Genomic DNA, 56,529 nt, shown 5'->3' on the forward strand with positions numbered 1-56,529 from the left:
TCCTCGTCGAGGTGCACGACGCGGCCGAGACCGAGCGCGCGCTGAAGCTGCGCTCGCGCCTGCTCGGAATCAACAACCGCGACCTGCGCACGTTCGAGACCGATCTGGCCGTGTCCGAGACGCTCGCTTCCCTCGTGCCGGCTGACCGGCTGCTCGTCGGGGAAAGCGGGATCTCCACCCCCGCCGACTGCGCGCGGCTCGACCGGGTCGGCATCGCCACCTTCCTCGTAGGCGAGAGTCTGATGCGGCAGGACGACGTCGAGGCGGCGACGCGCGCGCTGCTGACGCGGACACGCCGCGAGGCGGCGGCGTGAGCGAGACCCGGCTCACCCATCTCGATGCGACGGGTGCCGCCGCCATGGTGGATGTAGGCGACAAGGCCGAGACCGTGCGCATCGCGCGCGCCGAAGGACTGGTGCTGATGGCGCCCGCGACGCTGGCGCTGATCGAATCGGGCGGCGCCAAGAAGGGCGACGTGATCGCCGTGGCTCGCATTGCCGGCATCATGGCAGCGAAGAAGACGTCGGAGCTCATCCCGCTCTGCCATCCGCTGATGCTGGAAAAGGTTTCCGTCGACATATCAGCCGAGCCGGCGCTGCCGGGCCTTCGCGTCACCGCCACGGCCCGCGTCAGCGGCAAGACCGGCATCGAGATGGAAGCGCTCACGGCCGTCAGCGTCGCCTGCCTCACCATCTACGACATGGCCAAGGCCGTCGACCGGAGCATGGAGATTTCCGGCATCCGGCTCCTCACCAAATCCGGTGGCCGCTCCGGCGACTGGTCGGCGGACGCGGCGTGAGCCTTCTCTCGGTCGACGCGGCCTTCGCCCTTTTGATGGAGGGCGCCGCTGCGATCGAGGGCACGGAAAGTCTCGCGCTTCACGACGCGCATGGCCGGATCCTCGCGGCCGATCTCGTTGCGCTGCGCACCCAGCCGGCCTTTGCCGCCTCGGCCATGGATGGCTACGCGCTGCGGGCCGCCGATGCCGACGCGACCCTCGTGCCGCTCAGCGTCATCGGTGAATCGGCGGCCGGCCGGGCCTTTAACGGGAGTCTCGGGCCCGGCGAGGCCGTCCGGATCTTCACCGGCGCGCCGGTGCCGGCGGGCGCCGATGCCATCCTCATCCAGGAAAACGCCGATCGCCTGTCGCCCGACAAAGTGTTGCCGCTCGAACCGGCTGTCACCGGCCGGCACATCCGCAAGGCCGGCGCCGATTTTTCGGCGGGCGACGTCCTCCTCGAAGGCTCGACGCGCCTGACGGCCGGCGCCGTCGCGCTGGCCGCCAGCGGCGGCTATCCCCGGGTGACGGTCCGCCGGCGGCCGCGCGTCGCGATCCTGGCCACCGGCGACGAACTCGTCCTGCCCGGAGAGAGCGTCGGCCCCTCCCAGATCGTCGCGTCGAACTCCTACGGCGTCACCGCCATGGTGGCGGCCACCGGCGCCGAGGCGCTCGACTACGGCATCGCGCACGATGACGCCGAGGAGATCGGCGGCTTCCTCGACCGGGCGCGCGCGGAAAACGTCGACATCTTCGTGACCATCGGCGGCGCCTCGGTCGGCGACCACGATCTCGTCGGACAGGTGTTTGCGTCGAGGGGCGTCGCGCTCGATTTCTGGAAGGTGGCGATGCGGCCGGGCAAGCCGTTGATGGCCGGCCGTTTCGGGCCGATGCGGCTCGTCGGCCTGCCCGGCAACCCCGCCTCCAGCATGGTCGCCGCGACCCTGTTCCTGAAGCCGCTCGTCGCGGCGCTCGCCGGGTTTCCTCGTATCCCGATCTACCGCGACGCGGTCCTAGGCGCCGACATGCCGGAGAACGACCTGCGGGCCGATTTCATCCGCGCCCGCCTCGGCCACAGCCATGCAGTGACGCCGATCGTCACGCCGTTCGGGCGGCAGGATTCTTCGCTCCTCTCGATCTACGCCCATGCCGACGTGCTGCTCCTGCGCGAGCCCTTCGCGCCGGCGGCCAAAGCCGGCGATCCCTGCCGCTACATCGTCCTCGACTGAGGTCGAAGGGCCGGCCTCTTGCAGAACACAACTAGAACAGATAGGTTTGTTCAGGTTTTGTTTTTAAGGGATTCTCGCCGATGCTGACGCGCAAGCAGCACGATCTGCTGATGTTCATTCATGGACGCTTGCAGGAAGTCGGGGTGCCGCCGTCCTTCGACGAAATGAAGGACGCCCTCGATCTCCGGTCCAAATCCGGCATTCACCGGCTCATCACCGCGCTCGAGGAGCGGGGCTTCATCCGCCGCCTGCCGAACCGCGCGCGGGCGCTGGAGGTGCTGCGCCTGCCCGACTCCGTCGCGCAGATGCCGAAACGGGCCGCCTTTACGCCGAGCATCGTCGAGAACTCGCGTTCGCGCAGCGAGCCGGTGGCGGAAGTCGCGTCGCTGCAGAAGCGGCCGCGTTCCGTCTCCAACGAGAACAACACGGTCGGCATTCCGCTGATGGGCCGGATCGCGGCCGGTGTGCCGATCTCAGCCATCCAGAACAACAGCCACCAGATCTTCGTCCCGCCGGACATGCTGGGCGCCGGGGAGCATTTCGCCCTGGAGGTCAAGGGCGACTCGATGATCGAGGCAGGGATCCTCGACGGCGACACCGTAGTCATCCGGCGCGCCGACACGGCGACGCCGGGCGACATCGTCGTCGCTCTCGTCGACGAGGAGGAGGCGACGCTGAAGCGTTTTCGCCGGCGCGGCAATACGATCGCTCTCGAAGCGGCCAATCCGGCCTACGAGACGCGGATTTTTGGCTCCGATCGGGTCAAGGTCCAGGGGCGTCTGGTCGGGCTGATCCGCAAGTACTGAGCAGCGGCGCGAGGTCTTCGCCGCCCCTGGCGGTCGGGCGTCCAGAATTGCGGTCGAGGACACTCTTCTCTTTGGCCGCCCGTTGCCGTCACTGTTCTGGATCAGGGCCTCTGACCATCGGGGGCGGGTCGGTCGATGGCAAGGTCTCGTCCGCGACGCCGGCTTCCGCTGACGGCGATGGCGCTCCGTTATGCGGTGTCGGCGGTGTCTCGGGTCGGCGCCAGGCCTCCGGCCAGGGCGCCAGCCGGTGCTGGCTCCACGCCGGCGGATTGGCGCCGATGGCTGACGTCACGGCCGCCGCTTCTTCGCCGGTCCTGCCGGCAACCGCCAGCGATCCGCTGCGGCGCAGCGTCCGCAAGGTGATGAGCCGGGCGCCGGAGCGGCAGGCGTCGAGCCGGATGGCGCGGGCGACGATGGCGATGTCGGCGCTGTCGCAGGCCCGGCCTGTCTGCCGGTAATCGTCGGTCCAGGCGATCCTGATCCCGCTGCGCGTGGTTCCCCGGCAGAACGACATCGGTCGCTGGCGCCGGGCGGGTGAAGTCTGCGCGCTGCCCTGAGCGCGTTGCACTGTCGTGCGATCTGCGGCACGTTTCCCAGTCCCAGTCCCAGTCCCAGTCCCAGTCCCAGTCCCAGTCCCTAGTTGCTCCAATGATCCCGTCTCGGCGCCAGCGTTGCCTGCCGCAACTTCGTCGGTCGCTGGCGTCACGGTCTCGCAAACGAAGCCGGACGAAGGTTGGCCGGCCCCAGCCGACGCCGTACTTGCGGTCGGGGCCTTCTGCGCCGCGCCTGCCGGCGGCGGAAAGGCTCGCAGCCACTGATCATACACGAAGGCATTCGGCCGCTCGCGCCGCGATACCAGGTTTCCCGCCGCATTGATCATCGCCACCTCCCGCCCGTCCTCGAAGACCAGGAGTTCCGGGCGCACGGAGCGGTCGGGCGCCAGCGCGAGGCCGCATAGGGCCAGTGGTACGGCAGCCCAGCGCAGGCGGCTCGACAGGAAGCAGCCGGTGACGAGCGCCAGCGTCAGGAGAAGGAGACCGGCCGTCGTCATGATGCCGGTCGGCTCGTCCGGCAGCCGTTCATGCAGGAAACGGGCGATGGCGAAGACCAGCGTCAGGCCGTGCCCCATGAGCGCCAGGAACGGCGCGTCGAGCCCAAAGGGCATCGCCAGCATGGCGATCAGCGCCACCGGCATGATCCAGAAGGAGAACAGCGGTACGGCGATGAGATTGGCGACGAGGCCGTAGGGTGCCACGCGCTGGAAGTGGTAGGCAGCGTAAGGCGCCGTCGCCGCACCGGCGATCAGCGAGGCGGCACCGAGTCCGAGCAGGAACACCAGCGTTCGGGTCGCCAGGGGGCGCGGTCCGTCGGCAGCGCCTCGCCGCGCCCACCAGCGGGAGAAGCCGCCGTAGACGCCGACAAGGGCGGCCGTGGCGCTGAACGACATCTGGAAGCTCGCCGTCATCAGCGCATGCGGCTCGAGCGTCAGAACGATGATCGCGGCGATGGCGACATTGCGCAGCGTCAGGGCTGGCCGGTCGAACAGGACGGCGAGGAGGACGATGGACAGCATGATGAAGGAGCGGTCGGAGGCGACATTGCTGCCCGACAGCATCAGATAAAAGGCCGACACGGCCAGCGCCGCCACCGCGGCGATCTTCTTCACCGGCCAGGTCAACGCGCACCAGGGAATGGCCGCCAACAACCCCCGCACGAGCGCCATCGTGAAGCCGGCGACGAGCGCCATGTGCAGGCCGGAGATCGACAGAACGTGCGACAGGCCTGTCGTACGCAGCCATTCCTCCACATCGCCCGGAATGCCGGCCCGATCGCCGGTGACGAGCGCCGTGGCGACAGCGCCCTCCGCTCCGCCGATGCTGTCGCGGATGCGCTCGCTGACGGCCAGCCTGAGGCGCTTGACGCGTTGCTTGAGCGATAGCGTCTGCGGCGCCGTCTCGGCGCTGGCCGGATCGGGAGGCCCGAGCGCGAAGCCCGTGGCGCCGAGGCGCGAAAAGAAACTGCCGAAGGCGAAGTCGTAGCCGCCGGGATAGGCCGGACCCGAGGGCGCGCGCAGCCTGACGAGGCCGCGGTAGCGCTCGCCGATGTCGATCGGCGCATGGCGGCTCGAGACCAGGATCTGCGCCCGTTCCGGCGGACGCGACAGATGCGGCCGCTCCGTGCCCGCGACATCGATGAGATAGCGGGTGCGCCCCTTGTCATCCCTGTCGCGCCAGGCGACCGTGCCGTCTATCCGCACCGTCGCCTCGCCGGAAAAGATGGTCGTGCGGGTCCGCGCCATTTCGAGCGCAGCCAGGCCGTATCCTGCCAGAAGAAGGAGTCCGGCCAGGGCCAGCGTCGGGCCGGACGATCGGGCGCCGAGGCGGGCGCCGGCATGGATCGCGCCGCCGAGCAGCCCGACCAGCGCCAGTCCCGCCGGCGTCGGGCCGGCGAAGAAGAGGGCGATGCCGAGCATCAAAGCTGCCGGGATCAGAAAGAAACCGGTGCGCGCCTCCGTCTCGGTCTCGGCCTGACGCGACAGGAAGGCCGCCAGGCGGGAGTGGGCTCCGGCCAATCGCACGCGAAACGAGGGTGCAGGCCGCGCCACAGCGCCGGCGGCGCTTGCCGTCCCCGCGCCGAGCCCTGCCCCCTGCCCGCCCCTGGCCGCACTCATGCGCGCCCCTCGCCGCCTTGTCTCTCCTTCCCCCTATGCTACACAGCCGCAATCAAATTCCGATCCGAAAAGATCGCCTCCGGGCGAGTGGAGACCCGATGACGAAACCCGTCGTGACCCGTTTTGCGCCCTCGCCGACCGGCTTCCTGCACATCGGCGGCGCCCGCACGGCGCTGTTCAACTGGCTCTATGCCCGGCGCATGGGCGGCAAGATGCTGCTGCGCATCGAGGACACCGACCGCGAACGCTCTAGCGAGGCGGCGGTGGTGGCGATCATCGAGGGCCTCGCCTGGCTCGGCCTTACGGCCGACGAGCCGCCGGTCTCGCAGTTCGAGCGCGCCGCCCGCCACCGCGCCGTCGCCGAGGAGATGGTCGCCGCCGGCAAGGCCTATTATTGCTACGCCAGTCAGGCCGAGCTCGACGAGATGCGCGAGAAGGCCCGCGCCGAAAAGCGCCCGCCGCGCTATGACGGCCGCTGGCGCGACCGCGATCCGTCGGAGGCGCCGGAGGGCGTGAAGCCGGTGATCCGCCTGCGCGCGCCGCAGGAGGGCGAGACGATCGTCTACGACCAGGTGCAGGGCGAGGTGCGCTTTCCCAACCGCGATCTCGACGACATGGTGCTGCTGCGCTCCGACGGCTCGCCGACCTACATGCACGCCGTCGTCGTCGACGACCACGACATGGGCGTCACCCACATCATCCGCGGTGACGACCACCTCACCAATGCCGGTCGGCAGACGCTGATCTACCAGGCCATGGGCTGGGAAGTCCCGGTCATGGCGCATATCCCGCTGATCCATGGCGAGGACGGCGCCAAACTGTCGAAGCGCCACGGCGCGCTCGGCGTCGATGCCTATCGGGGCCTCGGCTACCTCCCGCGGGCGCTCCTGAACTACCTCGCCCGCCTCGGCTGGAGCCATGGCGACGAGGAGATCATGGCGCTGGAAGACATGATCGCCTGGTTCGACATTACGGACGTGAACAAGGGCGCCGCGCGCTTCGACTTCGCCAAGCTGAACGCGCTGAACGGCCACTATCTCCGCGCCGCGCCGGATGCCGAGCTCGTCGATCTCCTGATGACCGAGCGCGACCACCTGCCGAACGGCGAGATCCTGAAGCGCAAGCCGGACGAGGAGACGCGCGCCCTGCTCTCCGCCGCCATGGCCGGGCTGAAGGAGCGGGCCAAGACCCTCGTAGAGCTGGCCGACTCGACCACCTACCTCTTCGCCGCCCGCCCGCTGCCGATGGAGGACAAGGCGGAGGCCATCCTCGCCGAGGGCGGTCGTGCGATCGTCGCCGATCTGGTGCCGCGCCTGTCGGCCGTCGGCGACTGGAGTGCCACGCCGCTCGAAGACGCGGTACGCGCCTATGCTGAGGAAAAGGGCCTGAAGCTCGGCAAGGCGGCGCAGCCGTTGCGCGCCGCCCTCACCGGCCGGACGACCTCGCCCGGCGTCTTCGACGTGCTGGCGGTGCTGGGGCGCGAAGAGGCCCTTGCAAGGTTAAGTGATCAGTCGATCTGACTTCCAATGCGGCAGATCGGGTCGCAGTGCGGCGCAACATGTCCAATGGATACGCAACTTGTCCCCTCCGGTGGTTTGGAGTAGGCAGGTTTATCGAGGTGTGCGCTGCGAAAGCCTCGGCGCTCGCGTCTTTCAAAGAAGGGGATACGCATGACGGACCATTCGGCGACGATAGCACTGGGAGACAAGACGGCGGACCTCGAAATCCGGAGCGGCACGATCGGTCCGGATGTCGTCGACATCGCCTCCCTCTACAAGCAGACGGGGATGTTCACCTACGATCCCGGCTTTTCGTCGACCGCCTCGTGCGAATCGAAGATCACCTATATCGACGGTGACGAGGGCGTCCTCCTCCACCGCGGCTATCCCATCGACCAGCTGGCCGAAAAGGGCGACTTCCTCGAGACCTGCTATCTCCTGCTCTACGGCGAACTGCCGACCGAGCGCGAGATGTCCGACTTCGTCTACCGCGTCACCCGGCACACCATGGTGCACGAGCAGATGTCGCGCTTCTATTCCGGCTTCCGCCGCGACGCCCACCCGATGGCCGTCATGGTCGGCTCGGTCGGCGCGCTCTCGGCCTTCTACCACGACTCGACCGACATCGCCGATCCGCACCAGCGCATGGTCGCCTCGATCCGCATGATCGCCAAGACGCCGACGCTGGCGGCCATGGCCTACAAATACCATGTCGGCCAGCCCTTCGTTTACCCGCGCAACGACCTCTCCTACGCGGAAAACTTCCTGCACATGTGCTTCGCGGTCCCCTGCGAGCCGTACAAGATCAATCCGGTCCTCGCACGCGCCATGGACCGGATCTTCATTCTCCACGCCGACCACGAGCAGAACGCCTCGACCTCGACGGTTCGGCTTGCCGGCTCGTCGGGAGCCAATCCCTTCGCCTGCGTCGCCGCTGGCATCGCGTGCCTCTGGGGCCCGGCGCATGGCGGCGCCAACGAGGCGGCGCTGAACATGCTGATGGAAATCGGCACGGTCGACCGCATCCCGGAATACATCGCCCGCGCCAAGGACAAGAACGACCCCTTCCGCCTGATGGGTTTCGGCCACCGCGTCTACAAGAACTACGACCCGCGCGCGACCATCATGCAGAAGACCTGCCACGAGGTGCTGGACGAGCTCGGCATCAAGGACGATCCAACGCTGGAAGTGGCGATGGAACTGGAGCGCATCGCGCTGACCGACCCCTACTTCATCGAAAAGAAGCTCTACCCGAACGTCGACTTCTATTCCGGCATCACGCTGAAGGCGCTTGGTTTTCCCACCACCATGTTCACCGTGCTCTTCGCCGTCGCGCGCACCGTCGGCTGGATCGCGCAGTGGAAGGAAATGATCGAGGACCCGCACCAGCGCATCGGCCGCCCGCGCCAGCTCTACACGGGCGCCCCGCAGCGCGATTACGTGGCGGTCGACGACCGCGCGTAAGGACGATCTGGCTTCAGGTAAAAGACGGGCGCTTCGGCGCCCGTCTTCGTTTGCCGATGGTCCGCGTCCGCGGACCACGCACGCTTTCCGGCGCTGGAGTCATAAGGCCTTGGGTGAGGCGATGACGGCCTTCAGAGCGTCGTTGATCCTCGTCTGCCAGCCCTCGCCCGTTTCCCGAAAATGCTCGAGGATTTCAGCATCGAGACGCAAGGTGACGGCTTCCTTCGGACGTTTCCTACCAGGCCCCCGCTGGCCGGGAAGCCGCTTGACCACGCCATTCTCCCGCAGCGTCGCGCCCTCAAACCAAGCGTCCGTCAACTCCGGCGCATCATCGGGATCAATCCAGCCAGGCTTCGTATCGGGCTTGCTCGCGGTCATTGGCTTTCCTCATCGAAATGATATGGCAGGCATCGCCGCGCGGGGTCCAAACAAGAACGACCATGCGGCTTGCCAGATGCCCGACGGTGACGATGCGCTCCTCGCCACAGTCCTGACGAACGTCTGGCCGGTCGAGAGTCTTCCCCGCGAAGACTTTTCCCGCGTCTGCGAAATCGAGACCGCGCTCCTGAAGAGTACGGGCCCGCTTCGCAGGATCGAAGGTTATTCGCATGGCTAAATGTAACCACAAAAAAGGAATCGGACAAGGGCTCGCTGGGGTCGATCGGCGGCGAGGCCAGCACGAAGCCTATGGCGCTGCCTTCTGAAAAACCCAGTTCAAGCTGTCTCGCCAGTCGATCATCCGGATCGGCGTGCCGTGGTTGCCCGTCTCGAACGACACGAAGCGCACTGGGTAGCCCCCGCTCCGCAGCGCGGTGTAGACGGCCTTGGCGTCGTCCCAGGCAAAGACCTTGTCGCGCGTGCCGTGGGCGAGGAGCAGCGGGATCTGGCGCGCCCCGGCGGCTTTGCGCATGGCGGCGAGTTTTGTCGGCGGCGTGTTGGCGCTGAGCATGACGAGGCCGTCGACGTGGCGGGTGACGGCGGCATCGCCGGCAAGGTCCCAGCAGAACTCGCCGCCCATCGAGGCGCAGGCGAGCACGATCGTCGCCTGCGGGTGGTCGCGGCCGAGGGTCTCGACCAGCGTGCCGACCCGGGTGCGGTCGGCTCCGGAAAAACTGCCGGCGTCGGCGGTGACGTAGAGGCCGCCGGCGCGGGACAAAAGGTTCTTCAGCCGGTTGAAATTGCCGCCGAAGGTCCAGTCATTCATGCCGAGGCGGCGGTCGCCATTGCGGCCGTGGATGAACAGGACGATGCTTGTGGGGGTCTTCGCATTCCCGACGGTCATGATTGCCAGCGGCCCGGCGGGCGTCGGGAGGCTCGCCTCCTCCTGGGTGGCCAGCGGCGCGCGGTCGACATAGGCCGCCTTTGCCCGCCGCTCCGGGATCTCGTCGCGGCCGTTGATGTCGCGCAGCTCGGAATAGTCGACATCGATGAAGTCGCCGCCGTCGCCGATCGCCGTCAGCGGCGGATAGGCGAAGAGCGCGTCCTTGAAGGGCGCGAGTTGCGCCGGGGCGGCGAGCGCGATGCCGGACAGAATCGCCCAGGCGGCGGCGGCGAAAAAGGGGCGTTTGGCGGGGCTTCGGGCCATGGGCGGTTCCCTGGCGCAAAGCGGCGTGACGCGCAAGCCACGCCGACGCGCAAAGCTGTTGATCACCACCGCTTCGCTCGGCTTTCGGGCCCGTCCGGGTTGAAGAACATTTCGTGAAAGTATAGTCCAGAGCCAGGAATTCCCGTCCCGCCGAGGGCCCAGTCGACAAGGCAGCTTGCAGCGCATCATGAGCGACGATCTCTTCTCCGGAGGCGCGGCCGCCAAGGTACGCCCGATCAGGTCCCCGGCCCGGCCCAAGGCCGCCGATGCGCTGTCGGCTGCCAAGGCCGCGACGCCGGGATCGGCGGAGGCGAGCTATACCGCGGCCGACATCGAGGTGCTGGAAGGCCTGGAGCCGGTGCGCCGGCGGCCGGGCATGTACATCGGCGGCACCGATGAGAAGGCGATGCACCACCTCTTTGCCGAGGTGATCGACAATGCCATGGACGAGGCCGTCGCCGGCCACGCTAATTTCATCGAGGTCGCGCTCGAGGCCGACGGTTATCTCGCCGTCACCGACAATGGCCGCGGCATCCCGGTCGACCCGCATCCGAAATACACCAACCGCTCGGCGCTCGAGGTCATCATGACCACGCTGCATGCCGGCGGAAAGTTCGATTCCAAGGTCTACGAGACCTCGGGCGGCCTGCACGGCGTCGGCGTGTCCGTCGTCAACGCGCTGTCGTCGCGGCTCGAGGTCGAGGTGGCGCGCAACCGGAAACTCTACCGCCAGGTCTACGAGCGCGGTCATGCCGTCGGCCCGCTGGAGGAAATCGGCGAGGTCCACAACCGCCGCGGCACCAAGGTGCGCTTCCTGCCGGACACGCAGATTTTTGGCGCCAATGCCGCCTTCGACCCGGCGCGGCTGCTGCAGATGGCACGCTCGAAGGCCTATCTCTTCGGCGGCGTTGAGATCCGCTGGGCGTGCGATCCCTCGCTATTGCCCGCCGACGGCAAGACGCCGGCGCGGGCGACCTTCCACTTTCCCGGTGGCCTGAAGGACTATCTCGAAGGCTCGCTCGGCGACGAGCAGCGCGTCACCAGCCAGACCTTTGCCGGCCGGACCGAGAAAGTTTCCGGCCACGGCGCGGTGGAATGGGCGGTCTCGTGGACGGGCGGCGACGGGTTCGTGCGCTCCTACTGCAATACCATCCCGACGCCGGAAGGCGGCACGCACGAGGCGGGCCTGCGCACGGTGCTGACGCGCGGCCTGAAGGCGTTCGCGGAAGTCTCCGGCAACAAGAAGGCCGCCGCCGTCATCGCCGACGACGTGATGATCTCGGCCTCCGCCATGCTGTCGATCTTCATCCGAGAGCCGGAATTCGTCGGCCAGACGAAGGATCGCCTCGCCACCGCGGAAGCGCAGCGCATCGTCGAGAGCTCGATCCGCGACAGTTTCGATATCTGGCTCGCCTCCTCGCCGCAGGATGCGGCCAGGCTAATCGACTGGGTCGTCGACCGCGCCGACGAGCGGCTGCGGCGGCGCCAGGAGAAGGAAGTCAACCGCAAGAGCGCGACGCGCAAATTGCGTCTGCCCGGCAAGCTGTCCGACTGTTCGCAGACGGGGGCCGCGGGCGCCGAACTCTTCATCGTCGAGGGCGATTCCGCCGGCGGCTCGGCCAAGCAGGCGCGCGACCGCGCCCGTCAGGCGATCCTGCCGCTGCGCGGCAAGATTCTCAATGTGGCCAGCGCGGGCCGCGAAAAGCTCAGCGCCAACCAGCAGATCTCCGACCTCATCCAGGCGCTCGGCTGCGGCACCCGCGCGCGCTACCGCGAAGAGGATCTGCGCTACGAGCGCGTGATCATCATGACCGACGCCGATGTCGACGGCGCCCATATCGCCTCGCTCTTGATCACCTTCTTCTACCAGGAAATGCACGACCTCATTCGCCAGGGCCATCTCTTCCTCGCCGTGCCGCCGCTCTATCGGCTCGCGCAGGGCGGCAAAGTCGCCTATGCCCGCGACGACAAGGACCGCGAGCGGCTGATGGCGAAGGAGTTCAAGGGCAAGGGCAAGGTCGAGGTCAGCCGCTTCAAGGGTCTCGGCGAAATGCTGCCCTCGCAGCTGAAGGAAACGACGATGGATCCGAGGAAGCGCACGCTCCTGCAGGTCGCCATCGACGAGACACCGGAATCGGGAACCGCCGGGGCGGTCGACGCGCTGATGGGCAACCGGCCCGATGCGCGCTTCCGCTTCATCCAGGAACGCGCCGCTTTCGCGGTCGACCTCGACGTGTAGGCGCCCGCTGCGGCGGGCTCGACGACGCAACAGGCAAGGAACGACACGATGACGAACCGCACCGCCCTTTTCGCCGGCATCGCGGCCGCAGCGCTCAGCCTGCAGCCGTCCGCCGCCTGGTCACAGACGGAGGCGCCCGTCGCCGCCCCTGCCGCGCCCGCGGCACCAGCGCCCTACACGCCGCCGTCGGCACCGGCACCCGCCGAGACGACCGCACCGGCCGAGACGCCTCCCGAGCCGGCGCCGGGCCTTGCGCCCGCCGACGCCGCGGCGACGCCCGCCGCACCGGCAGCGCCGGCCGCGACAGCGTCTGCACCGACGACGACCGACGACGGCGTCCTGGCCGCCGTCCAGGCACTGCCGCTGCCGATCGAAGATGTGCAGATCGTCGGTCCCTGGACCGATGGCGATAAAAGCGGCGTCTGGCGCACCGTCATGCTGCAGGTCGGGCCGCCGGAAAAGGAGAGCTACCGGTTCTTCATCCAGCAGCTGGAGAAATCCGCCGCGACCACCAACGTCCTGTCGACCACCGAGATCAAGGAAATTCCGGGCATCAATGGTGCCATCGTCGGCTACCGCGCCGACGAACCCACGGAGGGGGACACGACCGGGCTGACGCTGTTCTTCGACATCGTCCCCTCGGACGGCGAGATCTCCGAGACCTACGAACTGCACTATTTCAAGGATCAGCCCTACACGTTCGGCCCGGCGACGAACTGACGGCGGCCTTTCAGGCGAAACATCTCCCTTCCGGCATCTGCGCCGCCGAGAGGGAGGATCGCCGGGTTTTTCAAACCGTCATATGAATTAAGCCAACCATGCCCTATATAGGGCGAAGAGGTTGACTTGAAAAAGTCTTCGCCCTATCGCCGATATCACACGCGTGCGATTTGCGGCTTTCGCCTCACCCTTCGTCACTCACGAGATCACCTAACTCTATGCTTTTTTCCGAACTCGGCCTCAGCGCCAAAGTTCTCGCAGCCGTTGAAGCGGCCGGCTACACCGAGCCGACGCCGATCCAGGCCCAGGCCATTCCACATGCGCTGGAAGGCCGAGACGTTCTGGGCATCGCTCAGACCGGAACCGGCAAGACGGCCTCCTTCGTCCTTCCGATGCTCACCCGGCTCGAAAAGGGTCGCGCCCGCGCCCGCATGCCGCGCACGCTCATCGTCGAGCCGACGCGCGAGCTGGCCGCGCAGGTCGCGGAGACCTTCACCAAATACGGCAAGGACCAGAAGATCAGCGTCGCGCTGCTCATCGGCGGCATGTCCTTCGGCGAGCAGGACAAGCTCATCGACCGCGGCGCCGACGTGCTGATCGCCACCCCGGGCCGCCTGCTCGACCATGTCGAGCGCGGCAAGCTTCTGATGACCGGCGTCGAAATCCTCGTCATCGACGAGGCCGACCGCATGCTCGACATGGGCTTCATTCCGGATATCGAGCGGATCTGCAAGATGATCCCGTTCACGCGGCAGACGCTGTTCTTCTCGGCCACCATGCCGCCGGAGATCACCCGCCTGACCGAGCAGTTCCTGCAGAACCCGGTCCGCATCGAAGTCGCCAAGGCGTCCTCGGCGGCGCTGACGGTCGAGCAGAAGGCCGTCGCGACGCACAAGGAAGATTTCGCCAAGCGCGAGACGCTCCGCAAGCTGCTGCGCAGCCAGGACGACATCACCAACGCCATCATCTTCTGTAACCGCAAGGTCGACGTGGCGTCGCTCTTCCGCTCCCTGGAAAAGCACGGCTTCTCCGCCGGCGCCCTGCACGGTGACATGGAGCAGCGGGCGCGCATGACGATGCTGCACAATTTCCGCGAGAACAAGATCCAGATCCTGGTGGCGTCCGACGTCGCCGCCCGAGGCCTGGATATTCCGGCGGTCAGCCACGTCTTCAATTTCGACGTGCCGATCCACGCCGAGGACTATGTCCACCGCATCGGTCGCACCGGCCGTGCCGGTCGGTCGGGCAAGGCGTTTACCCTCGTCACTCGCACCGACAAGAAGTATCTCGACGCCATCGAGAAGATGCTCGGTACCGAATTCGAGTGGCTCGACGGCCAGGTGTCCGACCTGCCGGCAGTCGAGGCCGCGGCGGAAGAGGCAAAGCCCGAGAAGAAGCTGCGCCGCAGCGCCAGCGGCACGCCCCGCCGGCCACGCGCCAATTCGGTCGAAGCGCGCAACAGCGCGGCCGCGGAGGTCGATCCGGTTTCCGTAGAGCCGGAGGCTCTGCCTGAGGCCATCCCGCCGGCCGCGATCGTTTCTGCCCCCGAGGTCGAGTCCGCCCCGGTGGCCGATGTTCTGCCTATCGAGATCATCGCGCCGCGCGTCGCCGAGCCCCGGCCCGTTGCCACCGACCGCGCCCCGGCGCCCCGTCACAATTCCGGCGGACGCGACTCCCGCGACGGCGGACGCTCCGGCGGACGCCATGAGGGCGGCCGCTCCGACGAGCACTCGCCCGTCGGCTTTGGCGACGAGGTTCCCGCCTTCATGCTGATCGAAACCGGCTTCTGATACGCCACGCTCCGCCGCGCGCGGATCGACGGCGGAAGTTCATCACTTGGGCTCAGGGTGCTCGTGAAATGCAAACGGCCGTCGCTGTACTCAGCGCGGCCGTTTTGCTTTTGAGGATGGCTTCTTGACGACGGCGCTGCGGCGGTCGGCTTCCAGCGCCAGGCCCACCCAGTGCGTCGCCCTGTCCGGATCGTCGAAGATCTCGTCCGGCGCGGTGAAATAGGGCATGCGGACGGGTGGACCTTTGGGCCGCTCGTAGCTCCAGGGGATAGACCCAGCGGCCTCGAACGCCGGCGCCGACTGCGCGTCGGCCTTCAGCATCAGCGTTCCGCGAACCACCAGAGCGAGGATCAGGCCGTCGGCATAGATCCCCTGCCCGCCGAACAAGCGACGAATCTGGATGGGTCCGAGGCTGGCGAACAGCTCCCGCAGGAGATCGCCGTCCATCGCCCCGCCCCGGGTGGTCTCAGGACACGCGGTTCTCGATGGCCGAGGCGTCGACCGGCGTGAGCTCGACGGATTCGCCGCAACCGCAGGCCGAGGTCTGGTTCGGGTTCTTGAAGGTGAATCCGGAGCGCAGGGTCGTCTCTTCGTAGTCCATTTCGGTACCGAGCAGGAACAGCACGGCTTCCGGGGCGACGAAGACCTTGGCGCCGTCCTTCTCCACCATGTCCTCGTGCGGCCGGGCCTCGGTGGCCAGCTCGACGGTGTATTCCATGCCCGCGCAGCCGCCTTTTTTCACGCCGACCCGAAGACCTAGGGCGTCGCCACCTTTGGCCGCGAGAATATCGCGCACCCGATGGGCGGCGGTGTCGGTCAGGTTCATGACGGTGAAGCGGCTCATGATCCAGGTCCTCTCGTGGCGGTGGGATCGTTTGCAAACGATCGGTATGAAAATGGGCGTCCCCGCGGCAGAACGCAAGGCCGGAACGGCGGCGGCAGGTCTCCCCGTCAGCCTCGCGCCGGCCTCGGCCTTATCAGAACCAGCCGACGGCAACCTGCGCCTCTTCGCTCATCCGGTCCGGCGTCCAGGGCGGATCGAAGACGAGGCTGACATTGACATGCGAAACGCCCTCGACCGAAGAGACCGCGTTCTCCACCCAGATCGGCATCTCGCCGGCCACCGGGCATCCTGGCGCCGTCAGCGTCATCTCGACGGCGACGCTGCGGTCGTCCTCGATGTCGATCTTGTAGATCAGGCCGAGCTCGTAGATGTCGGCCGGAATCTCCGGATCGTAGACCGTCTTCAGCGCCGCGACGATGTCGTCCGTCAGGCGCGTCAGTTCTTCGGTCGGGATCGCCGACACCTTGGCGACGCCCTGCGCCATCGCGACATTGGCCTCGGCCGTATCGTCCGGCGCGAGCGTCGCGACTTCCATCTTCAGGTCCGCATCTTCAGTCATGTCATTGGTCCTCAAGCGAAAAAACGCCTCGCCTTTTCCAGTGCCTCGGCCAGGATATCAACTTCTGCCAGGGTATTATACATGCCGAACGAAGCCCGGCATGTGGAGGTCGCACCAAATCGCTTCAACAGCGGCTGGGCGCAATGCGTCCCGGCCCGCACGGCGACGCCCTCACGGTCGATGACCATCGAGACGTCGTGCGAGTGGATGCCTTCGAGGTCGAACGAAACGATCGCCCCCTTGCCCGGCGCATGGCCGTAGATCCGCAGCGAATTCACGGCGCCGAGCCGTTCGTGTGCGTAGTCGCGCAGCAGCGTCTCATGGCCGAGGATCGCCTCACGGCCGATTCCGTCCATGTAGCGCAGCGATGCGGCCAGGCCGATCGCCTGGGCGATCTGCGGCGTCCCCGCCTCGAAGCGGTGCGGCGGCGTGTTGTAGGTGACGCGATCCTCGCTGACCTCGACGATCATCTCGCCGCCGCCGTTGAACGGCCGCATGCGCTCCAGCATGGCCTCCTTGCCGTAGAGCACGCCGATGCCGGTCGGGCCGTAGAGCTTGTGCCCGGTGACGACATAGAAGTCGCAGCCGAGATCCTGCACGTCGACCGGCAGGTGCACGGCCGCCTGGCTGCCGTCGACGAGGACGGGAATGCCGCGGGCATGCGCCAGCGCCACGACTTCCTTCACCGGCGTCACCGTGCCGAGAACGTTCGACATGTGCGTCATCGCGACCAGCTTGGTGCGCGGCGTGATCGCCCGCTCGAAGGCCTGGACGGAGATCGAGCCGTCGTCCTCGACCGGCACGAAGACGAGCTTGGCGCCCTGGCGCTCGCGCAGGAAATGCCAGGGGACGATGTTGGAGTGGTGCTCCATGATCGTCAGCACGATCTCGTCGCCCTCACCGATCTCCGGCATGCCGTAGCCGTAGGCGACGAGATTGATCGCCTCCGTCGCCGAGGAGGTGAAGACGATCTCGTGGGCACTGCCGGCGTTCAGGAAAGCGCGAACGGTTTCGCGAGCGGTTTCATACTCTTCCGTCGCCTTGTTGGAGAGGAAGTGCAGCCCGCGATGGACGTTGGCATAGTCCTGCGAATAGGCTTTCTGGATGGCGTCCAGCATGGCCTGCGGCTTTTGCGCCGAGGCGCCGCTGTCGAGATAGACTAGCGGCTTGCCGTAGACCTGCGTCGACAGGATCGGAAAGTCGCGGCGCACGGCCTCCACGTCGTAGCCGGCGCGGATCGGGCTTTCCAGGTTCATGGGTCGTCTCCTTCCACGCCCGCCGGCAGGTGCCGGACAGGCTTGCGGGACATCAGTGATCGGCGGCCAGCCAGGCGTCGATCCGCGCTTCCAGCACCTCGATCGCCGCCTCGTGCTCCAGTTCCTCGACGACTTCCTTGACGAAAGCCTTGACCAGAAGGCCGCGGGCCTCGCGCTCGGGAATGCCGCGCGACATCAGGTAGAAGAGATGGTTGGCGTCGATCTCGCCCGCCGTCGCGCCGTGGCCGCATTGCACGTCGTCGGCGAAGATCTCGAGCTCGGGCTTGGCCGAGAAGTCGCCGTCGTCCGAGAGCAGCAGCGTGTTGCAGGCCATGCGGGCATCGGTCTTCTGCGCACCGCGCGAGACTTTGATCATGCCTTGGAAGACGCCGTGGCCGCCGGTGACGACATTGCGAAACGTCTCCGTCGCCGTGGTGTTCGGCACGGTGTGGTTCAGCGTCGTCGTCACGTCGATGTGCTGGCCGCCGTGCAGGAGGGTGACGCCGCGCATCTGGATGTCGGCGCCCTCGCCCGTGGTCTCGGCGTGCACCTCGAGCCGGACCAGTGCGCCGCCCGCGTTCAGCATGAACAGGCGGAAGGTGGCGTTGGCGCCGACGGTGACGTTGAGCTGGCCGAGATGCGTCTCGTCCTTGTCCTTCGCCTGGTCGACGATCCACAGCACCTCGGCGCCGTCGCCGATCGTGAGGTTCGTGACGCCCGTCGACATCGCCGACTGGTTGCCCGGCGAGAGGCGCTCGACGAAGACCGCCTTGGCGCCGGCACCCACGTCGCAGAGCACGAACGTGCTTTCGCTGCCCTGGCCGGGAATGGCGCCGAGTTCGATGGGATGGGCGAGCTCAATGCCGACGGCCACGGTCACGCGTGTCGCCTGCGAGCCGAAAGAGGCGTTGAGGAGACGGACGGTATCGACGTCGCGGTCGAGATGGTTGGCGGCCTCGCGCCAGTCGGGGCTTGCCGACAGGCGCTCGACGGTGACACCGGCGAGGGCGACTGTCGCAGAGGGCGCGCCCAGATCGATGACGGTGCTGCCGGGAATGAACGGGGCCAGCAGCTCAGGCTCGGCCGTCGGCGTCAGGGCGTCGATGACGCGCGTGATCAGGCCGGGCTTGTGGCTGCCCACCAGCGAGCGCAGGTCGGTGTAGTGCCAGGCCTCGACGCGGCGGTGCGGCAGGCCTTCGCGGCGCAGGACCGCGATGGCGTTGCGCCGGGTCTCGTCGCCGTCGACGAGCCCCTTCTCGGCGCTGGCGATCACGGCCTCTTCGGCGGGCGTCAGGCGACGCAGCGGGACGACCGACATCAGGCCGCCTCGCCGATGATCGTCGCGTAGCCCTCGTCCTCGAGCTGCAGCGCCAGTTCCTTGCCGCCGGTGCGGATGATCCGGCCCTTGTAGAGGACGTGCACGGTGTCGGGCACGATGTGCTCGAGCAGGCGCTGGTAGTGGGTGATGACGAGGAAGGAGCGGTCGGCAGAGCGGAGAGCGTTGACGCCGTCGGACACGATCTTCAGCGCGTCGATGTCGAGGCCGGAATCGGTCTCGTCCATGATGCAGAGCTTCGGCTCCAAGAGCGCCATCTGCAGGATCTCGGCGCGCTTCTTTTCGCCGCCGGAAAAGCCGACGTTCAGCGGCCGCTTCAGCATGGCCGGGTCGATCTTCAGATCGGCGGCCGATGCCTTCACGCGCCGGATGAAGTCCGGCGTCGTCAGCTCGGCCTCGCCCCGCGCCTTGCGCTGGGCGTTCACGGCGGTCTTGAGGAAGGTCATGGTGGCGACGCCCGGGATCTCCAGCGGATACTGGAAGGCGAGGAAGACGCCCGCGGCGGCGCGCTCGGCCGGGTCGAGCTCCAGGATCGACTCGCCATTGTACAGAATGTCGCCGTCGGTGACTTCGTAGTCGCTGCGCCCGGACAGGATGTAGGACAGCGTCGACTTGCCCGAGCCGTTCGGGCCCATGATCGCGGCGACTTCGCCGGGGCGGACCGTCAGGTCGACGCCCCGCAGGATTTCCGTATCGGTGCCCGTCACGCGGGCATGAAGGTTCTTGATTTCCAGCATTGTGTTCTCGGTCCAGGACTCTTGTGGCGACTGCGTCTGGCATTCTCTTATCGGAGACGTCGGCTCGCAGGGCCGAATGGGGTTTTCTGCCGGGGCCGCTTTTCCCTCGCCCGACCGGGGAGGACCAGCGGCTAGTGTTCCACTCGCAGGTCGATCTTTCGCTGCTGCGACGCCCGGTCGAGGAATTGTCTCAATCCCACGACCTCCGACACCAGCGCATTCACTTCTCGCCTCAAGCGATCAACGTCGTCATGGAGCGCGATAACCTCCTCAAGGATGAGGGTATCGAGCTCCCGTGGCATTAGCCCACGCTGCCCTCGAGGCTGATGCCGATGAGCTTCTGCGCCTCGACGGCGAACTCCATCGGCAGCTGCTGGATGACGTCGCGGACGAAGCCGTTGACGATCAAGGCGATCGCCTCCTCCTGCGGGATGCCGCGCTGCATGCAGTAGAACAGCTGGTCCTCGGAGATTTTCGACGTCGTCGCTTCGTGCTCGAACTGCGCCGTGGCGTTCTTCGCTTCGATATAGGGCACGGTGTGCGCGCCGCAGTCCTCGCCGATCAGAAGGCTATCGCACTGCGTGAAGTTGCGCGCGTTCGCCGCCTTGCGGTGGGTCGTCACCTGGCCGCGATAGGTGTTGTTGGACTGGCCGGCGGCGATGCCCTTGGAGATGATGCGGCTCGACGTGTTCTTGCCGAGATGGATCATCTTGGTGCCGCTGTCGATCTGCTGGCGGCCGTTGGAGACGGCGATCGAGTAGAACTCGCCGCGCGAATTGTCGCCGCGCAGGATGCAGGACGGGTACTTCCAGGTGATGGCCGACCCGGTCTCGACCTGCGTCCAGGAAATCTTCGAGTTCGCTCCGCGGCAGTCGCCGCGCTTGGTGACGAAGTTGTAGATGCCGCCCTTGCCATCCTTGTCGCCGGGGTACCAGTTCTGGACGGTCGAGTACTTGATCTCGGCATCGTCCAGCGCGACCAGCTCGACCACGGCGGCGTGCAGCTGGTTCTCGTCGCGCTGCGGCGCGGTGCAGCCTTCGAGATAGGAGACGTAGGAGCCCTTGTCGGCGATGATCAGCGTGCGCTCGAACTGGCCGGTATTGCGCTCGTTGATGCGGAAATAGGTCGACAGCTCCATCGGGCAGCGAACGCCCGGCGGCACGTAGACGAAGGAACCGTCGGTGAAGACGGCCGAGTTCATCGTGGCGAAGAAGTTGTCGGAAACCGGTACGACGGTGCCGAGATACTGCTTCACGAGGTCCGGGTGCTCGCGGATCGCCTCGGAGATCGGCATGAAGATGACGCCGGCCTTCTTCAGCTCGGCCTGGAAGGTGGTGGCGACCGAGACCGAGTCGAACACGGCGTCGACGGCGACCCGGCGTTCGGTCGAGGGCAGCGCCTCGCCGTTCTCGTCGTATTCGATCGGCGCGACCGGCTTCACGACGCCGGCGAGAATCTCTTGCTCCCGCAGCGGGATGCCAAGCTTCTCATAGGTGCGCAGCAGCTCCGGATCGACCTCGTCGAGCGAGGCCGGCCCGGACATCGACTTCGGCGCGGAGTAGTAGTGCAGGTCCTGGAAATCGATCGGCGGATAATCGAGCTTCGCCCAGGTCGGGCTCTCCAGCGTCTTCCAACGCTCGAAGGCCTCCAGGCGCCAGTCGAGCATCCACTGCGGCTCGTTCTTTTTCGCCGAGATGAAGGCGATCGTCCCCTCGTCGAGGCCCTTGGGGGCCGTATCCGACTCGATGATCGTCTCGAAACCGTATTTGTATTGATCGACGTCAATGCGACGGACCTGGTCGATGGTCTCTTGGACTGCAGCCATTTGAATTCTCCACACTCGCCGGATTCAAGGTCCGGTGGTTTGGTTTCCGCTCGGCCGGCGGGCCGGCATCACACACGCTAGATGGGTCTGTTGGACCGCAAATTGAAGGCTTGCGGGCGAAAAGACCGGGTTCGATGTCGTTAGGCGGCCCGATGGCCGGATCTGCTGTTCTCAACCCTCGTCACGAGGCGCTTCAGCGCCACGACGAGCCGGTCGAGTTCGTCTTCGCTGGTCTCGTAGCCGAAGCTGATGCGGATTGCACCGGCAGAAGCGTCGATATCCAAGCCGCCGTCCTGCATGGCCTTCAGCACATGGCTGGCTCCCACCTTGCCGGACGAGCAGGCGGAGCCGGACGAGACGGCGAAGCCGTCGAGGTCGAGCGCCATTTGCGCCGTCTCGGCGTTGAGACCAGGGACCGTGATCGCCACCGTGTTCGGCAGGCGAGTGTCGGCCGTGCCGAGGAGAAGGCCGGAAGGCAGGCTGCCCGCCAGCGCCGACACCAGGTGCCGGCCCAGCGTCGCCAGGCGGCTATCGCCGGCGGCGAGGCGGGACGCCGCGACCGAGGCTGCCGCGCCGAAGGACGCGATGAGCGGAACGGCCTGCGTGCCGCCGCGCTGACGGCGTTCCTGGCCGCCGCCGGTGAGCAGCGGCACTGGGCGCCGGGCGCCGTCGGCGAGGACATAGGCGCCCACGCCCTTCGCCGCGCCGATCTTGTGGCCGGAAATTAGAAGAGCGTCGGCGCCGAGAGCGGCGATATCGAGCGGCAGGCGCCCGGCGGCCTGGACGACATCGAGAACGAGCCGCACCCCGCCTCCCGCGAGAATGTCGCGAATTGGCTGAAGGTTCTGCACGATGCCGGTCTCGCTGTTGGCGAGTGTCAGGCACAGCATCGCCTGACTCCCGGGCGTCAGCGCCTGTCGCCACTGGTCGAGGGCACCGAGCCGAAGCTGGCCCTCGGCGTCGATCGGCAGGCGTGTGACCACGGACGGATCGAAGCGCCCCCCCTCCCGGGTCGCCGGGTGGTCGCTGTCAGCGACCGCAAGGGCCGAAAGCGAAATCCTCTCGCCGCCGACGATCCAATTGGGCGTCAGGCAGGTGGCGGCAGCTTCCGTCGCGCCACTGGTGAAGACGAGATTTTCAGGGTTGCCACCGACAAGACCGGCCACCTGTCGGCGCGCTGCCTCGACGATCGCCTGGGCACGGCGCCCTTCTGAATGGACGGAGGAGGGATTGCCGGAGACGTCGAGACAATCGACCAGAGCTGCCCGCGCTTCCGGCAGAAGCGGCGCACTGGCATTGTAGTCGAGATAGGTGCGTCGATCGCGGTCCGTCATCTCATCCATTGCGGCGCCATCGTCTCTCCGGCAAACAGAGGTGCGACGAAAGCGCAAATTTCTTGAATATCACGGGCCATCCGGCCTACAAAGCGCCTTCGGTGGAAGCGTGCAGTTTTGAATCGTTCTAAAATAGAACCTAAAAGGCCGCGTATTCTTCGTCAAGGCGCGCCCGGCCCTTTGTCGCGCGCCAGGCTCGATTAGGATTAAGATCATGCCCGAGGTTATCTTCAACGGCCCATCCGGACGGCTGGAAGGCCGCTACCAGGCCGGCAAGGAAAAGAACGCGCCGATCGCGATCATCCTGCATCCGCACCCGCGTTTTGGCGGGACCATGAACAACCAGATCGTCTACCAGCTGTTCTACATGTTCGTGGAACGCGGTTTTACGACGCTGCGGTTCAATTTTCGCGGCATCGGCCGCAGCCAGGGCGAGTTCGACCACGGTTCGGGCGAACTCTCCGACGCCGCCGCGGCGCTCGACTGGATCCAGTCGCTGCACCCCGATTCCAAGAACTGCTGGGTCGCCGGCTATTCCTTCGGCTCCTGGATCGGCATGCAGTTGTTGATGCGCCGTCCGGAGATCGAGGGCTTCATCTCGATCTCGCCGCAGCCCAATTCCTACGACTTCTCGTTCCTGGCGCCCTGCCCCTCGTCGGGCCTCATCATCCACGGCGACAAGGACCGCGTCGCGCCGCCGAAGGATGTGCAGGTCCTGGTCGAGAAGCTGAAGACGCAGAAGGGCATCCTCATCACCCAAAAGACGCTGGCCGGTGCCAACCACTTCTACACGGATCATTCCGAGGAACTGATGACGGAATGCGCCGACTATCTCGACCGGCGCCTGGCCGGCGAACTAGTCGACGTCCGGCCGAAGCGCCTGCGCTGATCGAATGAGGCGGCCGCGCCGCCAGCGCCGGCCGGTTTTCGGTCATGGCGGCCCAGCGCGTGGCCGGCCCCGTTCGGGGCGGTGTGCGGCGGCGATAACGCCGCCGCACATCAGGGAGCCGAAAGGATTCCACCGGTGGTCGGCGCGCGGCAGCCGGTTGTCGTCGGCCAGGTGAGCGGCAGGCCGCGCAGCGAGCGCACTGCCAGGAATGCCCAGGCTTCGGCCTCCATCGCATCGCCGTCGAAGCCTGCCTCCTCGGCCGAGACAACGCGCGCGGCCTTCTCGGCAGCGCCCTCGCGAAGGTCCTGCATGATGGCGGGGTGCCGGCGTCCGCCGCCACAGACGATCCAGAGTTTCGGCGCCCTCGGCAGATGCTCGGCCGCCTTCAGGATGGATTGCGCCGCGACGAAGCAGAGGGTCCGGGCCACGTCCTCGAGCGAGCCCGCATCGGGCACGGGCGGCAGAAAATCGGATCGATCCAGGGACTTCGGAACGGTCTTTGCGAAGAAGCTGGAGCCGAGATAGTCGGCCGCGAGGTTGTCGATGATCCCGCCCTCGCTGGCGATCGCGCCGTTCTGGTCGAAGGCGATCCCCGCCTCCCGCGCCACCCACTGGTCGAGCAGCGCATTGCCGGGGCCGCTGTCGAAGGCGATCGGATCGCCGGCGCCGTCGAGGTAAGTGATGTTGGAAATGCCGCCGATATTCACGAAGACCACCGGCATGTCTCTGAGACCGTCTGGCAGCGCGGCCGCGAGGGCTGCGTGGTAGGCGGGCACCAGGGGCGCGCCCTGCCCGCCGGCCAACATGTCGGCGGCACGCATGTCGTGGACGACCCGGCAGCCGAGCGCCGTGGCGAGGCGCTGACCCTCGCCGAGCTGTACCGTCAGTCCTTCGGCGGGCCGATGCAGGACGGTCTGGCCATGGAAGCCGACGGCGTCGATCGTTGCGGCGGCGATCCCGGTCTCGGCCAGAAACCGGCGCACGGCGTCGGCATGGCGGTCGGTGATCTCGCGCTCGATGGCGGCAAGGTTGCCCGGGCGCTGCGACCTCTCGGTAATTGCCTTGGCCGTCTGCATGGCGGCCTCCAGCCGCTGCCGGAAGGCCGCGTCGTAGGGATAGGTGCGGGCCGGACCGCGGGCCGGGGCGCTGACGCCGTCGGTGTCGAGCAGCGCCACGTCGATGCCGTCCATCGAGGTGCCGCTCATCAGGCCGAGGGCGCGAAGCCGTGTCGTTTCGTCCAAAGCGTGGCCCCTGCCCTTTAAAATCGCGGCAATGCTGGTTAAACCGCAGCCTTATCAGGCCAGACGCCATGCCGTCCGGCCCCCGTCAAGGATCTCTCTTCATGGCCGGCTTCAAGTCCGAGTTTCTGCACACCCTGTCGGAACGTGGCTTCATCCACCAGACCTCGAGCGACGAGGCGCTGGATGCGCTCTTCGCGACCGAGACGGTCAGCGCCTATATCGGCTTCGACCCGACGGCCAAGAGCCTGCATGTCGGCTCGCTGATCCAGATCATGATGCTGCACTGGCTGCAGAAGACCGGCCACCGGCCTGTGGCGCTGATGGGCGGCGGCACCGGCATGATCGGCGACCCCTCTTTCAAGGACGAGGCGCGCCAGCTGCTGACGCCGGAAGGCATCGAGGGCAATCTCGCCGGCATCCGCCAGGCGTTTTCGCCGTACCTCGCCTTCGGCGACGGCCCGACCGACGCGATCATGGTCAACAATGCTGACTGGCTGATGGGCCTGAACTATGTCGAGTTCCTGCGCGACGTCGGACGGCATTTTTCGGTCAACCGCATGCTCGCCTTCGATTCGGTGAAGCTGCGTCTCGACCGCGAGCAGTCGCTGTCCTTCCTCGAATTCAACTACATGATCCTGCAGGCCTACGACTTCGTCGAGCTCAGCCAGCGCTACGGCGTGCGGCTGCAGATGGGCGGGTCGGACCAGTGGGGCAACATCGTCAACGGCCTCGATCTCGGCCACCGCATGGGCACGCCGCAACTGTTCGCGCTGACCTCGCCGTTGCTGACGACGTCTTCCGGCGCCAAGATGGGCAAGTCGGCCAACGGCGCGGTCTGGCTCAACGCCGACATGCTGAGCCCCTACGAGTTCTGGCAGTATTGGCGCAACACCGAGGACGCCGATGTCGGCCGCTTCCTGAAGCTCTACACCACCCTGCCGATGGACGAGATCGCCCGGCTCGAGGCGCTCGGCGGCGCCGAGATCAACGAGGCCAAGAAGATCCTCGCCAATGCCGTCACGGGTATCCTGCACGGCGAAGCCGCTGCCCTCGAGGCCTCCGAGACGGCGCGCAAGACTTTCGAGGAAGGCCAGTCAACGTCGGCGCTTCCAACCTTCACGATCGCACGGGGTGACGGGACAGAAGGACGATCCGCGCAAGAGATCGTCGCCGCCACCAATCTCGTCAGCTCCAAATCGGAAGCCCGCCGAAAGATCGCGGAGAAGGCGATCAGGATCAACGACGTCCTCATCGACGACCATGAGACGATGATCCACTGGGCCGATCTCGATCCGACCACGGGTGCCTTCAAGGTTCAGTTCGGTAAGCGAAAGATTGCCCTCGTTAAGCCGGACGAGGGGAGCGAAGGATGACAGCCGACAAGTCCTCGGTAATAATAGTCAGTACATTGTTCACTGAAACTGGCAGTGTATGGAATTCGTCATCCTCGTGCGCAGCACGGGGATCCATGCCGAGACGCAGAGGAAGATAATTCGGGAGACATTACCCACTTCTTTCTGACCCTAAGCAGGTGTGGAAGTGGAGAGGCATGGGTCCCCGCGCTGCGCGCGAGGATGACGAACGTTTATGTCTGCGCTAACTACGTATTTGTTGATCGGTTCGGTTGCAACCTGACGCTCCCCTCTACTCGTACGAAAAGATCGAGCGAAAGATGCCGGGGGCGATGGCCGAGATCGGATTGACGGTCAGCGTCGGCGCGGCGAAGTCGCCGGCGAGGCGGTAGGTGATGCCGATCAGACCGCCCTCGTTGCCGTTGCCGAGGATCTGGCCGAACAGCGGAATCGCGCCGAAGATCCGGTTGACGCCGTAGGCCGGCATGAACGAGCCGACGATGTCCATCCGGTTGACCGCGTCGTAGACGGTGCCGGCGAAGCTCGACCCGAAGACCGGCCCGCGGATGATGCCATTGGACAGGGCCAGGCCGTTGTCGCCGTACAGGATCCCCGCTGCGGCATAGTCGAAGAAGGCCCGCTCGGTGCGCAATTCGGTGCCGAGGGCCTGGGAGAGACTGGCCGAGTCGGGTGACGGGCTGGAACCCACAAGGCTTGACAGGCGCGGCTCGTCGACGAGGGTGAAGTTCCGGGCCGTGAGGTTGCCGCGATACCCGCCCTTGTGGGAGCCAGTCAGCTCCAGGGCGATCTCTCCCCCCTCCATCCGATTGTAAAGACCGGAAAATTCGGCGAGCGAGCCGGCATCGGGGGTGCGCACGCGGATCGCGCGCTCGTTTCCGCGTGGCGACATGTCGGCGGAAAAGCCGCCGCCGCTCGTCTGCCCCGAGATCGACAGCGCCGCCACATTGTCGCCGCTGCCGGCATAGTTCAGCGTGAAGCCGCCGATTTCCCTGTCGCCAAATCCCTTCAGCGTGTCGATGGCGATGCCGACGTCCAGCTGGCCGGATGCGTGGCCGGACGATTTCGCCTTGGCACCGAGATTGGCCTTGAGATCCTGCAGGAAGGGGCGCGCGTCGAAACGACTGCCGGCGACCCGGACGCTGTAGCCGTTCGACACGCGGTCGAGGGAGACGGCGACGTCGTCGCCGGCATTGAGCGCGATGGTCCCGAGTTCGGCGGACTTCAGGCCCTCCTTGTCGGCAACGACGTCGCCCGAGGCGGAAAAGCCGTCGCCTTTCAGGACGAGGTTCTTCAGCGACGTGCTGGCCTCGCCCGCCTCCAGATCGAAGGAAAGGTCCGCCGCCACGCCCTTGCCCTTGCGCCAGCCGATCCAGGGCAGCGACACGGCCGCGTCGGCGAAATCGACCGTCGCCTTCAGCATGGAAGCGCCCTGGCGCTCGATCCGGGCCTCGATCGGTCCGGTCACGATCTTGGCCAGGGCCGGCGCGGCCTTCTCGACGTCCTCCGCGCTGAGGGAGAGGTCCACGGAGAGCTGATCGTCGCCCTCGGGCTTCCGGCCGAAGGGTCGGTTGAAGGCGATCGACGCGGGAATGTCGTCGATACGGCCGTCGAGCTTTCCCGACGCGCCGCCGGGCCTGATCTCGACCGCGCCGCTCATCCCGGCCAGTCTGCGTCCTTCGACGGGGACGCCGAGACCCGCATCCTTCAAGGCCACCGCTACGGACCAGGGGCCGAATTCCTGCTCCTTGGGCACGTCGTCGCCGAGGAGGAAAGCGAGATTGGCCGTCACCGCCGCCTGGCCCGTCGCTTCCTCCGGCTTGATCTCGATGGCCTTCAGCGCCTCGATCGGCGGACGGGCGGCGATCGCCAGAAGGTCCGGCACAGGTCCGGCCAGGCCCAGCACCAGCGTCCCGTCGAGCTCCTGCAGGGCCGGGCCTGGCGCCCGGATGAACGACACGCTGGACGGGGTGACCGACACGTCGGCGAAGCCGGCCACCTTGCCGCTCTCGATGGTGACGACCGTGTCGCCACCACTGGTGTGGATGTCGGCCCTGCCGTCGGTGACCGCCGGCAGGGCGCCGAGCGTCGCGGCGGTCACGCCTTCCAGACGGAAGACCAGGTCCATCTCCTCCGGCGAGGGATGGCTGCCGGGCCGGAAGGCCGGCTCCATGCGGTCATGGCGCACGTTGATGGCGATCGTGCCGTCGCTGACGCGACCGCTGTCGCCGACATGCGCCATCACCCAGCGCCGCGTGTTGACGGCGATGTTGAACGGCCAGAGGGCCTTGACCTCGGCGGCACCGAGATTGCTGGCTTTCAGACGCAACGACGTCATCGCGTCCGGCGCGTCGGTTCGCAGCACGGCGTCGCCGGAAAGCGAACCGCCGCCGGTGTCGACGCTGAAGGTCGAGAGGCCGATCTCCCGCGCGGTGAGATCGGCCCGGCCCGCCAGGACGATCTCGGCCTCGGTGGGATCCGGTCGTTCCGATCCGATGGTCGAGCGCAGGTCGCGCGACCGGAGGGAAAAGTCGATGGCGTCGATATCCGGCTTGCCGCCGTCGACGGCGGCTCCGCCATCCAGCGCCATGGACAGGCCGTCAAAGGCGATGTCGGTGTCGACGAGAGCGAGGGACGCCTCTCCTTCCACGAGGCGCAACCCGCCCCGCAAGCGCTCGACGCGGGTAAATCCCTTGCCGACCTGGACGAGGCCGGGGCCGACATCGACGGACAGCGTCGCCCGCCGGGCCGATTCCGCAGGACTGTCGACGGATAGGGTGATCGAGATATCGGAATCGGTGGCGAAGGGGCGCTCGTCGAGCTTGTCCTCGGGCGAGCCCGGCGGCAGGATCGCGCCGAGATCGACCGGCCCGGCGGTCAGCGAGAGACCGTTCAGGCGTTCCGCCGCGGCGTCGAAGTCGACGGCCCCCGAGAGCGGCACCGTGTGGCCATCGATCTCGACCATGGCGGCAAGGGTCATGTCGCGCCGGTCGGCCAGGACAAGGTCGGCCGTGCGGACGAGTCCGGTGACCGGCGCGCCCCCGGTCCGTGCCGGGACGGTCAGCGACACGTCGCGGAGGCGGATGCGGTCGATTCCGACCCGATGGAACGCGCCGACCTGCGCCTCGATGCCCTGCATCACGGCCGTAAAGCGCTCGGCTATCACGGGCGGCGGCGCCGTGCCCTCCTGCTGCGGAGCGCTGCTCCTCTCCGTCCCGGCCCCGGAGAGATCGATCGCGCCGCCGTCGATCTCGATGGTGCGGAACTGCATGCGTCCGGACAGGAGCGGCATCAGCGAAAATCCGACCTTGATCGAATCGACGCGGGCGACCGGTTCGGCCTCGCCCCGGCGCGTGAGGCTGACGTCGGTCCACTGGATCGCGAGGCCACCGTCGGCGTCGCGGGACAGGGTCTGGCGAGCGAGACCGATCGCGAGATCCGCCCCAACGGTCCGGTTGATGGCCGCCATGGTCTGGCGATGCAGCAGGTCCTGGCCCGACCGCGTTCCGACGATCAGAAGCGCGCCGGCGATCAGAACGACGGCCAGCGTCAGTGCCGTGCTGCAGAGGCCAACAGTTCTGGATCGCGAACGGCCCATCTCAGCCGCGGAGGCGGGTCGAGGAAATGATACGGGCGCGGGCGCCATGTCTGGCGACAGATGCTTCCCCCATGCGTCGAATCACCTCTCCTGGCGAGCGTCCTGCGGACACTGGCATATTTCCCTGTGGCGCAGCCCTGTCGACCTGCGGAGATCGGGTCGTCATCCCGCCGCTGCCGAGGCTTGCGTCCCAATCGCCTTTGGCCGAAATCGGCGCTAAGAAGGTCGCGCATGCGTCCCACCGGACGTGACGCATGTCCGAAGACGAATCCCCATTCCAATTCAATTGGCCGAAAGGAAGGCGCCTTGCCGACGATCAGCACCGGATCACCCTGCCCCGACTTCACCCTGCCCGACGACAGCGGCGAAAACGTCACCCTGTCGGCCCTGGCCGGCCGGCCCTTCGTCCTTTTCTTCTACCCCAAGGACGACACGTCCGGCTGCACCCTGGAGGCAATCGACTTCACCCGCCTGAAGCCCGATTTCGATACGCTGGGCGTTGCTGTCCTCGGCGTCTCGCCCGATCCGGTGAAGAAGCACGGAAAATTCCGCGACAAGCACGGCCTGACCGTCCCGCTCCTGGCGGACGAAGAAAAGTCGCTGCTCGGCGCCTTCGGCGTCTGGGTGGAAAAGAGCATGTACGGCAAGACCTACATGGGCGTGGAGCGCAGCACCGTTCTGGTCGACGCCGAGGGGAAGATCGTCCGCCTGTGGCCGAAGGTGAAGGTGCCGGACCATGCCGACGAAGTCCTGGCCGCCGCTCGCGCCCTCGTCACGCCATGAACGGTGGTCGCATGGGCGGCGCGCCCAGCCTGCGCGGCGCGGCCATCGCGGCGCTGCAGGCCGCCGACCTCGACGAGAAGCTGCGGCTGACGGATTATGCCGGCGAAGGCTGGTTCGCGCGTCGGCTGGGGCTATCTTCCCCGGGCGATCCGGCGCAGCCCTCGCGGCCAGGCCGGCCCGTCAAGCCCGACCTGGTCTCGCCGCGCCTCGTCAAGCGCCGCTCCGTGCACACGCCGGAGGGGCGGATCTCGATGATCCACGCCCTCGCCCACATCGAGCTGAACGCCATCGACCTGGCGCTCGACATCGTCGCGCGCTTTGCCCGCGAGCCGGTGCCGCGCTCCTTCTTCGACGGCTGGATGACCGTGGCGATGGAGGAGGCAAAGCACTTTCGGCTGCTGTCGGGCCGCCTGCGGGACCTCGGCTCGATGTACGGCGCCCTGCCGGCGCATGACGGGCTGTGGCAGGCCGTCGAGGTGACGGCGCACGACCTGACCGCCCGGCTCGCCATCGTGCCGCTGATCCTCGAGGCTCGCGGGCTCGATGTGACGCCGTCGCTGCTCGCCAAGCTCGACGAGGTCGGAGACGGCGAAACCGGGGCGATCCTGGAAATCATCTACAACGACGAGAAGAAGCACGTCGCCATCGGCGCGAAATGGTTTCGCTTCCTGTGCGCGCGCCAGGGCGTCAATCCCGCCCAGCGCTTTCAGGAGCTCGTCCGGCAGTGCTTTCGCGGCGACGTGAAGCCGCCCTTCAACGATCGGGCAAGGGCCGAGGCAGGCCTGACGCCGACCTTCTACCGCTCGCTGTCGCCGCTCTCGAGTTAGACTACCGGAGGGCCAGTGCCGCGCGGAGCAGCGAGCACTCGCGACCGTCCAACCGGGGGTCGGATCGGTGTGAAAACGACGCCGGCAAGTCGGCATCCATCTCCGCTAGAAACTATTCCTCGCCGACAAGCGAGCCGAGATCGGGATCCCATTCCACGCCGTCGAGTTCGATCCTGACGTCGAAGCCGTGCCCGGCGGCGTAGTCGCGGGCATCGCGCAGGACGGCATGCGGTTCGCCGGTCGTCGGATAGTCGTATTCGGCGCCACCCAGCATGTCGCCGGCCAGCGAGGCTTCGGCAGCGGTGTCGCCGTTGTCCCTGTACAGGCGGACGAGCACGTAGGCGCTCGGCTCCTGGCCGGTCTGGCGAAAATAGACATGGGTTTCTGGCGTCATCGGATTGTCCCCTCGGGTTGGAAGCGCGTGGGCCCAGTTTGTCCCGCGCGACTGGTGTCGTTGCAACGGCAGGCATGACCGGCCGTTCCATTCGGCCCCCTCTCTCGTCGCCGGGCACGCCGGCGACACGCCGTGGCAAGAGACCCGGAAACAGGGGCCGTCAGCGGAGTTCGGGCCCCGCCGGAAAGCATTCCTTAACCTTAACAAGGCGTAATTGCAGGCGGTTGGAGCCCGGTTCAAAACGGGGAATCTGAGGCAGGGCGTGCGATGACATCGGTCCAAAAGGATGGCTTCGGCCGGCGCAGGGTTCCGCACACCGTCATCATCGCCCGTGGCGACGACGTCCGCCACTTCACCGTCCGGCCCTGGGTCTTCGCGGTCTCCACCGCCATCGCCTCCACGCTCGCCCTCTCCTGCGTCGCTACCGGCGGCTATCTGCTGCTGCGCGACGACCTGATCGCCTCGGGCACCGCCAGCGAGTATCGTCTGGAGCGGGCCTACGAGGACCGCATCGCCGCGCTCCGGTCGCAACTCGACCGGGCCGTGAGCCGCCAGATTCTCGACCGTCAGTCGGTGGAGTCGAAGGTCGACACCCTCATCGGGCAGCAGGAGGAGCTGAAGGCGCGCTATGCCAAGCTGCAGCCGCTGCTGGACCGCGCCCGGTCCACCGGCCTCCTCTCCGCCAGCATTCCCGTGCCCCAGCCCAAGCCTGCCGACGATGCGCCAGTCTCCGCGCTCGCGCCCGGGTCTGGCGAATCGGCACCGATCGAGACGATCCCGGACGCGCCCTCCCCCCTGGCCTACGCCCCGGCCGCGGCGTCGCCGGCCCTGGCGCGTTTCGGCCTGGTCGACCATTCCACAACCGGCTCGGTGCTTCGGTCCGGCAGTGCCACGCAGCCGGCATCCGTGACAGCGTCTTCGCCCATTCCCGTCGCCCTGATCCAGAAGATCGGCGCTTCCATCGAGCGCGTCGAGGACGGCCAGATCGCCGACCTGACAAGCCTTGTCGAAAGCGCCCGCAGCAAGACCGAGCACATTGCGGGCGTGCTGCGCTCCGAAGGCATCCTGGTCGCCGTGGCGCCGGCTGCCGCGCCGACGTCCGCCGAGGGGGGCGAAGGCGGGCCGCTGGTCGAGATCGCCGAGACCGAGCGCTTCGACGTCAGCCTTGCCGAGCTCGATCAGGCCCTCACCGATCTGCAGGTGCTGCAGCGCCGGACCGACCGCATTCCCCTCGCCCGCCCGGTCGACACCCTGGCGGTCAGCTCCACCTTCGGCGTGCGGCCCGATCCGTTTCTCGGACGCTCGGCCATGCACACGGGAATCGACTTCGTCGCGCCGACAGGGACGGATGTCGATGCGACCGCGTCCGGAACGGTCGTGCAGGCCGGGGTGAACAGCGGCTACGGCAATCTCGTCGAGGTCGACCATGGCGGCGGACTCGTGACCCGCTACGGCCATCTCTCGCAGATTCTGGTGAATGTCGGGGACAAGGTGAAGGCAGGCGCCATCATCGGCCGGGTCGGCACCACGGGGCGCAGCACCGGGCCCCATCTCCACTACGAGGTGCGGCGCGACGGCAGCCCGATTGATCCCTCGCGCTTTCTGCGCGCCGGTCGGCGGATCAGCAGCTTCGGCTGAGCCTCGGCCTTTCAGAAGGTCCGCCGGCCCGGGAGCCGGCGGAGAGGGTCATTCGGTGTCGGCGACGTCGACGCTGCCGCCGTGCACCCGGTGGGCGAGCGCGGCTTCCATGAAGTCGTCGATCTTGCCGTCGAGCACGTCCTGCGGGGCCGTGCTCTGCACCCCGGTCCGCAGGTCCTTCACCATCTGGTACGGCTGAAGCACGTAGGAGCGGATCTGGTGGCCCCAGCCGATGTCGGTCTTCGACGCGGCTTCCTTGTTGGCCACTTCCTCGCGGCGCTGCAGTTCCGCCTCGTAGAGGCGCGCCCGCAGCATGTCCCAGGCGGTGGCCCGGTTCTTGTGCTGTGAGCGTTCGTTCTGACACTGCACGACAATGCCGCTCGGAATATGCGTGATGCGCACGGCCGAATCGGTGGTGTTGACGTGCTGTCCACCGGCGCCCGAGGCCCGGTAGGTGTCGATCCGCACATCCGACTCGTTGACCTCGACCTCGATGGTCTCGTCGACGACCGGATAGACCCAGACCGAGGCGAACGACGTGTGCCGCTTCGCCTGGCTGTCATAGGGCGAGATCCGCACCAGGCGGTGGACGCCCGATTCGGTCTTCATCCAGCCATAGGCGTTGTGGCCCTTGATCTGGATGGTCGCAGACTTGATCCCGGCCTCTTCGCCGTAGTGGGCCTCGAGCAGTTCGACCTTCATGCCGGCACGCTCCGCCCAGCGCATGTACATGCGCAGGAGCATCGCTGCCCAGTCCTGGCTCTCGGTGCCGCCGGCACCCGAGTGGACTTCGACATAGGTGTCGAACTTGTCGGCCTCGCCGGACAGCAGCATTTCGATCTGCCGCTTGTCGACATCGGCCTTCAGCGCCTTGATCTCGGCCTCGGCATCCGCGACCACGGACTGGTCGCCCTCCTCCTCGCCCATGGCGATGAGGTCGATGCTGTCCTGCAGGCCGGTCTCCAGCTTGCGGATGCCCTCGACGGCCGATTCCAGGAACTGTCTTTCGCGCATGAGCTTCTGCGCATTGGCTGCATCATCCCAGAAATTGGGATTTTCCGACTGTGCGTTCAGAACGTCCAGGCGTTTAAGGGATGAATCCCAGTCAAAGATGCCTCCTCAGCAGGTCGATCGCCTGCTTGATTTCGAATGTCATCGTCTCGATCTCGGCGCGCATGCCGCAATCCCTTCGCTGATGGTGATGGGGTGTGGAGGGGTATAGGTAGGCCGTCCCGGCCTGTAAAGCGCCGGGCGGGAAGGCGTGAACCAGGCGCGGCCAGGCCTCTAGCCGCGCCTTGGAAAGGCATCGCCCGGCACGCGCAGCCCGGTGCCCAGGATCAGAACAGGCCGCCGGCGCCGCCCTGGACGATGGCGTCCTGGGTCTGTGGCGAGACGACGGCGGGCGCCGCCGAATAGGCATCGTCCGCGCCGATGATCTGGTAGCTGTCGGACGGGCCCGTGCCCGGCTTGAAGGCTTCCATGATCGATCCGGCGCCGCTGGACGCCATCCCGGTCTTGCGATCGATCGACACCATGGTCATGCCCTCGGGCACGCGGAAGTTCACGGGCGGCTTGCCGGCGATGGCCTTGGTCATGAATTCGAGGAAGATCGGCGCGGCGAGACCGCCGCCGGTTTCGCCGTGACCGAGGGGCGACGGGTTGTCGTAGCCGAGATAGAGCCCGGTCACGAGGTCGGGCGTGTAGCCGACGAACCAAGCATCCTTCTCGTCGTTGGTCGTGCCCGTCTTGCCGGCAACCGGCACGCCGAGCGTGTGAACGGCATAGCCGGTGCCGCGCTGGACGACGCCCTCCATCATCGAGGTGATCTGGTAGGCGGTCATCGGGTCGAGAACCTGCTCGCGGTTGTCGACCAGTTCCGGCTCCGGCTGGTTTTCCCAGGTCTGGACATTGCAGCCTTCGCAGCCGCGGCTGTCATGCTTGTAGATGGTCCGGCCGTAGCGATCCTGCACCCGGTCGATCAGCGAGGGTTCGATGGAGCGGCCGCCATTGGCCATCACCGAATAGGCCGCGACCATGCGCAGCACCGTCGTCTCGCCCGAGCCAAGCGCCATCGGAAGGTACTGCGCCAGCTTGTCATAGACGCCGAAACGTTCGGCATACTGCGCCACGAGGTCCATGCCCATGTCGCGGGCCAGCCGCACGGTCATCAGGTTACGGCTCTTCTCGATGCCGGAGCGCAGCGTCGAAGGACCGGCCGACTCGCCGCCGTAGTTCTTCGGCTCCCAATAGCCGCCGGTGCCGTTCGGAATGGAGATCGGACCGTCGAGAATCACCGAGGCCGGGGTGTAGCCGTTGTCGAGCGCGGCGGCGTAGACGATCGGCTTGAACGAGGAGCCGGGCTGGCGCTGCGCCTGGGTGGCGCGGTTGAACTCCGACTGGGCGTAGGAGAAGCCGCCGACCATGGCGAGCACGCGGCCGGTATGGGGGTCCATCGAGACGAGTGCGCCCTGCACCTTCGGCGGCTGCCGCAGGCGATAGCCGCTACCCTCGGCGTTCTTCTCGACGAAGACGACGTCGCCACGGCTGAGCACCTGGTCGGCCGACTTCACGGCGCGCGCCTTGCCGTCGACGCTGACGCGGAGGGCCCATTTCATGTCGGCGAGCGCGATCGTGCCGGTCTCGCGGTCGGAACCGAGGGCGCCGGAAATTCCCCGCGAAGGCTGCAGGCCGACGCTGATGCTGTCCGGCTGGGCTGACAGGACCACGGCCACGCGCCATTCCGGCACGTCGACATAGCCCGGCACTTCGCCGAGCGGCTTGCCCCAGTCGCCGGCCAGTTCGATGGTCTTGATCGGGCCGCGATAGCCGCGGGCCTGGTCGAAATCGATCAGTCCCTTCTGCAGCGAGGCGCGCGCCTCGACCTGGAGCTTGGGATCGAGGGTGGAGCGAACGGACAGGCCACCTTCGTAGAGCGCCGTCATGCCGTAGCGCTGGATGACCTCGCGGCGGACCTCCTCGGTGAAGTATTCGCCGGCGACGAGATAGGTGCCCGAGCGCTTGGGATTGACGCCGAGCGGCTTGGCGCGCGCCTCGTCGCCCTCGGCGGCGGTGATGTAGCCATTGGTCTGCATCTGGTCGATGACCCAGTTGCGCCGCTCCATCGCACGGTCCGCGCTGCGGTAGGGATTGTAGTTCTCGGGCGCCTTCGGCAGCGCGGCGAGGTAGGCCGCCTCCTGGATCTCCAGTTCGTTCACCGACTTGTCGAAATAGGCCAGCGAGGCGGCGGCGACGCCGTAGGAGCCGAGGCCGAGATAGATCTCGTTGAGATAGAGCTCGAGGATCTTGTCCTTGGAATAGGCCTGCTCGATGCGCAGCGACAGGATCGCTTCCTTCACCTTGCGCTCGATCGAGCGCTCATTGGTCAGAAGGAAGTTCTTCGCCACCTGCTGGGTGATGGTCGAGCCGCCCTGCATCGGGCCACCCTTGGCCAAAACCAGGACAGCGCGACCAAGGCCATAGATGTCGATGCCCGGGTGCTGGTAGAAATTCTTGTCCTCGGCCGAGAGATAGGCGGCCTTGACGAGGTTGGGGATGGCCTGGATCGGCAGGAACAGGCGCCGCTCCTTGGCGTATTCGGCCATCAGCGAGCCGTCCGAGGCGTGAAAGCGCGTGGCGACCTTCGGCTCGTAGGCGGCCAGGACCTGGTAGTCCGGCAGGTCTTTCGTCATGTGCTGGACGTAGAGGGCGACACCCGCCGCGACGATCAGCGCCATCACGGTTCCGATGCCGAAGAAATAGCCGAGCAACCTGATCATTCGAACTCCATCAGCCGCATGCGACTTTATCGCCGGCTCGCCCCCGCCAGCGCCATCGAGCTGGCGCTGCCTGCCTATCCGGTCCGGTTACCGGCGCCATAGCGAGTTTGTTCTGCCCCGTCTTCCCGATGCCCGCAAAATGCGGCAGAGCCGTGTCTGCAAAGGCGCCGTGCCGTGCCGTAGGCGCCGGACTGTTGCCGCGATCACACAGCTTTGCCGTCAGCCGCCCTCGGCCTTGTCGGGCTCGGCACTGGCAGCCAGGCCGCGCTCGCCGAGATAGCCGGAGACGGCGGAGGCGATCGCCGCGGCCGTATCCTCGCGCCAGGACGGATCGAGCAGCAGCTGCTCGTCGTCGATGTTGGAGAGATAGCCGAGCTCGACCAGCACCGAGGGCACGTCCGGGGCGACCAGCACCTTGAAACCAGCCGAGCGCTTTGGATTGCGGATCAGGCGCACCTTGTGCCGGCCGAATTCCTGCACCAGCCCGGCGGCGAAATGTTCGGAGAAACTGTCGGTTTCGCGCCGCATCAGCTCGATCAGGATGTCGAAGACCTCCGGCTGGCTGTCCTGCCAGCGCGGGTCGACGAAACGGTCGGACGAGTTCTCGCTTTCGGCGACCTCCCGCGACAGCTGGTCCGAGGCTTTTTCCGACAGGGTATAGACCGTGGCGCCCCTGATGTCGGCATAGCGGATCGAATCGGCGTGCAGCGAGATGAACAGCGCCGCCTTGCTGCGGCGGGCCAGTTCCGAGCGCTGGCCGAGGCTGACGAAGGAATCGTCGTCGCGCGTCATGGCCACGTCGACATTGGGCAGATGCTTCAGCGCCTCGCGCAGCGAGCGCGCAAACTGCAGGTTGATGTCCTTCTCCAGCGTCCCGTGACGGCCGACGGCGCCGGTGTCGACGCCCCCGTGACCGGGGTCGAGAACGATCGTGACCCGCTCGGCCCCCGGTGCGGCCGCGGGCACGGTCACCGGGGGGATGCTGGCGCCAAAATCCTGACTGGCGACGGCGCGGGCGAACCCGGACGCGTCGGTCGCCGTGATGGTGACCTTCAGGGCGGACTGGCCGTCCTTGGTGTCGAGCGAGGCCACGGGCAGCCCGGGCTGCTTCAGGGCGAAGACGATCCGGTAGCGATCGGCCGCGACCAGGCCCTCCCGCACGCCCTCCACGAGCGGATTGGCCTCGATCGACATCTGTTTCAGCGCGGAAACGGTGTCGAAGAGGTCGATGGCGACGCGGTCGGGATGACGCAGCAGGATCAGCCGCGACCGTGGCGTGCCGACAAGGCCGAGCGTGGCGACGAATTTCTTCGGGCCGATCTCCTGAGTGAAGCCGGTGAGGATGCTCTCCCGGATCCCCTCCTGGGCCCCGGCCGGGCGCGCGAGAAGCGTCGCGGCGAGGAGACAGACGGCGATGGCGAGAATCGTCAGACGGCCTGGCTGATTCGAAGATCGTCTCTCTGTCATGACATTCCGTGGTCTCTTTCAGGGCCGTGAAAAGGGCGCCGCAGCCCGCCAAGGCGCGCCCAACCGGCGCCGACAGCGCCACGCAAGGGCGTACCGGGCTTTACTCTTGTGTCTTGCCCTCGCGCACCATAAAAGCAGAACTGAGGCTGGGAAAACTCAAACGCTTGAAACATCCCGTCCACGACACGCCAGGACCGCCGAGCAGCCCCGACGAAAAGTCGGCAATGCAACGTCCTCAGTCCAGGATCTCGCGCGCGGAAAATCGCGGTCGTGAGATCGGTGTTTTTGGGTTTTCATCCTCTGTTAAATTTCTCGTCCGCGGAGAAATCCCGGGCGTCCATCTTCGACGCGCATCCGGCCCGACAATGAGCGGTTTGCGCGAGATTTCATCGGTCGCCGTTCCGGCGGCCAGTCCATTACGCAGGTCGCCCCAGCAGTGTCGCCAGCCTCCACCGGATCCCTGACGCTTCAGCCCGAGCCCAACGAGCCTCGGCGCCAGCCATCCTCGAGTGCGCATCGCCGCCGCCCAACGACCTTTGCAGACGCGCCTTCCCCCGCATCCCTTCCGGCGTCTGACGCCCGGATGCGCGCCGAGGTCAGCGTCCCGGAGAGTTTTCGTCATGCCGAACAAGATGCTGATCGATGCTTCGCATCCAGAGGAAACGCGGGTCGTCGTCGTCCGGGGTAACCGGATCGAGGAATTCGATTTCGAGTCCGAACACAAGAAGCAGATCAAGGGCAATATCTACCTCGCCAAGGTGACGCGCGTCGAACCTTCGCTGCAGGCCGCCTTCGTCGAATATGGCGGCAACCGCCACGGCTTCCTCGCCTTCAGCGAGATCCATCCCGACTACTACCAGATCCCCGTCGCCGACCGTCAGGCGCTGATGGAAGACGAGATCGCCCGCGTCCGCGAGGAAGAAGAGGACGAGGAGCGCAAGATCACGGCGCAGCGGCGCAATCCCCGCCGTCCTGGCGGCGGCAAGTCGATCCGCGCCGCCGAATCGTCGAGCGATGACAGCATTTCCGAGCCCGCTTCCGTCGAAGGCGGCGAGGCCGACGAGGATCGTCCGGAAGGCGAAACATCGCTGTCCGACAACGAGCATGAAGCGCCTGGCCTGATGGCCGACGAGGCGGTCAGCGACGAGACTTCGGGTGACGAAGCCGACGAGAGCGAGGAATCCGACACCGAAGGCCGGCCGGTCAAGAGCGCCAGCGGCCGCGGCCGCCGCTCGCGTTCGCGCCGCGGCCACGGTGCCGAGGAAGCCCCGTCCGGCGACGAGGAGGACGAGGTCGTCGACGAGATGGGCGCCGAGGATGCGATGGAGGAAGTTCCCGTCCGCACCCCGCGCGTGCCGCGCAAGCAGTACAAGATCCAGGAAGTCATCAAGCGCCGGCAGATCCTGCTGGTCCAGGTCGTCAAGGAAGAGCGCGGCAACAAGGGTGCCGCCCTCACCACCTACCTGTCGCTCGCCGGCCGCTACTCCGTCCTGATGCCGAACACCGCCCGTGGCGGCGGCATCTCGCGCAAGATCACCAACATCGCCGATCGCAAGCGCCTGAAGGAAGTGGCGCGCGAGCTGGAAGTGCCGAAGGGCATGGGCATCATCCTGCGCACCGCCGGCGCCATGCGCACCAAGGCCGAGGTCAAGCGCGACTACGAATACCTGATGCGCCTCTGGGAGACCGTCCGCAGCCTGACGCTCGCCTCGGCCGCGCCGACCCTCGTCTATGAGGAAGGCAGCCTGATCAAGCGCTCGATCCGCGATCTCTACAACAAGGACATCGACCAGATCAGCGTCTCCGGCGAGGAAGGCTACCGCGAGGCCAAGGAATTCATGCGGATGCTGATGCCGAGCCAGTCGAAGGTGGTTCAGCCGTACCGCGATCCCGTGCCGATCTTCGCCCGCGGCGGCATCGAGGCCCAGCTCGACCGCATGCTGCAGCCGCATGTGACGCTGAAGTCCGGCGGCTACATCATCATCAACCAGACCGAGGCGCTCGTCGCCATCGACGTCAATTCGGGCCGCTCGACGCGCGAGCACTCGATTGAGGACACCGCCTACCAGACCAATCTCGAGGCGGCCGAGGAAGTGGCGCGGCAGCTGCGCCTGCGCGATCTCGCCGGCCTCATCGTCATCGACTTCATCGACATGGAAGAGAAGCGCAACAACCGCGCCGTCGAGAAGAAGATGAAGGATTGCCTGAAGGACGACCGCGCCCGCATCCAGATCGGCCACATCTCGCATTTCGGCCTGATGGAGATGAGCCGCCAGCGCATCCGCGCCAGCGTCCTGGAATCGACCACCCGCGTCTGCCCGACCTGCGACGGCGTCGGCCACATCCGCTCCAACTCGTCGCTGGCGCTGCATGTCGTGCGCGCCATCGAGGAGCATGTGCAGAAGCACTCGACGCATGACGTCATCGTCAAGGTGCCGACGGCGACGGCGCTCTACGTCCTGAACGAAAAGCGCCACACGATCGACGAGCTGGAGCGCACCAACGGCCTCCGGATCACCATCGAGGCCGACGATTCGCACGGTCACCAGCACGTCGCCATCGAGCAGGGTCCCGAGGCCGTGCGGCGCGAGTATCTGCCGGCCGTGGCCCCGGTCGTCTACGAGGACGAGCCGGAGGATCTCGACATCGTCGAGGAAGCCGACGAGTCCGATGTCGCCATCGCCGCGCCGGCCGCGGCCGAGACCGAAAACCTCGACGGCGATACCGAGGAAAAGAGCGACGATCAGCCGCGGCGCAAGCGTCGGCGTCGGCGTCGGCGGGGCGGCAGCGACGACGCCTCGTCCGAGGACGGCCTCGAGGCCGGCGACGCCGGCGATGATGAGGGCGACGAGGCTGTCGGCAGCGAAGACGAGAGCGAGGGCGACGCCGAGACCCCGGCTCAGGCCGCGACCGACGACGAGACGTCGGACGAGGAGCGGGCCCGTAAGCGCCGTCGTCGGGGTCGCCGCGGCGGTCGCAAGAATCGCGACGGCGACGCCGAGGGCGCGTCGGATGCGGCAGCAAGCGACGAGGGCGCCGAGTTCGGCGAAAGCGGCTCCGTCGGCGTCGAGGCTGTCGCGGTGACGGCGCCCGCCATCGAGCAGGTTGCCGAAGCTTATGCCGCGCCGGTTTCGCAAGCCGAGCCAGAGGCGGCAGCAGCACCGGTCGAGCTGGCCGCGCCGGCCGAGGCGGCACCGGAAAGCACCCGCAACCCCTGGGATGCGGCCCCGGCCGTCGCTGCGACGGAGACCGTCCCGAGCGAGCCGGCTGTGGTCGAGGCGGCCCCTGCCCCGGCTCCTGACGAGGTGCCGGCCGAGGCGACGGCGTCCGAGCCCGAGACTTCGGCGGACGTGAGCGCTGCGGTCGAGGACGTGAAGCCCGAGCCGGTGGCGGCACCGGTAGCACCGGCGGCACCATCCGAGCCGACCGTCACTTCCAGCCGCAGCAGCGAGGCGGCCGAGCCGGCTGCCAAGCGCACCGGCTGGTGGGCGCGCCGCAGCTTCTTCTGAAACCGGCTCCCCTGACATGACGACGAAGGGCGGGGATTTCCCCGCCCTTCGTCGTTTCCGGGGGCAACTCCTTGAACGGAACGACCCTCGTCCCTCAACAAGGCGACCCATGGCGATTCGCCTTCCGCTCCAGCCTTTGGCGAACGGTCCTCCGGGCGGGGTGGCGCCCACTCGGAGGGCGATGCCTAGCGGTCGAGGTGCGCCGCCATCCGCTCGACTGCCTCGATGAGCGAGGGCGTGTCGCAGGCATAGGACAGGCGGACGAAATGCTCGCCGCGCCGGACGTCGAAGTCGCCGCCGGGAGTCAGCGCCACATGGCATTTCTCCAGCAGCGCGCGGGCGAAGTCGGTCGAGCTTCCCACGCCTTCCGGCACGGCGGCATAGGCGTAGAAGGCGCCGTCGATCGGGGCAATGGCGCTAAAACCCATCTGCGGTAGGCGCTGCATGAGGATGTCGCGGTTGGCCTCGTAGGTGTCGCGCACCAGGGCCATCTCCTCGGTGGCATCCATCGCCGCGGTCGCCGCCACCTGCGAGAGCTCCGGCGCGGAGATGTAGAGGCTCTGGCCGATGCGCTCGGCCGCCCGGAGCAGGGGTTCGGGAAGCACCAGCCAGCCGACGCGCCACCCGGTCATGCAGTAGAGCTTGGAGAAGGAATTGACGACGATCGGGTTGTCGGAGAACTCCAGCGCGCTCGCTTCCATCACCCCGTAGACGAGGCCATGGTAGATCTCGTCCGAGATGAAGGTGATGCCTTCCCGGTCGCAGAACTCGACGAGTCGCTGCAGTTCGGCGCGCGGCGTCACGGTTCCCGTCGGATTGGCCGGGCTGGCGATCAGCACACCGTCGATTCGGCCCCGCGCGTGCTCGAAGGCCAAGCGCTCGGCGCCGAGGATGTAGCCGTCGGTCGCGTCCACCTCGATCTCCACGGGCACAAGGCCGAGGGCGCGGATGATGTTGCGGTAGGCGGGATAGCCGGGCGCGGCGATGGCGATGCGCTGGCCCGGATCGAAGGCCGCGAGGAAAGCGAGGTTGAAGCCGGCCGAGGAGCCCGTCGTCACCATGATGCGTTCCGGGGCGACCGCGCAGCCGTAGGTATCGCGATAGTGATGGCCGATGCGCTGGCGCAGGTCGGCCCGGCCGAGAGCATCAGTATAGCCGACGCGGCCGTGTTCGAGCATGCGTCGCGCCGCCGCGAGCGCCGCGCGCGGCGCCGGCGCCGAAGGCTGTCCCACCGCGAGCGAGATCACCTTGTCGCCGCGCGCGATCATCCGGTTCGCCTCCGACAGGACGTCCATGGCGCGGAACGCCTCGACCGCCGACCGGGCCGAGCCCTTGACGCTGATGATCTTTGACACTGTGATGCTCCTTGCAAGGCTGAAGTCGCGGACTGCCGGCCGTGAAGGGGCGGGCCGCGCACGGCGGGCGTCAGGTCCCCGTAAGGCCTCACATTTGCCGGATTGAAAGCGACTGAGGTGTCGTCGCGAATCCGACCGACACCTGATGAAGGACAGCATAAGGCCGATGATCGCCCGTCTCCAGACCCGCCTCTCCTGCCTTTTCCTGGCGATGGCGATGGCCGTGTCGCCCGTCCTCGCCGCGTCGCCGGTCGGCCGCAGCGTCCCGGTCGTGCGCGATGCCGAGATCGAGGCGCTCATCGCCGACTACACCCGCCCGATCCTGAAGGCGGCGGGTCTGTCGCGCTCGGGCATCGAGGTGGTGCTGGTCAACAGCCCGGAGTTCAATGCCTTCGTTTCCGGCCGCCGCATCTTCATCAACACCGGCACCATCCTCGGCTCGGAGACGCCGAACGAACTCATCGGCGTGATCGCGCACGAAATCGGGCATCTGGCCGGCGGACACCAGCTCCGGCTGCGCGACCAGATGGAGCGGGCGAAGACCATCGCCCTCATCGCCGGGCTCCTCGGCGCGGGCGTCGCGGTGGCCGGCGCGGCGACCGGGTCGTCCGATGCCGCCCGGGCCGGCACGGGCGTGGCGGCGGGTGGCGGCGCGGCGGCGTTGCGGGGCCTTCAGGCCTATCAGCGGACCGAAGAAACGACGGCCGACCGGTCCGCCCTCGTCTATCTCGAGAAATCCGGCCAGTCGGCCCGGGGCCTGATCGAGAGCTTCGAGGGACTGGAGCGGGCCAACATGCTCTCGGGCATCTCCCCGAACCGCTATATCACGTCGCACCCCGCGCCCCGCGACCGGATCGGCCGCCTGGAGGAACTGGCGCGGACCAGCCGGTTCTACGACCGCAAGGACGATCCCGCCTTACAGCTGCGCCATGACCTCGCGCGGGCGAAGATCGCCGCCTACGGCGCCGGCGCCGGCGGCGTTCGGCGGCTGTTCCGCAACGATCCGCGCGGCCTCCCCGCGACCTATGGCGAGGCGATCTCCGCCCACCTCTCCGGCTCGCCCGGTGCCGCCCTGCAGAAGATCGACGCGCTCCTTGCCCGCGAGCCGAAAAGCCCCTGGCTGCACGAGATTCGCGGCGAGATCCTGATGGAAGCCGGGCGGGCCAAGGAGGCGGCCGCCGCCTTCACGCGGGCGGCCAAGCTGGACCCGACCAAGTCCGGCCTGCTGCAGGCCTCGATCGGACAGGCCATGGTCACCGGCGGCGATGCCGCCGACATGAAGAGCGCCATCGCCATGATCAAGAAGGGTCTGGAAGCCGACCCTTCCAATTCCAACGCCTACCGTTTCCTGTCCATGGCCTATGGCAAAATCGGCGATGCCGCCGCCGCCGAGCTTGCCATGGCTGAGGGATACTGGCAGGCCGGGTCGATCCTCGACGCCAGGATTTTTGCCGCGCGGGCGCAGTTGAAGCTGAAACCGGGGTCGCCGGCATGGCTGCAGGCCCAGGACATCATATCCACCAAGACCTCATCCAAGTGATCGCCGCCGTCGCGATCGACAAAGGAACGCCCTTTTGACCAGAAAGTCCCTCCTCGCCGCTGCATCCCTCGTTTTGGCGCTGACCGCGAGCGCGCCGGCCCTCGCCCTCACCGACGGCGAGAAGACGGAGATCGAGACCGTCGTGCGCGACTATCTCATCCGCAATCCCGAGGTGCTGCTGGAGGCGATGGATGCGCTGGAGGCCAAGCGCCAGGCGCAGGCGGTGGGCGAGCAGAAGGAGGCGATCGCGCAGGCGGGCCCCAATCTCTTCGCGACACCGGAGGGGACGGTCATCGGCAATCCGGAAGGCGACGTCACCGTCGTCGAGTTCTTCGACTACAATTGCGGCTACTGCAAACGGGCGCTTACCGACATGCAGGCGCTGATCGAAGCCGATCCGCAGCTGCGCTTCGTCCTGAAGGAAATCCCGGTTCTCGGGCCGCCCTCGGTCGAGGCCAGCCATGTCAGCCTCGCCTTCCGGCATCTGGCACCGACGCGCTATGGCGAATTCCATGCCCGCCTGCTGGGCTCGAAGGGTACCGCCAACGAGGACAGCGCCCTCACCCTCGCCGAGGAGCTCGGCGTTGACGAGGCGGCCATGCGGGCGGCGATGAAACTGCCGGAAGTCGAGGCCGCCCTGCAGGAGGACACGCGCATCGCCGAGCTCCTGAAGATCACCGGAACGCCCTCCTATGTCCTGGCGAACGAGGTGGTTCCCGGGGCCATCGGCAAGGAAGGGCTGGCGGAAAAGATCGCCAATGTCCGCAGCTGCGGCCAGACTCGCTGTTGAGCGCCGACCCCTTCGGCAATGTTTCGGCTTTTCGTCGCGCCCGGGGCGGTCTATACACGCCCGATCCTGCCGTTGTCCGCGTGTTGACGCGTCGACATCGGCTCCCATCATGAGTTTTGTCATCGTAGGCTGGTAGCGATCTCAAAAAGGCACGGCCGGGACAGGCGCATCCTCGATGCGGTCCGGCCAGTGCCCGTGGGTGCGCCCGCAGCTCCCGGGCAGTCCGGTTGAAGGTTCAAAGGTAAAGCATGTCCACCAAAGACAACATCATCGATCGCAGCCTCGTCCGCGAGCTCGCCGACATCCTGAACGATACGGATCTGACCGAGATCGAGGTAGAGCAGGGAACGCTGCGCGTCCGCGTCTGCCGCCAGAAGGATTTCGGCGGCTACCCCGCCCAGATGCAGATGGCGCCCTATCCGCAGCAGGCGGGCTATGCGCCGGAGATGGCGCCGGCGCCGGCCGTCGCGGTCGCCAGCGGGCCCGAGATCGGCAGCGTCCCCTCGCCGATGGTCGGAACCGTCTATCTGGCGTCGGGTCCGGACGCCAAGCCCTTCGTCGAGATCGGCCAGACGGTCGTGGAGGGCGAGACCCTCCTGATCATCGAGGCGATGAAGACCATGAACCAGATCCCGGCGCCGCGCGCCGGCAAGATCAAGAAGATCCTCGTCGACAATGCCCAACCGGTCGAGTACGGCGAACCCCTCGTCGTCATCGGCTGAGGCGGGGAGCCAAGATGTTCAAGAAGATCCTGATCGCCAATCGTGGCGAGATCGCCCTGCGCGTGCTGCGTGCCTGCAAGGAACTCGGCATCCAGACGGTGGCCGTACACTCGACCGCCGATAATGCCGCCATGCATGTGCGGCTGGCGGACGAGAGCGTCTGCATCGGCCCGCCGCCGTCGCGCGACAGCTATCTCAACATTCCCCAGATCCTGGCCGCCTGCGAGATCACCGGTGCCGACGCCGTGCATCCCGGCTACGGCTTCCTGTCGGAAAACTCGCGCTTTGCCGACATCCTCGACGCGCACAAGATCACCTTCATCGGCCCGACCGCCGACCATATCCGCATCATGGGCGATAAGATCGAGGCCAAGCGCACCGCCAAGCGTCTCGGCATCCCGGTCGTTCCCGGCTCCGCCGGCGCCGTGACGGACGATGGCGAGGCGGCCAAGATCGCCAAGGAGATCGGCTTTCCCGTCATCATCAAGGCCTCCTCCGGCGGCGGCGGTCGCGGCATGAAGGTGGCGCGCACCGCAGATGAACTGTCGCTGGCGCTGTCGACGGCGCGCTCCGAAGCGGGCGCCGCTTTCGGCGACGATGCGGTCTACATCGAAAAATATCTCGAGAAGCCCCGGCATATCGAGGTTCAGGTGTTCGGCGACGGGGCCGGCAACGCCATCCATCTCGGCGAGCGCGACTGCTCGCTGCAGCGCCGCCACCAGAAGGTCTGGGAAGAGGCCCGCTCGCCCGCCCTCGACGACGAACAGCGCAACCGCATCGGCACGATCTGCGCCGAGGCGATGGCGAAGCTCTCCTACCGCGGCGCCGGCACGATCGAGTTCCTGTACGAGAACGGCGAGTTCTACTTCATCGAGATGAACACGCGGCTGCAGGTCGAGCATCCCGTCACCGAGGCGATCACCGGCCTCGACCTCGTGCACGAGCAGATCCGCGTCGCCGCCGGCCTCGGCCTGTCGCTGAAGCAGTCGGAAGTGGTCTTTTCAGGCCATGCCATCGAGTGCCGGATCAATGCCGAGGACCCGCGCACCTTCGCCCCCTCGCCCGGCACGATCAGCCACTACCACACCCCCGGCGGCCTCGGCGTCCGCGTCGATTCGGGCATCTACCAGGGCTATGCGATCCCGCCCTTCTACGACAGCCTGATCGGCAAGCTGATCGTTTCCGGCCGCACCCGGCAGGAATGCATGATGCGGCTGCGCCGGGCGCTGGACGAGATCGTCGTCGACGGCGTCAAGACGACCTTGCCGCTGTTCCGCGATCTCGTCGACAATGCCGACATCGCCGCCGGCGACTACGACATCCACTGGCTGGAGAAATATCTGGCCGGGCAGCAGCCGGGCTGAAGCGGCCGTGGCGAACCGGCGCGACCAGCGATTCGAGATCACGCCGGGAATCCTCCTGAAGGCCTATGCCTGCGGCATCTTCCCGATGGCCGAGAGCGCCGACGATCCGGGCATGTTCTGGATCGACCCGGAAGAGCGCGGCATCATCCCGCTCGACGGCTTTCACGTGTCGCGCAGCCTCCGGAAGACGATCCGTCGCGGCACGTTCGAGATGCGCTGTGACAGCGCCTTTCCGGCCGTGCTCGACGCCTGCGCGGAGCCCGCGCCGGACAGGCCGAACACCTGGATCAACGCCGAAATCCGAAATCTCTATCTGCAGCTCTTCCGCGACGGCCACGCCCATTCGGTCGAGGCGTGGCGGGACGACCAGCTTGTCGGCGGGCTCTACGGCGTCAGCCTCGGCGGCGCGTTCTTCGGGGAGAGCATGTTCTCGCGCCAGACCGATGCTTCGAAGGTATCGCTGGCGTTCCTGGTGGATCGCCTGCGCCGCGGCGGCTACAGGCTTCTGGACGCCCAGTTCATCACCGACCATCTGGCGCAGTTCGGGGCCGTCGAGATCTCGCGGGCGGAGTACCAGGCCCGCCTGGAAGAGGCGATCGCCGTTCCCGCGACCTTCTATCCCGCCGGTGGCGGAACGGCCGAATCGCTTTTGCAGCCGGTCAGCCACACGTCATAGACCGGATGCTCGGCGGCGTTCAGCCCCGGGGAATCGGCGAACATCCAGCCGGTGAAGATCCGGCGGATCTCCCGATCCAGCGTGATCTCGTCGACCTCGATGAAGCCGTCGGTCTGCGGCGGAACACTCGGCGGGCTGGTGTAACAGACGCGCGGCGTGACCTGCAGGGCGCCAAACTGCACGGTTTCGTCGATATAGACGTCGAAGGACGTGATCCGGCCGGTGATCTTGTCGAGACCGGAGAACTCGGCGACCTTGTTCTTGACCCGCTCGATATCGGCTGGGGGCGTGGCCAGCGCGCCGTCTGGCGCCGGCAGCTCGAGCGGCGGCAAAGACGGCTCCTGCGCATGGGCTGCCAGCGTCGGTGCGGAGGCTGCAAGCAAGGCGGCCAGGAGAAATTTCATCGATCGTTCCCTGCGGCGGACGCGTCCTTGCCGGTGGTGGCCGGCGCAGCCGACCAAAGTGTGACGGATCCGAAGAAAGGGCCGCACGAAGGCCAAAACAGGCCAGCAGAGACGCGGCGCCATAAAGCCCCGCGGGCCTCCAGGCACCCCGTTCAGGCGGTCAGGGCACCCAGGCGTCGTAATCGCCGGTCACGCGCGGCCGCTCTGCAGGGCTCAGCAGCGAGCCCTTCGGCCGGTAGGCCAGAGGCGTGCCGGTATGATTCACCTGGTGCGGTTTCTGCCAGCTGCGCGGGGCATAGCTTTCGCCTGCGGGCGCGACGTCGACGCGATGGTGCATCCAGCCATGCCAGCCCGGGCCGATCGCCGATGCGTCGGCGGGGCCGTTGTAGATGACCCAGCGGCGCGAGCCGTCGGCGTTCTGGTAGTAGACGTTGCCGCGCTCGTCCTCGCCGACCTTCTTGCCGAAGCGCCAGGTGTGGAACCGCGTGCCCATGGTCTGGCCCTGCCACCAGGTGAAGATTTCGAGGAGAGTCTGCTTCATTGCCGCGATCCGCCTTTGTCCGACGGCTTTATGGGGCCGCCGACGCCGATTGTCCACCCGCCCACGGCAGCCCGGCCGCACCTGGCCGGATTTTGTGAAAGCGTCAGAAATAACGTGGGACGGCCGCCGCATAGCGTTGATAGCGCTCGCCGAACCGTTGCCGGAGGGCCGCCTCCTCCGGGCGCACGACGAGGAGATGCAGCGCCAGGAAATAGCCCGGCAGCAGCGCCAGCGCCCACAGGCTTCCCGCCGCCACCGCGACGCCGAGAAAGAGCAGCAGCATGCCGAGGTAGATCGGATTGCGGGTCGCGCCGAACAGGCCCTCGTCGACCAGGACGTCGGCGACCCGGGCTGCGTCCTGCGTAGTGGCATGGCGCTGAAGCGTCCGTCCGGCGGACCGCATGAAGCCTTCGGCCGTCGCCGCCAGGGCGACGCCCGTGGCCAGCCAGAACCAGAGAGGGGTCAGGGCGCGGGATGTCGGCAACCACCATTCCAGGCAGGCCGCCACCAGCGCGCTCCAGACGAACAGCCAGGACGGCGAAACATGCATGGACGGACGGCGAGCCGCGCTCACGGCCTCGCGCTTGGCCTGGCGGAGGCGCATCACCACGCCATGCGCGGCGATCAGCGCAGCGCTCGCGACGAGAATAAGGGCACTGAAATTGTCCAAGGAGCACCCGCGAAAAGTCCGGCCGAGATTATCTAGCCAAAACTGCTCACTGAGTGCGTTAATGTTTCATTCATGGTTAACGGCTTGCCGTTCAGGCGATCGGCCGCTCGTAGATCGCCACCGGCAGAACATCGCCCCCGGACAGCTCCGTCTCGGTGTGCCCGGTCAGCATGAAACCGGCCCGGCGCCAGAACGCGACCGCCGCGACATTGGCCTCCTCGACTTCGGCGCGCAGGCTGCTGGCGGTGGGGAAACAGTCGACGATCTCGGCGAGGAGATCACGGCCGATGCCGCGCCGCTGATGGGCCGGATCGACGTAGAGCTGGTGCACCACGACGACACGCCCCTCGGCCGAGGTTGCGGCGAAGGCCATAGCGACGATGTCATTGCCGTCGTCAGCGACGAGAAATTCCGAGGTCGGCCGGGTGAGACGGGGCCGCAGCGCTGCGACGCCGTGCCAGGAGCGGGTAATCTCGTCGACTTTTCCCGGGCCGTAGATCGGATCGTAGGTCGCGTGCCAGGTCTTGCCGAGCAGCGCGCTGACGGCGGCGAGATCCTTCTCGCCGGCCGTGCGGATGAAGACGGCGCTCATTCCAGTCCCAGCCGGTTCTTGACGAGCTGGTTGACGACCGCGGGGCTCGCCTTGCCGCCCATGGCGCGCATGGCCTGGCCGACGAACCAGCCGGCCAGCGTCGGCTTGAGCTTGGCCTGCTCGACCTTGTCGGGATTGGCGGCGATGATGGCGTCGACCGCCGCCTCGATGGCGCCGGTGTCGGTCACCTGCTTCATGCCGCGCGATTCGACGATTTCGGCCGGATCGCCGCCTTCAGCGAAGACGATCTCGAACAGGTCCTTGGCGATCTTGCCGGAGATCGTCTCCGCCCGGATCAGGTCGAGGATGGCGCCGAGCTGGGCGGCGGAAACCGGAGTCTGATCAATCGCTTTGCCGGCCTTGTTCAAAGCGCCGAGCAAGTCGTTGATGACCCAGTTCGCCGCCTGCTTGGCGTCGCGCCCGGCAGCGACGGCCTCGTAATAGTCGGCGATCGCCTTTTCCGAGACGAGAATCGAGGCGTCGTAGAGCGACAGGCCGAGATCCCGGACGAAGCGCGCGCGCTTGTCGTCGGGCAGTTCCGTCAGATCCGCCGCGAGCGCGTCGACATAGGCCTGGTCGAACTCCAGCGGCAGAAGGTCGGGATCGGGGAAATAGCGGTAGTCGTGCGCGTCCTCCTTGGAGCGCATCGAACGGGTCTCGCCCTTAGCCGGATCGTAGAGGCGCGTCTCCTGGTCGATCGTGCCGCCGTCCTCGATGATCTCAATCTGCCGGCGCGCCTCCGCCTCGATCGCCTGGCCGACGAAGCGGATGGAGTTGACGTTCTTGATCTCGCAGCGCGTGCCGAAAGCACCGCCCGGGCGGCGCACCGAGACGTTGACGTCGGCGCGCATCGAGCCCTCGTCCATGTTGCCGTCGCATGTGCCGAGATAGCGCAGGATCGTCCGGAGCTTGGTGAGATAGGCGCGGGCCTCGTCGGCCGAGCGCATGTCGGGCTTCGACACGATCTCCATCAGCGCGACGCCGCAACGGTTGAGGTCGACATAGGACATGGTCGCATGCTGGTCGTGCATCGACTTGCCAGCATCCTGTTCCAGATGCAGCCGCTCGACGCCGATTTCGACCTCGTCGAATTCGCCCTTGTTGTTCGGCCCGACCGAGACCTGGACGACGCCCTCGCCGACGATCGGATCCTTGAACTGCGAGATCTGGTAGCCCTGCGGCAGGTCGGGATAGAAGTAGTTCTTCCGGTCGAACACCGAGCGGTGGTTGATCTTCGCCTTCAGGCCGAGCCCGGTGCGGATCGCCTGGCGCACGCATTCCTCGTTGATGACAGGCAGCATGCCCGGCATGGCCGCGTCGACGAGGCTGACATTGGCGTTCGGCTCGGAGCCGAAGGTGGTCGACGCCCCCGAAAACAGCTTGGCGTTGGACAGGACCTGCGCGTGGACCTCCAGACCGACGATGATCTCCCAGTCGCCGGTGGCCCCAGTGATGAACTTCTTCGGATCAGGAATGCGGGTGTCGACGAGTTCGGTCATATCCGTGTCTTTCGCGGGGGTCGGCAAGGCTTGGGCAAGGGCTAGAGCAAAGGCGCCGGGGGTTCAAGGTTCAGCTTCGGCTGTGCGGGATTCGGCTGTTTTCGAGACTGGGCAAGCGCGCTACAATCGTCGGGGAGATTGCGACGGAGCTATCCATGAATGTTCAGTCCAGAGGCATCGACGAGGCCCAAAAGATGTCGATCGAAGGTTTCTTTCGCTGGGCGGATGGTCTCGACGCCCGATACGAGCTGGTCGATGGAGTTCCGCGCTTGCAACCATGGGTCAGACGAAGCCACTCGCTCATCGCCGGCAACATAGCCTTTGCCCTGCAGACGCAACTGGACCGGAGCCGGTATGCGGTTCATCAGGGCGACTTTGCCATTTCGACAGGCCCGAACAGCATTCGATATGCCGACGTCCTCGTCGAACCCCGTGGTGCTTCCCTGGACGAGAGAACGGCCGACGCAGCCATCCTGTTGGTCGAAATTCTATCGCCCAGCACGATGCACGTGGATTTCGGGCCCAAGGCCCAAGAGTATCTCGCGCTCCCTGGCCTCGATACGTATCTGATCGTGGACGCGGATAGGCGTCGGGTATGGAAATGGAGCCGTGATGCAGAAGGCGACTGGCCGGACGATCCTCTCTGCATGGAAGACGACAACTCGGAGGTCATCCTCAACGCAGTCGGCGCGCGGTTGAGCTTTCAGGATATCTATAGGGATGTGAGATAGGCGACGCTTCCGCCTTCGCTCAGACCCCCAGTCTCTCCTCCTCGGCAATGGCGGCATCGACCAGCCGGCGCCAGAACGCGCCGTAAAGTGCCGGATCGAGACCATGCGCCGCGGCTTGCGCCTCGGCGTTGCCGACGACCTCGTCGACCCGCTCAGGCACATTCGCGGGAATGCCCGCGCCGCGCTTCAACTCTGCGGCGCGGTGGATGTAGCGCATGCGTTCGGCAAATCGTGCGAAAATCTCGGCGTCGAGCGCGTCGATCTGCGTGCGCAGATCCGCCATGGACTGGCAATCGGCGGGAGCAAGACGGGTCATGTCGATCCTCAATTGTCGGCTAGGATGCGCGTCGCCTTGGCCGGCAAGGCGACGGCTGCTTCGCGCAAACGTCGTTGTCGACCGGCGCGTCGGGGCCGATGCCCCTCACCACCATTTCGCCGGCGTGAACCGCCCGGCGGCCTTTTCGATCACCGAGGCCGTCGCGAACAGCGTCTCCTCGTCGAAGGGACGGCCGATGAGCTGCAGGCCGAGCGGCGTGCCCTCCCCGGTGAGGCCCGCGGGGACGGCGATGCCGGGCAGGCCGGCCATGTTCACGGTGACGGTGAAGATGTCGTTGAGGTACATCTTTACCGGATCGGCGGCCATGTCCTCGTCGCCGATGCCGAAGGCGGCAGACGGCGTCGCCGGCGTCAGCAGCGCGTCGATGCCGTCGGCATAGACCATCTCGAAGTCCCGCTTGATCAGCGTCCGGACCTTCTGCGCCTGGATGTAGTAGGCGTCGTAATAGCCGGCCGAGAGGACGTAGGTGCCGATCATGATGCGGCGCTTGACCTCGCGGCCGAAGCCGGCGGCGCGTGTGTTCTCGTACATGTCGGTGATGTCGCGGCCGTTCTCGCGCAGGCCGTAGCGCACGCCGTCATAGCGCGCGAGGTTGGACGAGGCCTCGGCCGGGGCGACGATGTAGTAGGCCGGCAGCGCATACTTTGTGTGCGGCAGCGACACGTCGACGATCTCGGCGCCGGCCTCGCGCAGCCATTCGACGCCCTTCTGCCAGACCGCGTCGAGTTCCTCAGGCATGCCGTCCACCCGGTACTCGCGCGGGATGCCGATCTTCAGGCCCTTCACCGAGCGGCCGACGGCCGCCTCGTAGTCCGGCACCGGCCGATCGACGGAGGTGGTGTCCTTATCGTCGACCGAGGCCATGGATTTCAGGAGGATGGCCGCGTCACGCACGTCGCGGGCGATGGGGCCGGCTTGGTCGAGCGAGGAGGCGAAGGCGACGGTGCCCCAGCGCGAGCAGCGGCCATAGGTCGGCTTGATGCCGACCGTGCCGGTGAAGGCGGCGGGCTGGCGGATCGAGCCGCCGGTGTCGGTCGCCGTGGCGCCGGCGCACAGATGCGCCGCGACCGCCGCGGCCGAGCCGCCGGACGAGCCGCCCGGTACGAGGTCGAGGTTGGAGCCCTTACGGCGCCAGGGATTGATCACCGGGCCGTAATAGGAGGTCTCGTTCGACGAGCCCATGGCGAACTCGTCCATGTTGAGCTTGCCGAGCATGACCGCGCCGTCGGCCCAGAGATTGGCGGTGACGGTCGATTCGTACATCGGCTCGAAGCCGTCAAGGATGTGGCTGGCAGCCTGGGTGTGCACGCCTTCGGTGGCGAAGAGGTCCTTGATGCCGAGCGGGATGCCCTCGAGCGCGCCGGCCTCGCCCTTGGCGATGCGCGCATCGGAGGCGGCGGCCATCGCCCGCGCCTTGTCCGCCGTGACGGTGATGTAGGCGTTCAACTGGCCGTTGGCCTGCTCGATGGCGCCGAGATAGGCCTCGGTCAGCTCCGCGGCGCTGGCCGACTTTGCCGCGAGGGCCGTCCGGGCTTCGGCGATGGTGAGGGCGGTCAGATCGGTCATGTCGGTCCGTTTCGTCGGATTCTGAAAGGCCGCTCGGGTTGCGCAGCGATGCGCGCCATGGCGGATGTCGGTGCGGCGGGACTACCGCGTTTGTGGCACGCTCGATGGCGCTGGAGCCAGTTGCTTGCCGTAGAAGACCGTGAAGGGGCTTTCGCGGTAGTCGCCGAACGCGCCACGGCGTTGAAATCCCGCGCGCTCGTACACCCGCCATGCCGCGTGAAAATTGTGGCCGGTTTCGAGCATCAGCGTATCGATGCCCTCGGCAAGCGCCCTCTCCTCGATCGCGGAGAGGATGCGACCGCCAAGGCCCGCCCCTTGCAGCGCCGGCCTCACAAACATGCGTTTGACTTCGCCGGAGTGCGCATCGATCCGGCGCAGCGCGCCGCAGCCGACAACCTCGCCGTCGCGGCGGGCGATGAAGACGGTGGTCTCCGGCCCTGCCATCTGCTCGACCGTCATGTGGTGGCAGTACTCCGCCGGCGTCAGCGCCAGGAGGGTGGCGTTCAGCTCGGCGATCAGGTCGCGAATATCCGGCTGCAACGGCGATTCGGGCGCGATGGTGATCGACACGGGAAAGCTCCTCGGCGCGAACCTATTCCAGGACCTTGGGAACCATGAAGAAATGCGCGTCGTGGGCGGGCGCGTTGGCGACGATGTCGGCGGCCTTGGCACCGTCGGTGACGACGTCCTGGCGCTTCTTCATCGCCATCGGGATCACCGACGTCATTGGCTCGATGCCCGTCACGTCGACCTCGCCGAGCTGTTCGACGAAGCCGAGAATGGTGTTGAGCTCGCCCTTCATCGCTTCGACGTCGTCGTCGGAGACGGCGATCCGGGCGAGACGCGCGACGCGTCGGACGGTGGCATTGTCGACGGACATGGCAATTCCGGATCTGGTCGAGACAAGGGAGCGCGGCCGCGCCATGCCCCGGGGGCGCGGCGGACCGCGCCCCGATATAGCGAGGCGGCAGGACAGTGGCAACAATGCCGGCTGCCCCGCCACGATCGGGTCAGAGGTCGAAGGCGATGCCCATCTCCGGGATCTTGACCTTGCCGCTGTCACCTTCCATCGCCTCGACGAATTTCGCGGGCGTGGCATCGAGCATCGGGAAGGTGCCGTAGTGGATGGGGATGATGGTATCGAAGGCGAAGTAGCGGCGGCACGACAAAGCGGCGACGGCGGCGCCCATGGTGAAGCGGTCGCCGATCGGCACCAGGCCGACCTTGGGGTGATGCAGTTCCTCGATCAGCGCCATGTCGCCGAAGATGTCGGTGTCGCCCATGTGATAGACGGTGGGGCCGTCGGTGAAGTGGAAGACGAGGCCGTTCGGCATGCCGAGATAGGAGACGCTGCCATCCTCCCCGATCCGGCCGGACGAGTGGAAGGCCTGCGTCAGCGTGACGGAAAAATCGGCGAACTTCAGCGTGCCGCCGGTATTGGCCGGCTCGACATTCTGGACGCCCTGCGCCGCCAGCCACATCGTCAGCTCGAAATTGCCGACGACCTTGGCGCCGCTCATGCGGGCCAGTTCCACCGTGTCGCCGACATGATCCTCGTGGCCGTGGGTCAGCACGATG

The 56,529-nt window shown here is 66.9% G+C and carries 50 protein-coding genes (2 of these 50 only partly in view); 21 read left to right on the plus strand and 29 right to left on the minus strand.

All coding sequences use genetic code 11. The features are described from left to right. The 4 genes from trpC to lexA all read left to right on the plus strand — a co-directional run. Positions 1 to 314, plus strand: the end of a protein-coding gene (trpC, locus tag IEX88_RS15065) for an indole-3-glycerol phosphate synthase TrpC (RefSeq protein ID WP_188852117.1). Its footprint begins 499 nt before the window's first position; the window shows 314 of its 813 coding nt (coding positions 500-813); its start codon lies off the left edge, out of view; the stop codon is at positions 312 to 314. Then, complete coding sequence (moaC, locus tag IEX88_RS15070) at positions 311 to 799, plus strand: cyclic pyranopterin monophosphate synthase MoaC (RefSeq protein ID WP_188852120.1); 489 nt, start codon at positions 311 to 313, stop codon at positions 797 to 799. The genes trpC and moaC overlap by 4 nt, the downstream gene beginning before the upstream one ends. After that, positions 796 to 2,007: a molybdopterin molybdotransferase MoeA gene (locus tag IEX88_RS15075; RefSeq protein ID WP_188852122.1), complete on the plus strand. Its 1,212-nt coding sequence runs from the start codon at positions 796 to 798 to the stop codon at positions 2,005 to 2,007. Before moaC ends, IEX88_RS15075 begins: the two co-directional genes overlap by 4 nt. A gap of 80 nt (positions 2,008 to 2,087) precedes the next feature. Beyond that, the gene (gene lexA, locus IEX88_RS15080; protein WP_188852124.1) at positions 2,088 to 2,813 is read left to right on the plus strand and encodes a transcriptional repressor LexA; all 726 of its coding nucleotides are present in this window, start codon (positions 2,088 to 2,090) and stop codon (positions 2,811 to 2,813) included. 88 nt (positions 2,814 to 2,901) lie between these two features. On the opposite strand, the gene IEX88_RS15085 is transcribed toward lexA, so the two are convergent. Then, positions 2,902 to 5,484 (minus strand): ComEC/Rec2 family competence protein, encoded by a 2,583-nt coding sequence (locus tag IEX88_RS15085; RefSeq protein ID WP_188852126.1) that lies wholly within the window; start codon positions 5,482 to 5,484, stop codon positions 2,902 to 2,904. A gap of 98 nt (positions 5,485 to 5,582) precedes the next feature. On the opposite strand from IEX88_RS15085, the gene gltX reads away from it, so the two are divergent. Together gltX and gltA are read left to right on the plus strand one after the other, a co-directional pair. Beyond that, positions 5,583 to 7,004, plus strand: a complete 1,422-nt coding sequence (gene gltX, locus IEX88_RS15090; protein WP_188852128.1) for a glutamate--tRNA ligase — start codon at positions 5,583 to 5,585, stop codon at positions 7,002 to 7,004. Positions 7,005 to 7,154: 150 nt separating this feature from the next. Continuing rightward, complete coding sequence (gltA, locus tag IEX88_RS15095; protein ID WP_188852130.1) at positions 7,155 to 8,447, plus strand: citrate synthase; 1,293 nt, start codon at positions 7,155 to 7,157, stop codon at positions 8,445 to 8,447. A gap of 99 nt (positions 8,448 to 8,546) precedes the next feature. Here the strand turns inward: gltA and IEX88_RS15100 are convergent, their stop codons facing one another. The 3 genes from IEX88_RS15100 to IEX88_RS15110 all read right to left on the minus strand — a co-directional run bounded on the left by IEX88_RS15100 (position 8,547) and on the right by IEX88_RS15110 (position 10,032). Next, positions 8,547 to 8,825 (minus strand): BrnA antitoxin family protein, encoded by a 279-nt coding sequence (locus IEX88_RS15100; RefSeq protein WP_188852132.1) that lies wholly within the window; start codon positions 8,823 to 8,825, stop codon positions 8,547 to 8,549. After that, a complete protein-coding gene (locus IEX88_RS15105; protein WP_188852134.1) occupies positions 8,785 to 9,057 on the minus strand; it encodes a BrnT family toxin in 273 nt (90 codons plus the stop codon). The genes IEX88_RS15100 and IEX88_RS15105 overlap by 41 nt, the downstream gene beginning before the upstream one ends. A gap of 75 nt (positions 9,058 to 9,132) precedes the next feature. Next, the gene (locus IEX88_RS15110; RefSeq protein WP_188852136.1) at positions 9,133 to 10,032 is read right to left on the minus strand and encodes an alpha/beta hydrolase family protein; all 900 of its coding nucleotides are present in this window, start codon (positions 10,030 to 10,032) and stop codon (positions 9,133 to 9,135) included. Positions 10,033 to 10,219: 187 nt separating this feature from the next. On the opposite strand from IEX88_RS15110, the gene parE reads away from it, so the two are divergent. From parE to IEX88_RS15125, 3 genes are all read left to right on the plus strand, one after another. Further along, positions 10,220 to 12,271 (plus strand): DNA topoisomerase IV subunit B, encoded by a 2,052-nt coding sequence (parE, locus tag IEX88_RS15115; protein ID WP_188852138.1) that lies wholly within the window; start codon positions 10,220 to 10,222, stop codon positions 12,269 to 12,271. Between the two features lie 48 nt (positions 12,272 to 12,319). Next, positions 12,320 to 12,991, plus strand: coding sequence for a hypothetical protein (locus IEX88_RS15120; protein WP_188852140.1), 672 nt, complete (start codon positions 12,320 to 12,322; stop codon positions 12,989 to 12,991). A gap of 218 nt (positions 12,992 to 13,209) precedes the next feature. After that, a complete protein-coding gene (locus tag IEX88_RS15125) occupies positions 13,210 to 14,781 on the plus strand; it encodes a DEAD/DEAH box helicase (protein ID WP_188852142.1) in 1,572 nt (523 codons plus the stop codon). A 90-nt stretch (positions 14,782 to 14,871) separates the two neighbouring features. Here IEX88_RS15125 and IEX88_RS15130 read toward each other — a convergent pair whose 3' ends face one another. The 8 genes from IEX88_RS15130 to IEX88_RS15165 form a co-directional block, all read right to left on the minus strand. After that, a complete protein-coding gene (locus tag IEX88_RS15130; RefSeq protein WP_188852144.1) occupies positions 14,872 to 15,228 on the minus strand; it encodes a TfoX/Sxy family protein in 357 nt (118 codons plus the stop codon). Positions 15,229 to 15,247: 19 nt separating this feature from the next. Beyond that, positions 15,248 to 15,625: a Fe-S cluster assembly scaffold SufA gene (gene sufA / locus IEX88_RS15135; RefSeq protein ID WP_188852146.1), complete on the minus strand. Its 378-nt coding sequence runs from the start codon at positions 15,623 to 15,625 to the stop codon at positions 15,248 to 15,250. A 133-nt stretch (positions 15,626 to 15,758) separates the two neighbouring features. After that, positions 15,759 to 16,184, minus strand: coding sequence for an SUF system Fe-S cluster assembly protein (locus IEX88_RS15140; protein ID WP_373289598.1), 426 nt, complete (start codon positions 16,182 to 16,184; stop codon positions 15,759 to 15,761). Positions 16,185 to 16,195: 11 nt separating this feature from the next. Continuing rightward, positions 16,196 to 17,440: a cysteine desulfurase gene (locus IEX88_RS15145; protein WP_188852148.1), complete on the minus strand. Its 1,245-nt coding sequence runs from the start codon at positions 17,438 to 17,440 to the stop codon at positions 16,196 to 16,198. Positions 17,441 to 17,492: 52 nt separating this feature from the next. Next, positions 17,493 to 18,758 (minus strand): Fe-S cluster assembly protein SufD, encoded by a 1,266-nt coding sequence (gene sufD / locus IEX88_RS15150; RefSeq protein ID WP_188852150.1) that lies wholly within the window; start codon positions 18,756 to 18,758, stop codon positions 17,493 to 17,495. Then, positions 18,758 to 19,513 (minus strand): Fe-S cluster assembly ATPase SufC, encoded by a 756-nt coding sequence (gene sufC / locus IEX88_RS15155; RefSeq protein WP_188852152.1) that lies wholly within the window; start codon positions 19,511 to 19,513, stop codon positions 18,758 to 18,760. The genes sufD and sufC overlap by 1 nt, the downstream gene beginning before the upstream one ends. 301 nt (positions 19,514 to 19,814) lie before the next feature. Beyond that, complete coding sequence (sufB, locus tag IEX88_RS15160) at positions 19,815 to 21,338, minus strand: Fe-S cluster assembly protein SufB (RefSeq protein ID WP_188852154.1); 1,524 nt, start codon at positions 21,336 to 21,338, stop codon at positions 19,815 to 19,817. Between the two features lie 140 nt (positions 21,339 to 21,478). Then, positions 21,479 to 22,681: a cysteine desulfurase family protein gene (locus IEX88_RS15165; RefSeq protein ID WP_244640212.1), complete on the minus strand. Its 1,203-nt coding sequence runs from the start codon at positions 22,679 to 22,681 to the stop codon at positions 21,479 to 21,481. A gap of 205 nt (positions 22,682 to 22,886) precedes the next feature. Between IEX88_RS15165 and IEX88_RS15170 the strand changes: the two genes are divergently transcribed. Next, positions 22,887 to 23,561 (plus strand): alpha/beta hydrolase, encoded by a 675-nt coding sequence (locus IEX88_RS15170; protein ID WP_188852156.1) that lies wholly within the window; start codon positions 22,887 to 22,889, stop codon positions 23,559 to 23,561. 110 nt (positions 23,562 to 23,671) lie between these two features. Here IEX88_RS15170 and IEX88_RS15175 read toward each other — a convergent pair whose 3' ends face one another. Next, complete coding sequence (locus IEX88_RS15175) at positions 23,672 to 24,802, minus strand: anhydro-N-acetylmuramic acid kinase (RefSeq protein ID WP_274604614.1); 1,131 nt, start codon at positions 24,800 to 24,802, stop codon at positions 23,672 to 23,674. Between the two features lie 101 nt (positions 24,803 to 24,903). Here IEX88_RS15175 and tyrS point away from each other — a divergent pair, with 101 nt between their 5' ends. After that, positions 24,904 to 26,175, plus strand: a complete 1,272-nt coding sequence (gene tyrS / locus IEX88_RS15180) for a tyrosine--tRNA ligase (RefSeq protein WP_188852158.1) — start codon at positions 24,904 to 24,906, stop codon at positions 26,173 to 26,175. Between the two features lie 271 nt (positions 26,176 to 26,446). On the opposite strand, the gene IEX88_RS15185 is transcribed toward tyrS, so the two are convergent. Beyond that, positions 26,447 to 29,770 (minus strand): AsmA family protein, encoded by a 3,324-nt coding sequence (locus tag IEX88_RS15185; RefSeq protein ID WP_188852160.1) that lies wholly within the window; start codon positions 29,768 to 29,770, stop codon positions 26,447 to 26,449. 306 nt (positions 29,771 to 30,076) lie between these two features. Here IEX88_RS15185 and IEX88_RS15190 point away from each other — a divergent pair, with 306 nt between their 5' ends. Next, positions 30,077 to 30,553: a peroxiredoxin gene (locus IEX88_RS15190; RefSeq protein ID WP_244640214.1), complete on the plus strand. Its 477-nt coding sequence runs from the start codon at positions 30,077 to 30,079 to the stop codon at positions 30,551 to 30,553. Positions 30,554 to 30,564: 11 nt separating this feature from the next. Further along, positions 30,565 to 31,380 carry a ferritin-like domain-containing protein gene (locus tag IEX88_RS15195; protein WP_188852165.1) on the plus strand — a complete coding sequence of 272 codons (816 nt, stop codon included), beginning with the start codon at positions 30,565 to 30,567 and terminating at the stop codon, positions 31,378 to 31,380. A 112-nt stretch (positions 31,381 to 31,492) separates the two neighbouring features. Here the strand turns inward: IEX88_RS15195 and IEX88_RS15200 are convergent, their stop codons facing one another. After that, complete coding sequence (locus IEX88_RS15200; RefSeq protein WP_188852167.1) at positions 31,493 to 31,774, minus strand: hypothetical protein; 282 nt, start codon at positions 31,772 to 31,774, stop codon at positions 31,493 to 31,495. A gap of 267 nt (positions 31,775 to 32,041) precedes the next feature. Here IEX88_RS15200 and IEX88_RS15205 point away from each other — a divergent pair, with 267 nt between their 5' ends. Next, positions 32,042 to 33,412: a M23 family metallopeptidase gene (locus IEX88_RS15205; protein WP_188852169.1), complete on the plus strand. Its 1,371-nt coding sequence runs from the start codon at positions 32,042 to 32,044 to the stop codon at positions 33,410 to 33,412. Positions 33,413 to 33,460: 48 nt separating this feature from the next. On the opposite strand, the gene prfB is transcribed toward IEX88_RS15205, so the two are convergent. From prfB to IEX88_RS15220, 3 genes are all read right to left on the minus strand, one after another. Beyond that, positions 33,461 to 34,589 (minus strand): peptide chain release factor 2 gene (prfB, locus tag IEX88_RS15210; protein WP_188852171.1). Its coding sequence is split into 2 segments (ribosomal slippage): positions 33,461 to 34,519 and positions 34,521 to 34,589, totalling 1,128 coding nucleotides; the frame shifts between segments, so codons are not numbered across the junction. Between the two features lie 160 nt (positions 34,590 to 34,749). Further along, positions 34,750 to 37,188 carry a penicillin-binding protein 1A gene (locus IEX88_RS15215; protein WP_188852174.1) on the minus strand — a complete coding sequence of 813 codons (2,439 nt, stop codon included), beginning with the start codon at positions 37,186 to 37,188 and terminating at the stop codon, positions 34,750 to 34,752. Positions 37,189 to 37,407: 219 nt separating this feature from the next. Then, positions 37,408 to 38,655, minus strand: a complete 1,248-nt coding sequence (locus tag IEX88_RS15220) for an N-acetylmuramoyl-L-alanine amidase (protein ID WP_188852176.1) — start codon at positions 38,653 to 38,655, stop codon at positions 37,408 to 37,410. 620 nt (positions 38,656 to 39,275) lie between these two features. Here IEX88_RS15220 and IEX88_RS15225 point away from each other — a divergent pair. Further along, positions 39,276 to 42,164: a ribonuclease E/G gene (locus tag IEX88_RS15225; protein ID WP_188852178.1), complete on the plus strand. Its 2,889-nt coding sequence runs from the start codon at positions 39,276 to 39,278 to the stop codon at positions 42,162 to 42,164. Positions 42,165 to 42,349: 185 nt separating this feature from the next. Here IEX88_RS15225 and IEX88_RS15230 read toward each other — a convergent pair whose 3' ends face one another. Further along, positions 42,350 to 43,459: a pyridoxal phosphate-dependent aminotransferase gene (locus IEX88_RS15230; protein WP_373289601.1), complete on the minus strand. Its 1,110-nt coding sequence runs from the start codon at positions 43,457 to 43,459 to the stop codon at positions 42,350 to 42,352. A 226-nt stretch (positions 43,460 to 43,685) separates the two neighbouring features. Here IEX88_RS15230 and IEX88_RS15235 point away from each other — a divergent pair, with 226 nt between their 5' ends. The 5 genes from IEX88_RS15235 (at position 43,686) to aat (ending at position 48,611) form a co-directional block, all read left to right on the plus strand. Beyond that, positions 43,686 to 45,059: a M48 family metalloprotease gene (locus tag IEX88_RS15235; protein ID WP_188852180.1), complete on the plus strand. Its 1,374-nt coding sequence runs from the start codon at positions 43,686 to 43,688 to the stop codon at positions 45,057 to 45,059. Positions 45,060 to 45,093: 34 nt separating this feature from the next. Then, the gene (locus tag IEX88_RS15240) at positions 45,094 to 45,849 is read left to right on the plus strand and encodes a DsbA family protein (RefSeq protein WP_188852185.1); all 756 of its coding nucleotides are present in this window, start codon (positions 45,094 to 45,096) and stop codon (positions 45,847 to 45,849) included. Between the two features lie 248 nt (positions 45,850 to 46,097). Continuing rightward, entirely contained in the window at positions 46,098 to 46,571 is a 474-nt protein-coding gene (gene accB / locus IEX88_RS15245; RefSeq protein ID WP_188852187.1) for an acetyl-CoA carboxylase biotin carboxyl carrier protein, read from the plus strand. A 14-nt stretch (positions 46,572 to 46,585) separates the two neighbouring features. Beyond that, entirely contained in the window at positions 46,586 to 47,935 is a 1,350-nt protein-coding gene (gene accC / locus IEX88_RS15250) for an acetyl-CoA carboxylase biotin carboxylase subunit (protein WP_188852189.1), read from the plus strand. A 7-nt stretch (positions 47,936 to 47,942) separates the two neighbouring features. Next, the gene (gene aat / locus IEX88_RS15255; RefSeq protein ID WP_244640216.1) at positions 47,943 to 48,611 is read left to right on the plus strand and encodes a leucyl/phenylalanyl-tRNA--protein transferase; all 669 of its coding nucleotides are present in this window, start codon (positions 47,943 to 47,945) and stop codon (positions 48,609 to 48,611) included. Here aat and IEX88_RS15260 read toward each other — a convergent pair. The 5 genes from IEX88_RS15260 to gatB form a co-directional block, all read right to left on the minus strand. Then, positions 48,551 to 49,015, minus strand: a complete 465-nt coding sequence (locus IEX88_RS15260) for a DUF2155 domain-containing protein (RefSeq protein ID WP_188852464.1) — start codon at positions 49,013 to 49,015, stop codon at positions 48,551 to 48,553. The two genes, aat and IEX88_RS15260, sit on opposite strands and share 61 nt — an antisense overlap. Before the next feature lie 160 nt (positions 49,016 to 49,175). Beyond that, entirely contained in the window at positions 49,176 to 49,556 is a 381-nt protein-coding gene (locus IEX88_RS15265; RefSeq protein WP_188852193.1) for an NADH:ubiquinone oxidoreductase subunit NDUFA12, read from the minus strand. Between the two features lie 103 nt (positions 49,557 to 49,659). After that, entirely contained in the window at positions 49,660 to 50,226 is a 567-nt protein-coding gene (locus IEX88_RS15270) for a methyltransferase family protein (protein WP_188852195.1), read from the minus strand. Between the two features lie 91 nt (positions 50,227 to 50,317). After that, entirely contained in the window at positions 50,318 to 50,818 is a 501-nt protein-coding gene (locus tag IEX88_RS15275) for a GNAT family N-acetyltransferase (protein WP_188852197.1), read from the minus strand. Beyond that, a complete protein-coding gene (gatB, locus tag IEX88_RS15280) occupies positions 50,815 to 52,317 on the minus strand; it encodes an Asp-tRNA(Asn)/Glu-tRNA(Gln) amidotransferase subunit GatB (RefSeq protein WP_188852198.1) in 1,503 nt (500 codons plus the stop codon). The genes IEX88_RS15275 and gatB overlap by 4 nt, the downstream gene beginning before the upstream one ends. A gap of 155 nt (positions 52,318 to 52,472) precedes the next feature. On the opposite strand from gatB, the gene IEX88_RS15285 reads away from it, so the two are divergent. Next, positions 52,473 to 53,048 carry a Uma2 family endonuclease gene (locus tag IEX88_RS15285; RefSeq protein WP_188852200.1) on the plus strand — a complete coding sequence of 192 codons (576 nt, stop codon included), beginning with the start codon at positions 52,473 to 52,475 and terminating at the stop codon, positions 53,046 to 53,048. A gap of 19 nt (positions 53,049 to 53,067) precedes the next feature. Here the strand turns inward: IEX88_RS15285 and IEX88_RS15290 are convergent, their stop codons facing one another. The 5 genes from IEX88_RS15290 to IEX88_RS15310 all read right to left on the minus strand — a co-directional run. After that, a complete protein-coding gene (locus IEX88_RS15290; protein WP_188852203.1) occupies positions 53,068 to 53,331 on the minus strand; it encodes a chorismate mutase in 264 nt (87 codons plus the stop codon). A gap of 138 nt (positions 53,332 to 53,469) precedes the next feature. After that, positions 53,470 to 54,951 (minus strand): Asp-tRNA(Asn)/Glu-tRNA(Gln) amidotransferase subunit GatA, encoded by a 1,482-nt coding sequence (gene gatA / locus IEX88_RS15295; protein WP_188852205.1) that lies wholly within the window; start codon positions 54,949 to 54,951, stop codon positions 53,470 to 53,472. Between the two features lie 81 nt (positions 54,952 to 55,032). Beyond that, entirely contained in the window at positions 55,033 to 55,521 is a 489-nt protein-coding gene (locus tag IEX88_RS15300; RefSeq protein WP_188852207.1) for a GNAT family N-acetyltransferase, read from the minus strand. 22 nt (positions 55,522 to 55,543) lie between these two features. Next, positions 55,544 to 55,831: an Asp-tRNA(Asn)/Glu-tRNA(Gln) amidotransferase subunit GatC gene (gene gatC, locus IEX88_RS15305; protein ID WP_188852209.1), complete on the minus strand. Its 288-nt coding sequence runs from the start codon at positions 55,829 to 55,831 to the stop codon at positions 55,544 to 55,546. 130 nt (positions 55,832 to 55,961) lie between these two features. Continuing rightward, positions 55,962 to 56,529 carry the 3' portion of a metal-dependent hydrolase gene (locus IEX88_RS15310; protein WP_188852211.1) on the minus strand. It continues 134 nt past the right edge of the window, so the window shows 568 of its 702 coding nt (coding positions 135-702); its start codon lies off the right edge, out of view; it ends in the stop codon at positions 55,962 to 55,964.

The organism is Aureimonas glaciei, from assembly GCF_014643375.1.
Classification (GTDB): Bacteria; Pseudomonadota; Alphaproteobacteria; order Rhizobiales; family Rhizobiaceae; genus Plantimonas; species Plantimonas glaciei.

Excerpts from the sequence above, each read along its gene's own strand:
- lexA (WP_188852124.1), top strand. The coding sequence starts at position 2,088 with ATGCTGACGCGCAAGCAGCACGATCTGCTGATGTTCATTCATGGACGC.
- IEX88_RS15085 (WP_188852126.1), bottom strand. The coding sequence starts at position 5,484 with ATGAGTGCGGCCAGGGGCGGGCAGGGGGCAGGGCTCGGCGCGGGGACG.
- gltX (WP_188852128.1), top strand. The coding sequence starts at position 5,583 with ATGACGAAACCCGTCGTGACCCGTTTTGCGCCCTCGCCGACCGGCTTC.
- gltA (WP_188852130.1), top strand. The coding sequence starts at position 7,155 with ATGACGGACCATTCGGCGACGATAGCACTGGGAGACAAGACGGCGGAC.
- IEX88_RS15100 (WP_188852132.1), bottom strand. The coding sequence starts at position 8,825 with ATGACCGCGAGCAAGCCCGATACGAAGCCTGGCTGGATTGATCCCGAT.
- IEX88_RS15105 (WP_188852134.1), bottom strand. The coding sequence starts at position 9,057 with ATGCGAATAACCTTCGATCCTGCGAAGCGGGCCCGTACTCTTCAGGAG.
- IEX88_RS15110 (WP_188852136.1), bottom strand. The coding sequence starts at position 10,032 with ATGGCCCGAAGCCCCGCCAAACGCCCCTTTTTCGCCGCCGCCGCCTGG.
- parE (WP_188852138.1), top strand. The coding sequence starts at position 10,220 with ATGAGCGACGATCTCTTCTCCGGAGGCGCGGCCGCCAAGGTACGCCCG.
- IEX88_RS15120 (WP_188852140.1), top strand. The coding sequence starts at position 12,320 with ATGACGAACCGCACCGCCCTTTTCGCCGGCATCGCGGCCGCAGCGCTC.
- IEX88_RS15125 (WP_188852142.1), top strand. The coding sequence starts at position 13,210 with ATGCTTTTTTCCGAACTCGGCCTCAGCGCCAAAGTTCTCGCAGCCGTT.
- IEX88_RS15130 (WP_188852144.1), bottom strand. The coding sequence starts at position 15,228 with ATGGACGGCGATCTCCTGCGGGAGCTGTTCGCCAGCCTCGGACCCATC.
- sufA (WP_188852146.1), bottom strand. The coding sequence starts at position 15,625 with ATGAGCCGCTTCACCGTCATGAACCTGACCGACACCGCCGCCCATCGG.
- IEX88_RS15140 (WP_373289598.1), bottom strand. The coding sequence starts at position 16,184 with ATGACTGAAGATGCGGACCTGAAGATGGAAGTCGCGACGCTCGCGCCG.
- IEX88_RS15145 (WP_188852148.1), bottom strand. The coding sequence starts at position 17,440 with ATGAACCTGGAAAGCCCGATCCGCGCCGGCTACGACGTGGAGGCCGTG.
- sufD (WP_188852150.1), bottom strand. The coding sequence starts at position 18,758 with ATGTCGGTCGTCCCGCTGCGTCGCCTGACGCCCGCCGAAGAGGCCGTG.
- sufC (WP_188852152.1), bottom strand. The coding sequence starts at position 19,513 with ATGCTGGAAATCAAGAACCTTCATGCCCGCGTGACGGGCACCGATACG.
- sufB (WP_188852154.1), bottom strand. The coding sequence starts at position 21,338 with ATGGCTGCAGTCCAAGAGACCATCGACCAGGTCCGTCGCATTGACGTC.
- IEX88_RS15165 (WP_244640212.1), bottom strand. The coding sequence starts at position 22,681 with ATGGATGAGATGACGGACCGCGATCGACGCACCTATCTCGACTACAAT.
- IEX88_RS15170 (WP_188852156.1), top strand. The coding sequence starts at position 22,887 with ATGCCCGAGGTTATCTTCAACGGCCCATCCGGACGGCTGGAAGGCCGC.
- tyrS (WP_188852158.1), top strand. The coding sequence starts at position 24,904 with ATGGCCGGCTTCAAGTCCGAGTTTCTGCACACCCTGTCGGAACGTGGC.
- IEX88_RS15185 (WP_188852160.1), bottom strand. The coding sequence starts at position 29,770 with ATGGGCCGTTCGCGATCCAGAACTGTTGGCCTCTGCAGCACGGCACTG.
- IEX88_RS15195 (WP_188852165.1), top strand. The coding sequence starts at position 30,565 with ATGGGCGGCGCGCCCAGCCTGCGCGGCGCGGCCATCGCGGCGCTGCAG.
- IEX88_RS15200 (WP_188852167.1), bottom strand. The coding sequence starts at position 31,774 with ATGACGCCAGAAACCCATGTCTATTTTCGCCAGACCGGCCAGGAGCCG.
- IEX88_RS15205 (WP_188852169.1), top strand. The coding sequence starts at position 32,042 with ATGACATCGGTCCAAAAGGATGGCTTCGGCCGGCGCAGGGTTCCGCAC.
- IEX88_RS15215 (WP_188852174.1), bottom strand. The coding sequence starts at position 37,188 with ATGATCAGGTTGCTCGGCTATTTCTTCGGCATCGGAACCGTGATGGCG.
- IEX88_RS15220 (WP_188852176.1), bottom strand. The coding sequence starts at position 38,655 with ATGACAGAGAGACGATCTTCGAATCAGCCAGGCCGTCTGACGATTCTC.
- IEX88_RS15225 (WP_188852178.1), top strand. The coding sequence starts at position 39,276 with ATGCCGAACAAGATGCTGATCGATGCTTCGCATCCAGAGGAAACGCGG.
- IEX88_RS15230 (WP_373289601.1), bottom strand. The coding sequence starts at position 43,459 with ATGGACGTCCTGTCGGAGGCGAACCGGATGATCGCGCGCGGCGACAAG.
- IEX88_RS15235 (WP_188852180.1), top strand. The coding sequence starts at position 43,686 with ATGATCGCCCGTCTCCAGACCCGCCTCTCCTGCCTTTTCCTGGCGATG.
- accB (WP_188852187.1), top strand. The coding sequence starts at position 46,098 with ATGTCCACCAAAGACAACATCATCGATCGCAGCCTCGTCCGCGAGCTC.
- accC (WP_188852189.1), top strand. The coding sequence starts at position 46,586 with ATGTTCAAGAAGATCCTGATCGCCAATCGTGGCGAGATCGCCCTGCGC.
- IEX88_RS15260 (WP_188852464.1), bottom strand. The coding sequence starts at position 49,015 with ATGAAATTTCTCCTGGCCGCCTTGCTTGCAGCCTCCGCACCGACGCTG.
- IEX88_RS15265 (WP_188852193.1), bottom strand. The coding sequence starts at position 49,556 with ATGAAGCAGACTCTCCTCGAAATCTTCACCTGGTGGCAGGGCCAGACC.
- IEX88_RS15275 (WP_188852197.1), bottom strand. The coding sequence starts at position 50,818 with ATGAGCGCCGTCTTCATCCGCACGGCCGGCGAGAAGGATCTCGCCGCC.
- gatB (WP_188852198.1), bottom strand. The coding sequence starts at position 52,317 with ATGACCGAACTCGTCGACACCCGCATTCCTGATCCGAAGAAGTTCATC.
- IEX88_RS15285 (WP_188852200.1), top strand. The coding sequence starts at position 52,473 with ATGAATGTTCAGTCCAGAGGCATCGACGAGGCCCAAAAGATGTCGATC.
- IEX88_RS15290 (WP_188852203.1), bottom strand. The coding sequence starts at position 53,331 with ATGGCGGATCTGCGCACGCAGATCGACGCGCTCGACGCCGAGATTTTC.
- gatA (WP_188852205.1), bottom strand. The coding sequence starts at position 54,951 with ATGACCGATCTGACCGCCCTCACCATCGCCGAAGCCCGGACGGCCCTC.
- gatC (WP_188852209.1), bottom strand. The coding sequence starts at position 55,831 with ATGTCCGTCGACAATGCCACCGTCCGACGCGTCGCGCGTCTCGCCCGG.